The sequence below is a fragment of the Methylobacterium sp. NPDC080182 genome (assembly GCF_050281105.1).
Lineage (GTDB): Bacteria > Pseudomonadota > Alphaproteobacteria > Rhizobiales > Beijerinckiaceae > Methylobacterium.
In genome coordinates, this window is the sequence record NZ_JBNNWO010000014.1 from 53,749 (window position 1) to 109,330 (window position 55,582).

General features: G+C 71.9%; 50 protein-coding genes and 2 pseudogenes (1 of these 52 cut by a window edge). 30 read left to right on the top strand and 22 right to left on the bottom strand.

The window, feature by feature from the left end; genetic code table 11:
- Positions 1–36 precede the first annotated feature (36 nt).
- On the bottom strand, positions 37–1,509 hold the full coding sequence (gene zwf / locus ACQKQD_RS23305; RefSeq protein ID WP_020093813.1) for a glucose-6-phosphate dehydrogenase: 1,473 nt from the start codon (positions 1,507–1,509) through the stop codon (positions 37–39).
- A gap of 219 nt (positions 1,510–1,728) precedes the next feature.
- Between zwf and ACQKQD_RS23310 the strand changes: the two genes are divergently transcribed.
- Positions 1,729–2,016 carry a GIY-YIG nuclease family protein gene (locus ACQKQD_RS23310; protein WP_427509683.1) on the top strand — a complete coding sequence of 96 codons (288 nt, stop codon included), beginning with the start codon at positions 1,729–1,731 and terminating at the stop codon, positions 2,014–2,016.
- A 443-nt stretch (positions 2,017–2,459) separates the two neighbouring features.
- Here ACQKQD_RS23310 and ACQKQD_RS23315 read toward each other — a convergent pair.
- Positions 2,460–3,008, bottom strand: a pseudogene (locus ACQKQD_RS23315) (SDR family NAD(P)-dependent oxidoreductase); the annotation flags it as partial.
- Positions 3,009–3,164: 156 nt separating this feature from the next.
- On the opposite strand from ACQKQD_RS23315, the gene ACQKQD_RS23320 reads away from it, so the two are divergent.
- The gene (locus tag ACQKQD_RS23320; protein WP_427509684.1) at positions 3,165–4,343 is read left to right on the top strand and encodes an endo-1,4-beta-xylanase; all 1,179 of its coding nucleotides are present in this window, start codon (positions 3,165–3,167) and stop codon (positions 4,341–4,343) included.
- Here the strand turns inward: ACQKQD_RS23320 and ACQKQD_RS23325 are convergent.
- Positions 4,330–5,448 (bottom strand): acyltransferase family protein, encoded by a 1,119-nt coding sequence (locus ACQKQD_RS23325; RefSeq protein ID WP_427509685.1) that lies wholly within the window; start codon positions 5,446–5,448, stop codon positions 4,330–4,332. The genes ACQKQD_RS23320 and ACQKQD_RS23325 overlap by 14 nt on opposite strands.
- Before the next feature lie 384 nt (positions 5,449–5,832).
- Between ACQKQD_RS23325 and ACQKQD_RS23330 the strand changes: the two genes are divergently transcribed.
- The gene (locus tag ACQKQD_RS23330; protein WP_427509686.1) at positions 5,833–7,698 is read left to right on the top strand and encodes a L,D-transpeptidase family protein; all 1,866 of its coding nucleotides are present in this window, start codon (positions 5,833–5,835) and stop codon (positions 7,696–7,698) included.
- Between the two features lie 136 nt (positions 7,699–7,834).
- On the top strand, positions 7,835–8,368 hold the full coding sequence (locus ACQKQD_RS23335; protein WP_020093819.1) for a Dps family protein: 534 nt from the start codon (positions 7,835–7,837) through the stop codon (positions 8,366–8,368).
- 54 nt (positions 8,369–8,422) lie between these two features.
- Here ACQKQD_RS23335 and ACQKQD_RS23340 read toward each other — a convergent pair whose 3' ends face one another.
- On the bottom strand, positions 8,423–11,110 hold the full coding sequence (locus tag ACQKQD_RS23340; protein WP_427509687.1) for a bifunctional acetate--CoA ligase family protein/GNAT family N-acetyltransferase: 2,688 nt from the start codon (positions 11,108–11,110) through the stop codon (positions 8,423–8,425).
- 394 nt (positions 11,111–11,504) lie between these two features.
- Between ACQKQD_RS23340 and ACQKQD_RS23345 the strand changes: the two genes are divergently transcribed.
- Both ACQKQD_RS23345 and ACQKQD_RS23350 read left to right on the top strand, forming a co-directional pair.
- Positions 11,505–11,918, top strand: a complete 414-nt coding sequence (locus ACQKQD_RS23345; protein WP_020093821.1) for a MucR family transcriptional regulator — start codon at positions 11,505–11,507, stop codon at positions 11,916–11,918.
- Positions 11,919–12,028: 110 nt separating this feature from the next.
- Positions 12,029–12,787 (top strand): restriction endonuclease, encoded by a 759-nt coding sequence (locus tag ACQKQD_RS23350; RefSeq protein WP_020093822.1) that lies wholly within the window; start codon positions 12,029–12,031, stop codon positions 12,785–12,787.
- 6 nt (positions 12,788–12,793) lie between these two features.
- On the opposite strand, the gene ACQKQD_RS23355 is transcribed toward ACQKQD_RS23350, so the two are convergent.
- From ACQKQD_RS23355 to ACQKQD_RS23365, 3 genes are all read right to left on the bottom strand, one after another.
- On the bottom strand, positions 12,794–13,435 hold the full coding sequence (locus ACQKQD_RS23355; protein WP_056523681.1) for a DedA family protein: 642 nt from the start codon (positions 13,433–13,435) through the stop codon (positions 12,794–12,796).
- 91 nt (positions 13,436–13,526) lie between these two features.
- On the bottom strand, positions 13,527–14,006 hold the full coding sequence (locus ACQKQD_RS23360) for a peroxiredoxin (protein ID WP_020093824.1): 480 nt from the start codon (positions 14,004–14,006) through the stop codon (positions 13,527–13,529).
- 111 nt (positions 14,007–14,117) lie between these two features.
- Positions 14,118–14,375: a hypothetical protein gene (locus ACQKQD_RS23365; RefSeq protein ID WP_020093825.1), complete on the bottom strand. Its 258-nt coding sequence runs from the start codon at positions 14,373–14,375 to the stop codon at positions 14,118–14,120.
- Positions 14,376–14,561: 186 nt separating this feature from the next.
- On the opposite strand from ACQKQD_RS23365, the gene ACQKQD_RS23370 reads away from it, so the two are divergent.
- Positions 14,562–15,200 carry a YqgE/AlgH family protein gene (locus ACQKQD_RS23370; RefSeq protein ID WP_091979976.1) on the top strand — a complete coding sequence of 213 codons (639 nt, stop codon included), beginning with the start codon at positions 14,562–14,564 and terminating at the stop codon, positions 15,198–15,200.
- A 145-nt stretch (positions 15,201–15,345) separates the two neighbouring features.
- Here ACQKQD_RS23370 and ACQKQD_RS23375 read toward each other — a convergent pair whose 3' ends face one another.
- On the bottom strand, positions 15,346–16,332 hold the full coding sequence (locus ACQKQD_RS23375; protein ID WP_427509688.1) for a hypothetical protein: 987 nt from the start codon (positions 16,330–16,332) through the stop codon (positions 15,346–15,348).
- Between the two features lie 392 nt (positions 16,333–16,724).
- On the opposite strand from ACQKQD_RS23375, the gene dnaK reads away from it, so the two are divergent.
- The 4 genes from dnaK to ACQKQD_RS23395 all read left to right on the top strand — a co-directional run bounded on the left by dnaK (position 16,725) and on the right by ACQKQD_RS23395 (position 21,246).
- Entirely contained in the window at positions 16,725–18,641 is a 1,917-nt protein-coding gene (dnaK, locus tag ACQKQD_RS23380; protein WP_029359089.1) for a molecular chaperone DnaK, read from the top strand.
- A gap of 251 nt (positions 18,642–18,892) precedes the next feature.
- Positions 18,893–20,041 (top strand): molecular chaperone DnaJ, encoded by a 1,149-nt coding sequence (gene dnaJ, locus ACQKQD_RS23385; RefSeq protein WP_020093829.1) that lies wholly within the window; start codon positions 18,893–18,895, stop codon positions 20,039–20,041.
- Positions 20,042–20,180: 139 nt separating this feature from the next.
- Positions 20,181–20,819: a class I SAM-dependent methyltransferase gene (locus tag ACQKQD_RS23390; RefSeq protein ID WP_020093830.1), complete on the top strand. Its 639-nt coding sequence runs from the start codon at positions 20,181–20,183 to the stop codon at positions 20,817–20,819.
- A 109-nt stretch (positions 20,820–20,928) separates the two neighbouring features.
- The gene (locus ACQKQD_RS23395) at positions 20,929–21,246 is read left to right on the top strand and encodes a hypothetical protein (RefSeq protein ID WP_100252772.1); all 318 of its coding nucleotides are present in this window, start codon (positions 20,929–20,931) and stop codon (positions 21,244–21,246) included.
- A 54-nt stretch (positions 21,247–21,300) separates the two neighbouring features.
- On the opposite strand, the gene deoA is transcribed toward ACQKQD_RS23395, so the two are convergent.
- The 9 genes from deoA to ACQKQD_RS23440 form a co-directional block, all read right to left on the bottom strand.
- On the bottom strand, positions 21,301–22,599 hold the full coding sequence (deoA, locus tag ACQKQD_RS23400) for a thymidine phosphorylase (protein ID WP_427509689.1): 1,299 nt from the start codon (positions 22,597–22,599) through the stop codon (positions 21,301–21,303).
- Positions 22,600–22,601: 2 nt separating this feature from the next.
- Positions 22,602–23,333 carry a deoxyribose-phosphate aldolase gene (gene deoC / locus ACQKQD_RS23405; RefSeq protein WP_091979966.1) on the bottom strand — a complete coding sequence of 244 codons (732 nt, stop codon included), beginning with the start codon at positions 23,331–23,333 and terminating at the stop codon, positions 22,602–22,604.
- Positions 23,326–24,150 carry a purine-nucleoside phosphorylase gene (locus ACQKQD_RS23410; RefSeq protein WP_427509690.1) on the bottom strand — a complete coding sequence of 275 codons (825 nt, stop codon included), beginning with the start codon at positions 24,148–24,150 and terminating at the stop codon, positions 23,326–23,328. The genes deoC and ACQKQD_RS23410 overlap by 8 nt, the downstream gene beginning before the upstream one ends.
- A complete protein-coding gene (locus tag ACQKQD_RS23415; RefSeq protein ID WP_427509691.1) occupies positions 24,143–24,583 on the bottom strand; it encodes a cytidine deaminase in 441 nt (146 codons plus the stop codon). Before ACQKQD_RS23415 ends, ACQKQD_RS23410 begins: the two co-directional genes overlap by 8 nt.
- 63 nt (positions 24,584–24,646) lie before the next feature.
- Entirely contained in the window at positions 24,647–25,414 is a 768-nt protein-coding gene (locus tag ACQKQD_RS23420; protein ID WP_026605029.1) for an anti-sigma factor, read from the bottom strand.
- A gap of 101 nt (positions 25,415–25,515) precedes the next feature.
- Entirely contained in the window at positions 25,516–26,151 is a 636-nt protein-coding gene (locus ACQKQD_RS23425) for a sigma-70 family RNA polymerase sigma factor (protein WP_091979961.1), read from the bottom strand.
- A gap of 56 nt (positions 26,152–26,207) precedes the next feature.
- Entirely contained in the window at positions 26,208–26,774 is a 567-nt protein-coding gene (locus tag ACQKQD_RS23430; protein ID WP_056523650.1) for a glutathione peroxidase, read from the bottom strand.
- A gap of 148 nt (positions 26,775–26,922) precedes the next feature.
- Positions 26,923–28,602, bottom strand: a complete 1,680-nt coding sequence (locus ACQKQD_RS23435) for a methyl-accepting chemotaxis protein (RefSeq protein WP_427509692.1) — start codon at positions 28,600–28,602, stop codon at positions 26,923–26,925.
- 258 nt (positions 28,603–28,860) lie between these two features.
- The gene (locus tag ACQKQD_RS23440; RefSeq protein WP_427509693.1) at positions 28,861–29,988 is read right to left on the bottom strand and encodes a patatin-like phospholipase family protein; all 1,128 of its coding nucleotides are present in this window, start codon (positions 29,986–29,988) and stop codon (positions 28,861–28,863) included.
- A gap of 384 nt (positions 29,989–30,372) precedes the next feature.
- On the opposite strand from ACQKQD_RS23440, the gene ispG reads away from it, so the two are divergent.
- From ispG to ACQKQD_RS23475, 7 genes and pseudogenes are all read left to right on the top strand, one after another.
- Positions 30,373–31,698 (top strand): flavodoxin-dependent (E)-4-hydroxy-3-methylbut-2-enyl-diphosphate synthase, encoded by a 1,326-nt coding sequence (gene ispG, locus ACQKQD_RS23445; protein WP_026605032.1) that lies wholly within the window; start codon positions 30,373–30,375, stop codon positions 31,696–31,698.
- A gap of 312 nt (positions 31,699–32,010) precedes the next feature.
- Positions 32,011–34,029 carry a potassium transporter Kup gene (locus tag ACQKQD_RS23450; RefSeq protein ID WP_056523636.1) on the top strand — a complete coding sequence of 673 codons (2,019 nt, stop codon included), beginning with the start codon at positions 32,011–32,013 and terminating at the stop codon, positions 34,027–34,029.
- Between the two features lie 37 nt (positions 34,030–34,066).
- Positions 34,067–34,273, top strand: a complete 207-nt coding sequence (locus ACQKQD_RS23455; protein WP_419149872.1) for a DUF6968 family protein — start codon at positions 34,067–34,069, stop codon at positions 34,271–34,273.
- Positions 34,176–34,379, top strand: a pseudogene (locus ACQKQD_RS23460) (DUF6968 family protein); the annotation flags it as partial. The gene ACQKQD_RS23455 and the pseudogene ACQKQD_RS23460, both read left to right, overlap by 98 nt.
- A gap of 424 nt (positions 34,380–34,803) precedes the next feature.
- Positions 34,804–35,283 carry a (2Fe-2S)-binding protein gene (locus ACQKQD_RS23465; RefSeq protein ID WP_020093844.1) on the top strand — a complete coding sequence of 160 codons (480 nt, stop codon included), beginning with the start codon at positions 34,804–34,806 and terminating at the stop codon, positions 35,281–35,283.
- Positions 35,280–37,610, top strand: coding sequence for a xanthine dehydrogenase family protein molybdopterin-binding subunit (locus ACQKQD_RS23470; protein ID WP_020093845.1), 2,331 nt, complete (start codon positions 35,280–35,282; stop codon positions 37,608–37,610). The genes ACQKQD_RS23465 and ACQKQD_RS23470 overlap by 4 nt, the downstream gene beginning before the upstream one ends.
- A 74-nt stretch (positions 37,611–37,684) precedes the next feature.
- On the top strand, positions 37,685–38,068 hold the full coding sequence (locus tag ACQKQD_RS23475; RefSeq protein WP_427509694.1) for a hypothetical protein: 384 nt from the start codon (positions 37,685–37,687) through the stop codon (positions 38,066–38,068).
- Between the two features lie 238 nt (positions 38,069–38,306).
- Here ACQKQD_RS23475 and ACQKQD_RS23480 read toward each other — a convergent pair whose 3' ends face one another.
- The 3 genes from ACQKQD_RS23480 to ACQKQD_RS23490 form a co-directional block, all read right to left on the bottom strand.
- Complete coding sequence (locus ACQKQD_RS23480) at positions 38,307–39,101, bottom strand: DUF1194 domain-containing protein (RefSeq protein WP_042672366.1); 795 nt, start codon at positions 39,099–39,101, stop codon at positions 38,307–38,309.
- 313 nt (positions 39,102–39,414) lie between these two features.
- Positions 39,415–39,639: a hypothetical protein gene (locus ACQKQD_RS23485; RefSeq protein WP_012320868.1), complete on the bottom strand. Its 225-nt coding sequence runs from the start codon at positions 39,637–39,639 to the stop codon at positions 39,415–39,417.
- A 282-nt stretch (positions 39,640–39,921) separates the two neighbouring features.
- Complete coding sequence (locus ACQKQD_RS23490; protein WP_427509695.1) at positions 39,922–40,635, bottom strand: SIR2 family NAD-dependent protein deacylase; 714 nt, start codon at positions 40,633–40,635, stop codon at positions 39,922–39,924.
- 120 nt (positions 40,636–40,755) lie between these two features.
- Here ACQKQD_RS23490 and ACQKQD_RS23495 point away from each other — a divergent pair, with 120 nt between their 5' ends.
- The 8 genes from ACQKQD_RS23495 to ACQKQD_RS23530 all read left to right on the top strand — a co-directional run bounded on the left by ACQKQD_RS23495 (position 40,756) and on the right by ACQKQD_RS23530 (position 49,316).
- Positions 40,756–41,316 carry an isochorismatase family protein gene (locus ACQKQD_RS23495; protein WP_020093849.1) on the top strand — a complete coding sequence of 187 codons (561 nt, stop codon included), beginning with the start codon at positions 40,756–40,758 and terminating at the stop codon, positions 41,314–41,316.
- Positions 41,313–42,383: a GlxA family transcriptional regulator gene (locus ACQKQD_RS23500; protein WP_427509696.1), complete on the top strand. Its 1,071-nt coding sequence runs from the start codon at positions 41,313–41,315 to the stop codon at positions 42,381–42,383. The genes ACQKQD_RS23495 and ACQKQD_RS23500 overlap by 4 nt, the downstream gene beginning before the upstream one ends.
- A 235-nt stretch (positions 42,384–42,618) precedes the next feature.
- Positions 42,619–44,046 (top strand): dihydropyrimidinase, encoded by a 1,428-nt coding sequence (gene hydA, locus ACQKQD_RS23505; protein WP_427509697.1) that lies wholly within the window; start codon positions 42,619–42,621, stop codon positions 44,044–44,046.
- A 48-nt stretch (positions 44,047–44,094) separates the two neighbouring features.
- Positions 44,095–45,090, top strand: coding sequence for an ABC transporter ATP-binding protein (locus ACQKQD_RS23510; protein WP_056523616.1), 996 nt, complete (start codon positions 44,095–44,097; stop codon positions 45,088–45,090).
- A gap of 11 nt (positions 45,091–45,101) precedes the next feature.
- Complete coding sequence (locus ACQKQD_RS23515) at positions 45,102–46,364, top strand: ABC transporter substrate-binding protein (protein WP_427509698.1); 1,263 nt, start codon at positions 45,102–45,104, stop codon at positions 46,362–46,364.
- A gap of 259 nt (positions 46,365–46,623) precedes the next feature.
- Positions 46,624–47,556 (top strand): ABC transporter permease, encoded by a 933-nt coding sequence (locus ACQKQD_RS23520; protein ID WP_427509699.1) that lies wholly within the window; start codon positions 46,624–46,626, stop codon positions 47,554–47,556.
- A 2-nt stretch (positions 47,557–47,558) separates the two neighbouring features.
- A complete protein-coding gene (locus ACQKQD_RS23525) occupies positions 47,559–48,446 on the top strand; it encodes an ABC transporter permease (RefSeq protein ID WP_056523607.1) in 888 nt (295 codons plus the stop codon).
- A gap of 186 nt (positions 48,447–48,632) precedes the next feature.
- Positions 48,633–49,316, top strand: coding sequence for a 50S ribosomal protein L25/general stress protein Ctc (locus ACQKQD_RS23530; protein WP_020093856.1), 684 nt, complete (start codon positions 48,633–48,635; stop codon positions 49,314–49,316).
- Between the two features lie 71 nt (positions 49,317–49,387).
- Here the strand turns inward: ACQKQD_RS23530 and pdxH are convergent, their stop codons facing one another.
- Positions 49,388–50,011, bottom strand: a complete 624-nt coding sequence (gene pdxH / locus ACQKQD_RS23535) for a pyridoxamine 5'-phosphate oxidase (RefSeq protein WP_020093857.1) — start codon at positions 50,009–50,011, stop codon at positions 49,388–49,390.
- A 92-nt stretch (positions 50,012–50,103) separates the two neighbouring features.
- Between pdxH and ACQKQD_RS23540 the strand changes: the two genes are divergently transcribed.
- On the top strand, positions 50,104–50,604 hold the full coding sequence (locus ACQKQD_RS23540) for an RT0821/Lpp0805 family surface protein (RefSeq protein ID WP_427509700.1): 501 nt from the start codon (positions 50,104–50,106) through the stop codon (positions 50,602–50,604).
- A 52-nt stretch (positions 50,605–50,656) separates the two neighbouring features.
- Here the strand turns inward: ACQKQD_RS23540 and ACQKQD_RS23545 are convergent, their stop codons facing one another.
- Entirely contained in the window at positions 50,657–50,956 is a 300-nt protein-coding gene (locus ACQKQD_RS23545) for a hypothetical protein (RefSeq protein ID WP_020093859.1), read from the bottom strand.
- Positions 50,957–51,299: 343 nt separating this feature from the next.
- On the opposite strand from ACQKQD_RS23545, the gene ACQKQD_RS23550 reads away from it, so the two are divergent.
- The 3 genes from ACQKQD_RS23550 to ACQKQD_RS23560 all read left to right on the top strand — a co-directional run.
- Positions 51,300–52,916: a glucosamine inositolphosphorylceramide transferase family protein gene (locus ACQKQD_RS23550; protein ID WP_427509701.1), complete on the top strand. Its 1,617-nt coding sequence runs from the start codon at positions 51,300–51,302 to the stop codon at positions 52,914–52,916.
- Positions 52,917–53,031: 115 nt separating this feature from the next.
- Positions 53,032–53,786 (top strand): IS5 family transposase gene (locus ACQKQD_RS23555; RefSeq protein WP_427509702.1). Its coding sequence is split into 2 segments (ribosomal slippage): positions 53,032–53,356 and positions 53,356–53,786, totalling 756 coding nucleotides; the frame shifts between segments, so codons are not numbered across the junction.
- A 206-nt stretch (positions 53,787–53,992) separates the two neighbouring features.
- Positions 53,993–55,582, top strand: the 5' portion of a protein-coding gene (locus tag ACQKQD_RS23560; protein WP_427509703.1) for a monovalent cation:proton antiporter-2 (CPA2) family protein. 384 nt of this gene lie beyond the right edge of the window; only the first 1,590 of its 1,974 coding nucleotides appear in the window; the start codon lies at positions 53,993–53,995; the stop codon falls past the right edge of the window.

Below are 55,582 nucleotides of genomic sequence, written 5' to 3' on the forward strand. Positions count from 1 at the left end.
TATCAAGGCAGCTTGGCCGTGGGCCGCCGAACGTGCTTACCGCAGCTCCTCGTGCCAGGTCCGGCCGTCGCGCTCGATCAGCGCGATGGCGGCGGTCGGGCCCCAGCTCCCGGCCGGGTAGGGCCGCGGCGCCTCGGGCCGGTCGGCCCAGGCCTTGAGCACGCCGTCCGCCCAGGCCCAGGCGGCCTCGACCTCGTCGCGGCGCATGAACAGCGTCGCGTTGCCGCGGACCACGTCCATCAGCAGGCGCTCGTAGGCGTCGGGGTAGCGCTGCTTGAAGGTCTCCTCGAAGGAGATGTCGAGGTCGGTCGGGCGCAGCCGCAGGCCGCCGGGCCCCGGATCCTTGGTCATCACCTCGAGCTTCATGCCCTCCTGCGGCTGCAGGCGGATCACGAGGCGGTTGGGCTCGCGGCCGAAGGCCTCCTCGGGGAAGATCGAGAACGGCGAGGCGCGGAACTGCACCACGATCTCGGAGAGCTTCTGGGGCAGGCGCTTGCCGGTGCGCAGGTAGAACGGCACCCCGGCCCAGCGCCCGGACTGGATCTCGACCTTCATGGCCACGAAGGTCTCGGTCCGGCTCTCGTGGCCGAGCTCGGCGAGGTAGCCCTCGACCGGTTTGCCGTCGACGGCGCCCGCCACGTACTGGCCGCGCACCGTCACCAGCGGGATGTCCTGGCTGGTGATCGGCTTCAGGGCGCGCAGCACCTTGAGCTTCTCGTCGCGGACGGAGTTCGCCTCGAGATTGAGCGGGCTCTCCATGGCGGTGAGGCAGAGGAGCTGCAGGATGTGGTTCTGCAGCATGTCGCGCATCGCGCCCGACGTGTCGTAGTAGCCGGCCCGGCCCTCGACCCCCACCGTCTCGGCGACCGTGATCTGGACGTGGTCGATCACGTCGGAGGTCCAGAGCCGCTCGAAGATCGTGTTGGCGAAGCGGAGCGAGAGCAGGTTCTGGACCGTCTCCTTGCCGAGATAGTGGTCGATCCGGAAGATCTGCGATTCGGGGAAGACCTCGCCGACCGCGTCGTTGATCGCCCGGGCCGATTTCAGGTCCTTGCCGATCGGCTTCTCCAGCACGACGCGGGACTTCTCCCCCACGAGCCCGTGGGCGGCGAGGTTGCGGCAGATCGAGCCGTAGAGGTCGGGCGAGGTGGCGAGGTAGTAGGGCCGGACCTGGTCGGGCCGCTCGTCGAGCTTGGCGACGAGGTCGGTCCAGCCGCTGTCGCCGGCCCCGTCCACCGCGACGTAGTCGACGTGGTCGAGGAAGCGGTGGAGCATGTCGTCGGACAGGTCGGCCGCCGGCACGAAGCGCTTGAGCGCGTCACGGGCGTGCTCGCGGAAGGCGTCGAGGGACAGTTCCGAGCGCGAGGCGCCGATGATCCGGCTGGTCTCGGGGATCTGGCCGTCGCGGAATCGGTAGAACAGGGCCGGCAGGAGCTTGCGCGCGGTCAGATCGCCGGTGGCGCCGAACACGACGCAGTCGAAGGAAGCGACGGGGATGATCGTGGCCAAGTGCGGCTCCCGGTTGTCGTGCGCTGGTCTCGTGCGGCGGCTGCGTCGCACTGACCTAGCCCGTGTGCAAGGGCTTCGCCAGACGAGGGGCGCAGGCCAGCGCTGTCCGGTTCAGGGGGCGGCTGGGACAGATCCGGGCAAGTCCACGCTGCCACGCTCCGTCCTTGCGAGCGCAGCGAAGCAACCCAGGGCAGCGCGGCGGCGCCGAAGGACAGCACGATGCGCGAGCCGGCCGTCTACATCATGGCGAGCCGCCGCAACGGCACGCTCTACACGGGCGTGACCGCGAATCTCGCCAAGCGGGTCTACGAGCACCGGGAGGCGCTGCTTCCCGGTTTCACGAGCCGCTACGCTTGCAAGCGCTTGGTCTGGTACGAGCCATACCCGACCATGGCCGAAGCCATCACCCGCGAGAAGCAGATCAAGGCGGGCTCACGGAAGAAGAAGCTCGCCCTGATCGAGGCGATGAATCCGGACTGGAACGACCTGTATCCCGATCTCGCGTGAACGGGTCCGGCGTCGCGGATCCCTGGATTGCTTCGCTGCGCTCGCAAAGACGGCGTTGTCTGGCTCATCGCGGCCCCCCAGGCCGCCTTCACACACTCCGTCATCACGAGCGGAGCGAAGTGACCCAGGGCAGCGCGAGGCCGGCTGGGTCACCCCGCCATGTACCGCTTGAACGCCTCGGCGTGGTCCGGATGCCAGCGCGAGAGGGCGGGCCGGTTCTCGACGATGTCGCCGGACGCCCAGGCGATCCGCTTCGCGTCCTGGGCGCGCGTGGTCTCGTTGTCGGGGCAGAGGATGTAGAAATCGCCGGCGGCGAGCCGCTCCAGCAGGAAGGCCACGGTCTCGTCGGGCGTCCAGGCCCCGGCGGGCTTCTCGGCGACGCCGCGGGCCTTGGTGAGCCCGGTATAGACGAAGCCCGGGATCAGCAGGTGGGCCGTGGTGTGGCAGCCCTCCCGGTTGCGCAGCTCGTGGGCGAGCGCCTCGGTGACCGCCTTCACGCCCGCCTTCGAGACGTTGTAGGGCGCGTTGCCCGGCGGGGTGGTGATGCCCTGCTTCGAGCCCGTGACGACGATCGCCCCGGGCCTGCCGCCCTCGATCATCCCGGGCGCGAAGGCGTGGATGCCGTTGACCACGCCGCCGAGATTCGTGCCCAGGATCCGCGCCCAGGTATCGGCGTCGGAGAACAGCGTTCCGCCGGCCTCGATCCCGGCATTCAGCATCACCAGGGCGGGCGGCCCGCCCTTGGCGACGGCGGCCGCCAGCGCCTCGACGGCGCCCCGGTCCGACACGTCGGTGGGCACGGCGCGCACCTCGACGGCGGCGAGTTCGGCGACGGCGGCCCGGGCCGCGTCCAGGGCCGGGCCCGGCAGGTCGGCGAGCCAGACGTTCATGCCGGCCCGGGCGAAGGCCTGCGCGGCGGCGAGCCCGATGCCGCTCGCAGCCCCGGTGACGACCGCGCTGCGGCCCGGACTGATCGCGGGGTGCTGGCTCATGACGGATCCTCGGCTGACGGGCGCCCATCAGATGGGGCGCCCCGGGCGGAAGGCGAGTTCGCGCCGCGTCCCCAAGCGGGCCCGGCAGAACCAGCGGATCGCCGCCGCGGCGGCTTCTGCTAGGGTGGCGGGCACGTCACGGAACGAAGCACCCGGATGCCCCCTCTCCCGCACCGCCGGTCGATCCTCGCCGGCGCGGCCGCCCTCGGCCTCGCCGGCGCGGCGCGCGCGGCCGGCCCGGCGGGGTTCGGTCCCCTCGGCCGGCCGTCCTGGTCGGCCGACAGCCTCCAGGCCGCCGCGGCCGCCAAGGGCCTGACATACGGCTGCGAGGTGCCGTTCCACCGCTTCGACGCGACGCCCGCCTACCGGCAGGCGGTGGCGCGGGAATGCGGCATCCTCGTCTGCGGCACCGAGATGAAGATGGAGGAGGTCCTGCCGGCGCCGGGCAAGACCGACTTCGCCCGCGGCGACGCCATCCTGCGCTTCGCGAGGGGAAACGGCCAGCGCATGCGCGGCCACACGCTCGTCTGGCACGCGGCGCTGCCGCCCTGGGTCGGACCGCTGCTCGGCCGGGCGAGCGCCGTCCAGGCCGAGGACTTCATGCGGCGCTGGATCGAGACGGTGGCGGGCCATTACCGCGGCCAGATCGTCGCCTGGGACGTGGTCAACGAGATCCTCGGCAACGAGTCCGACCCAGACCGCGGCGGCGGCCTGCGCGACTCGCCCTGGCTCGCCTCCATCGGCCCCGGCTACGTCGACCTCGCCTTCCGGATCCTGCACGAGACCGACCCCGCGGCCGCCGGCACGTGGAACGAGGACGCGGTGGAGCAGGGCGTGCCCTGGATGGAGGCCAAGCGCACCAAGGTCCTGCGCCGCCTGGAGGCGATGCGGTCCCGGGGCGTGCCGATCCGGCGCTTCGGGCTGCAATCGCACCTCACCAGCACGATCCCGATCGACCAGGGCCAGCTGCGGCGCTTCCTGCGGGAGATCGGCCAGATGGGGCTCGGCATCGAGATCACCGAGCTCGACATCGACGACCGCGCCTTCCCGTCCGACGTGGCGACCCGCGACCGGATGGTGGCCGATTACGCCCGCCGCTACCTCGACGTGGTGCTGGACGAGCCCGCCTGCCTCGACGTCCTGACCTGGGACATCTACGACCCGGACACGTGGCTGAACGACCACCCCTACCGCAAGCGGCCCGACGGCCTGCCGCAGCGGGCGCTGCCGCTCGACGCGCAGTTCCGGCGCAAGCCCCTGTGGCACGCGATGAAGGCGGCCTTCGAGGCCGCGCCCGATCACAGGGCCGCCCGCGAGAAGCTCAGGCGGGCGTGACGCCGGCCCGGCGGCCGTCCTCGGCCAGGCTCGGCTCCGGCGGCCGGTCCGCCAGGAGCCGGCGTCGGAGGCGCGCGCAGGGGCGCTCGACGAGGCCGTACATCCCCCAGCACCACAGCAGGGTCCCCGGGAAGGCCGCCAGCATCAGGCCGACGCCGTGCAGCCCGGGCCGCAGGTGCAGCACCAGGGCCACCACGGTCATGTGCGCGAGGTAGAAGCTGTAGGACCAGAGCCCGAGCCGGCGCATCGGCCGGCTGGCCAGCAGCCGCACCAGAGGTCCCTCGCCGTGCAGCAGGTACGCGAAGGGCACGAACAGGGCGGCGCTCTGGAGCGTGTAGCGCAGACTCTCCCGGAAGGCGGGATCGCGGACCGCCAGGGTCCCGAGGATCACCGCGAGGCTCGCCGCGACGTGCCAGGGCGCGGGGCGCCACGCGCGGTCGGCCGGGACCACCGGGTTGTTCCACAGCCCGAGGCAGCACCCGAACAGGATCGCGTCGATCCGGGTGTGGGTCCAGCTGTAGTTCAGGCTGTAATCCGGCAGCCGCCAGACGTTGACGCACCGGATCGCCAGGACCGCCGCGCAGAGCCCCAGGCAGGCCAGGGCCGCGCGGCGCGGCCGCAGGCGCCCGAGCCAGAGCAGGAAGACCAGCGGGAAGACGAGGTAGAAATGCTCCTCGATGGCGAGGCTCCAGAGCGGCACCGGCAGCACCGCCTCGGTGCCGAACAGGCCGGGATAGTTCGTCAGGAAGGTCGCCTGCCCGAGGACCGCCGCCGGCGCCACCGGCATCCAGTCGAGCCACCCCGCCGCGTACAGCGCGCCGGAGGCGAGCAGGGTCAGGTACATGGGCGGCAGGATGCGCAGGCTCCGCCGGAGGTAGAAGGCGGGAAGCGACACCGTCCCGGTCCGCGCCCGCTCGATCCGCAGGAGCGTGGTGATCAGGTAGCCGCTGAGGAAGAAGAAGACGGTCACGCCGAAGCCGCCCGGCACCACGTGCCCGTAGCCGCAATGGGCCGCGAACACGATCAGGATGGCGAGCGCCCGCACCCCGTCGAGCTGCGGCAGGTAGGGCATCGTCTTCGGGATCGGATCACCGGAATCCGGCATGCTGGGGACCGATCTCCTGTCCGGGCCTGGGCAGCCGTGGCGGCCCGGCCATGCGGTGTCCGACGGAACGCTTCGATGAAGGTGTCCTACTCCGCCATCGCGGGCGGAGCGAAGTGACCCGGGGCAGCGCGACGACGGGCGGCGTCGCGCCGTCTGGATCGCTTCGCTCCGCGCGCAAAGACGTGGGCGCCGGAGCCAGCAACGCATGAATGTATGAGCGCGACGTTGACGCCGACCGACATCCGCGACGTCACACGCGGATGAATCAATGGCGGGATCGTAAATCCCGATCCTGCCCGCTCTCGGGGTCGGAGGAGATTGGTAACCACGCCGGCCCATCATCCGGCCCGGTCGCGCCGCCTGAGCGCGTCGGGAGTGTTGCGTATGGTCCCGGTCCAGCCCCGCCGTCACGCCCGCCCGCACGCCGCGCTGGGTGCGGGCCTGTCCCTGCTGGCCCTGCTCGGAGCGCCCGGCGTCGCCCTGGCGCAGGGGACCGGCGCGGCGCAGGGCGGCCCCGCGCCGGTGCCGCCGCTCGCCGCGCCGGTCGCGGTGCCGCCCGCCGCGGGCGAGACCGCGAAGAGCCAGGAGCCCCGCGCACCGGAGGCGAAGGGTGAGGCGAAGGGCGCGGCCGGCAAGCCGGCGGAGGCCAAGCGGGCCGACACCAGGCCGGCCGAGACCAGGCCGGCCGAGCCCCGGGCGACCGAGGTCGCGCCGGAGCCCGTCCCGGCGCAGGGCAAGGCGCAGGACGCGAAGGCACAGGACGCGAAGGCCCAGGACAGCAAGGCGTCGGACAGCAAGGCGTCGGACGCCCGATCGGCCGAGACCAAGTCTCAGTCGGCCAAGCCTCAGGAAGCGGCGAAGAGGTCCCGCGAGCCGGCGCCGCTGGTCTACGCCAAGGTCTCCGCCGACCCGAACCCGACGCTGACGCCCCGGACGTTCCTCGACACGCTCCGGGCGGCCGAGCGCTACGCGGCCTTCGCGGAGGCCGGGGGCTGGGAGCGGCTGCCAGACGATCTCGCGCGCCTCAAGCCCGGCGAGCGCCACCCGGCGATCCCCGCCCTGCGCCACCACCTGACGCTGACCGGCGACCTGCCGGCGGATGCCCCCCCGAACGACCGCCTCGACCCGCCCCTGGTGGCGGCGATCGCGGCGTTCCAGGGGCGTCACGGCCTGCCCGACAGCGGTATCCTTGGCCGGCTCACGATCAACGCGCTCAACGTGCCGGCCGCGGTGCGCCAGCGCCAGCTCGCCGCCTCCGCGGCCCGGCTGATGGGCTCGAAATTCCCGTTCGGCGAGCGCTACGTGGTGGTCAACATCCCGTCCGCCGCCGTGGAGGCGGTGGAGAACGGCGCCGTGGCGCGCCGCTACGTCGCGGTGGTCGGCTCCCCCGACAAGGCGACGCCGTCCGTCGAGACGCGGATCACCGACATCAACTTCAACCCGACCTGGACCGTCCCCGCCTCGGTGGTGAAGAACGAGATCATCCCGGCGATGCGCAAGAACCCGGGCTACCTCGCCAAGAACCGCATCCGGATCCTGGGCCCGGCGGGCGAGGTCGACCCGACCCGGATCGACTGGGCGGGCCAGAAGGCCGTCAACTACACGCTGCGCCAGGATTCCGGCCTCGACAATTCGCTGGGCCAGGTGCGGATCGACATGCCGAACCGCTTTGCCGTCTACATGCACGATACGCCGGCGAAGTCGCTCTTCGCCGCGAGCGTGCGCTTCCACAGCCACGGCTGCGTCCGGGTCGGACAGGTGAAGGAGCTGGTCGGCTGGCTGCTGCAGGGCACGGACGGCCCCAACGGGCCGGGCACGAGTTGGGGGCCGATCGAGATCGAGACCGGCATCGCCGACGGCGAGCGCCGCGACATCAAACTCACCAAGCCGATTCCGGTCACCTTCGTGTACCTCACCGGCTTCGCCACGCCGGACGGGAAGGCGCATTTCCGCGACGACATCTACAACCTCGACACGCCGGCGCCCGAGCCCGCCGCCACCGGCGCGATCCCGCCCGCGGCGGGCGCGGACGCCGCGAAGCCGGCCCCCGCCACCGCGCCGGCCCCGCCCCGGCCCGGTGCCGCCCACGACGCGAAGCCGGCTCCCGCGCGGGCTGCCGCGGCCAAGCCCGCGACGGTCGGGCCCGCGACGGTCGGGCCCGCGCCGGTCAGGCCCGCACCGGCGAAGCCGTCGCCGGAGCGGCCCGTTACCGAGCACCGCAGTTTGGAATCCGTCGAACCTACCCGCTAAAGCCAACCCAGCTATGCGATTCTCAGCACGCCGGAACATCCTGGCGGGCCGGCCATTGGCCTGCAGAAGGCGCGTTCGCCCCTCCGCGGCGTGACGGAGCGGCGCGCCGAGCCAGCGAATCGCATTGGAGACGACCATGGCCAAGGCCAAGCCGAGCAGCCGCATCGAGAGCGCGCGCCTCAACACCCCGACCGACCTCGATCCGAGCGACGTCCGGACGATCGCCGAGGGCCTGACGGTCCTGAGTTCGGACCTGTTCGCCCTCTACATCAAGACCAAGAACTTCCACTGGCACATGAGCGGGCCCCATTTCCGCGACTACCACCTGCTGCTGGACGAGCAGTCGGCCCAGATCTTCGAGATCATCGACGCGGTGAACGAGCGCGCCCGCAAGATCGGCGGCACGGTCCTGCGCTCGCTCGGCCAGGCCAAGAGCCTGACCCGCGTGGCCGACAACGATGCCGAGTACGTCTCGCCCCTCGACATGCTCAAGGAGCTGCGCGACGACAACAAGGCCCTCACCGCCAACATGCGGACGCTCCACGGGGTCACCGACGAGGCCGGCGACGTGGCGACCACCTCGCAGCTCGAGGAGTGGATCGACCAGTCCGAGGAGCGGACGTGGTTCCTCTACGAGACCACCCGCAACGCGACCGACAGCGGCCACTGAGCCGCGCCCCCCGGCACCGGCGCGGCCGGCGCCGGGTCGGGCCTCGCCGCGCCGCTAGCCGGTTGCGAGATCGAGGTGCACCTTCACGAGGCCCGGATCGTCCGGGTCGCGCCCCTGCGTGAAGCCGAGGCGGCGGCACACCGCCAGCATCGGCCGGTTCTCGGCGAGCACCGTGCCCTCGACCCGGCCGATCCCCTCGGAGCGCGCCCAGTCGATCATCAGGCGCATCAGCGCGAAGGCGAGGCCCGTCCCGCGGGCGTCGCGGCCCACCGCGATCGCGTACTCGCCGCTCTCGTGGTTGGCGTCGGCGTGGAGCCGGACCGCACCGAGCATGCGCTCGCCGCCGCCCGGCCCGATCTCCGTGGCCACGAACGCGATGGCGCGGGCGTAGTCGAGCTGCGTCAGGCGGGCCAGGAAGGCGTGGCTGAACTCGCGCACCGGCCCGAAGAACCGCAGCCGCAGGTCCTCCGGGTCAAGACCCTTGAAGAAGGCCAGGAACAGGCCCTCGTCCTCCGGGCGCACGGGCCGCACCCGCACGGTCCGGTCCTTGAGGTTGAGCGTGCGGATCCACTCGGCCGGATAGGGCCGGATCGCGAAGCGCGGGTGGCCGCGGCCGTGGACGCTGCCGTGGTCGCCGCGCTCGGCGCGCCCGATCCGGACCCGGGCGTCGAGGGCCAGCACGCCGGTCTCGTCGGCCAGGAGCGGGTTGATGTCGAGCTCGCGCACCTGCGGCAGGTCGGCGGCGAGCTGGGACAGCTTCACCAGCGTCAGCGCGATCGCCCCGAGATCGGCCGCCGGCACGTCGCGGTAGGCCTCCAGGCGGCGCGCGACCCGGGTGCGGGCAATGAGATCGCGCGCCAGGGTCAGGTCGAGCGGCGGCAGGCCGAGGGCGCGGTCGTCGATCACCTCCACGGCGGTCCCGCCCCGGCCGAACACCACCACCGGGCCGAACACCGCGTCCTCCGCGAGCCCGGCGATCAGCTCCCGGCGCTGGCCGCGGCGGACCATCGGCTGCACGGCGAAGCCGGTGACCCGGGCGTCGGGCCGCTCCCGGCGCGCGCGGGCCAGGATGCTGCGGGCGGCCTCCGCGACGTCGGCCTCGCTGGTCAGGTCGAGATGGACGCCGCCGATGTCGGATTTGTGCACGATGTCCGGCGAGACGACCTTCAGCGCCACCGTCCCGCCCGCCGCGATGATCGGCCACGCGGCCGCCGCGGCCGCGTCCGTGTCGGGGGCGAGCGTGATCGGGACGGTCGGGATCCCGTAGGCCTGCAGGAGGCCGTTCACCGCCACCGGGTCGAGCCACGCGGCGCCCTGGCGCAGGGCCCCGGCGACGATCGAGCGGGCCCGCGCCGTGTCGGGGGAGAAGTCCCGCGGCAGCGAGTCCGGCGTGCGCATCAGGTCGTCCTGGGCCTCGCGGTAGCGCACGAGATGCAGGAAACCCTCGATCGCCTCGGAATCGGTGGTGAAATGCGGGATCCCGGCCTGCGCGAAGGTCTCGCGCGCCGCCTCCGCGTCGCCCAGCGTGACCGCGAAGACCGGCTTCTTGCGGGTCTGGCCGGCGCGGGCGGCCTTGACCGTCGCGGCGACGGCCTCGGCCACCGCGCCGGCCTCCGAGCGGATCGTCGGCACGTGGATCGCCAGCACGGCGTCGCTCGTCCGATCCGTCAGCAGCGGCGTCAGCGCGGACGCGAAGGCCGGACCGGCGGCGTCGACGCCGAGGTCGAGGGGGTTTCCCGGCGCGCGGCCCTCCGCCTCGGCGGGCGCCGCCAGGGTCCCGGCCCGCTCGATCAGCCGGTCCGCCGCGAGGAGGCCGATGCCACGGCCGTTGGACACGATCGCCAGCCGGTGGCCGGGGAACGGCCGCTGCCGCCCCAGGGTCTCCACGGCGGAGAACATCGCGTCGAGGTCCGGCACGGCCAGCAGGCCGGCCCGCCGGAAGGCCGCGGCGTAGACCGCGTCCGGGCGGGCCAGGGCGCCGGTATGGGTGACGGCGGCGCGGGTGTCGGGCCGGTGCCGGCCGGCCCGCAGGACCACGACGGGCTTAGCCCGGGCCGCGGCGCGGGCGGCCGACATGAACCGGCGGGCATCCGCGACCCGGTCGAGGCAGAGCAGGATCGCGCGGGTGCGGAAATCGGCGGCGAAGTGGTCGAGGCAGTCGGCCACGCCGATGTCGAGGACGCTGCCGAGCGACAGCACCGCCGAGAAGCCCGTGCCGTGGCGGGCGCCCCAGGCGACGATGGCGGCCGCGACCGTGCCGGATTGCGAGACGAGGGCGAGGTCGCCGGCCTCGGGCGCTTGGGCGAACAGGCTGGCGTTGAGCCTCGCGCCCGGGACCGCCAAGCCGGCGCTGTCGGGCCCGAGCAGGCGCAGGCCGTGGGCGCGGGCGATCCCGTGGGCGACCGGACCGGGATCCTCCGGCCCGGATCCGAGCCGCGCCGTGAGGATCACGGCCGCCCCGGCGCCGATCGCGGCGGCCTGCGCGACGACCTCGGGCACGCTCGGCGGCGGCACCGCGATCAGGACGAGGTCGGGGGCGGCGGGCAGATCCGCGACCCGCGGCACGCAGGCCAGCCCGTCGACGGTCGTTTGGTCGGGCTGGACCGGCATGATCGCGCCGGGAAAGCCCGCGGCGCGCAGGCTGTCGAGCACGCTGCGCCCCAGCGAGCCCTCGCGCCCCACCGCCCCGACCAGGGCGATCGAGCGGGGCGCCAGCAGCTTGTCGAACCGGTAGGTGCTCACGACCGGCGGCTCACGACATCGTCACGGGACGCGGTCCCGCAGGCCGTTCCTGGCGGCACGCATCTGGCCTCTCGCTCACGTCCGAACGGACGAGGCGCCGGGGCGCCCGCCGCCCTCCCAGATGGCGCGATCCGGCGCGCCTGCAACGCCCGGTCGGCACGCGCCGGCCGGAAATCGCGTGGTCGACGCGAGCGCGGTCTCCAGACCTCCTTTTGTTCAATATCGGGCGCCATTTATCCACTCTAAGACGGCACTTGTGGGCATGTGTGGATTGGACTTGCTATTGAATTCACACCACCATAGTAACTGCCCATTAACTACCCTGTATCGGGTCGAGCAGAGACAGATCCCGGCCGGCGTCGGTGGCCGGCTGGGATCGATTGGAGGTTACGGGATGGACGCCACGGGTGAAGGGCAACCGGACTATCTCACGCTGTCCGTCGACATCGTGTCGGCCTTCGTGAGCAACAATCCGGTCCCCGCGCCGGAACTGCCGGGGCTGATCGCGGCCATCCACGCGACGCTGCACGGGCTCGGCGAGCCGTCCGCCCCGCCGGCGGAGCAGCTGCGGCCGGCCGTGCCGGTCCGGCGCTCGGTCCAGCCCGACTTCATCGTCTGCCTGGAGGACGGCAAGAAGTTCAAGTCGCTGAAGCGCCACCTGCGGACGCACTACAACCTGACGCCCGAGGAGTATCGGGGAAAGTGGGGCCTGCCGCCCGACTACCCGATGGTGGCGCCGAACTACGCCGCGGCGCGGTCCAGCCTCGCCAAGAGCATGGGCCTCGGCCACCAGCGCCGGAAGGGCTGACGGCGCGGCGCTCTCATCCGCGTCCGCGTCCACAGCTTTCGGAGGCGGGTTAGGCATCGGGCAAGCCGCGCTTGCGAGGGTCGGGGGCCCGTCAGCGCCCCCGAGACCCGATGCCCGGCAAGCCCAGCCTCGTCGCCCGCCTGTTCTGGACGGCCGTGATCGGCCTTCCCTTCGGGCTCTGGTACGGCCGGCCGGCGCTCGCCGCGACGGGACTCGCCCTCGCGCTCGTCCTGCTGCGGCATCTCGGGCGCCCGCGCCGGTTCCGGGCCCGGGTGCGCCGGATCGCCCGCGCCCATGCCGAGACGCTGGCGCTGCGGCGGCGGCAGGAGAGCTACACCGACCCCTACGGCAACCGGATCGAAGACGGCTGGCTGCGCGAGCGCGATTATTTCCTCGAGCGGACCGTCCTGCCGCAGCTCGGTCCCCGCTTCGCCGACCTCGCCGAGGCGGAGCACGCGCGGATGCTGGCGATCGTCGAGGCCGAGGCCGCCGCCGTCGCGCTCCCGGAGGAGGACGAGGCGCCCGGGGACGGGCTGGACTACGAGCGCTACTGCGCCGAGCGCCTGGTCCGGGCGGGCTGGCGGGCGCACCGGACGCCGGCGAGCGGCGACCAGGGCGCCGATATCGTGGCGGTGCGGGACGGGCTGCGCCTCGTCGTGCAGTGCAAGCGGCTGAGCAAGCCCGTGGGCAACGCCGCCGTGCAGGAAGCCGCCGCGGCCCTGCGCTACTGGGACGGGGACCGGGCCGCCGTGGTGTCGAACGCCGGCTTCACGCCGGCGGCGCGCCGGCTCGCCACGGCCACCGGCGTCCTCCTCCTGCACCACGACGCCCTCGAGGCGATCGAGGCGTTCGACCTCGCGGAGACGTGATGCCCGTCAGGCGAGCGGGCCGGGGATGGCGATCTCCGCCTCGCTGAGCAGGCGCGCCTCGTGGCGGCGCACGAACAGCCACAGGGCCAGGCCGCCGAACACCACCAGGGCGAGCAGGGTCAGGCCCACCGGGCCGACGATGTGCTCGATCTGGCGCCCGCAATAGTACGAGCCGATGCCCATGCTGCCGGCCCAGACGATGCCGCCGAGGGCGTTGAAGGCGAAGAAGCGGCGCGCGTCCAGGCGGTTGACCCCGGCGAGCAGGGCCGCGTAGGCGCGCAGCATCGCGGTGAAGCGGCCGAAGAACACGATCTTCCCGCCGTGCTGGCGGAACAGGTACTGGCCGAGCTTGAGCCGCCCGTGATCGAGGGCGATGAGATGGCCGTAGCGGAGCAGCAGCGGCATGCCCCAGCGCCGCCCCGCCCAGTAGCCGACATTGTCGCCCAGGATCGCGGCCGTCGCCGCCGCGGCGATGACCAGGCCGATGTTCAGGTTCCCGGTGCTGCCGGCGTAGACGGCGGCCGAGATCAGCACCGTCTCGCCGGGGCACGGCACGCCGGCGCTCTCGAGAGTGATGATCACGAAGATCGCGATGTATCCGTAATTCGCGATCAGGTCGGCGATGGGCAGGTCGTTCAGGAAGGCCATGCGGTCCTCGGGCCGGTCTCCGGGCAGAGCCCGGCGACACAAGCGGACGGAACGTGGCCTTAAGAGGGCCGATCTGCGGCCGGCGGCGTCCTCAGAGGACCTTCAGCAGTGCTTCGGCGCCGGACGCCTCGGCCTTCGAGGGCGTCTCCTCGACGTTGAGGATCCGGACGACGCCGTCCTCGACCAGCATCGAGTAGCGCTTCGAGCGCATCCCGAGGCCGAAGCCGGTGCCGTCCATCTCCAGGCCGAGGGCCTTGGCGAAATCGGCGTTGCCGTCGGCGAGGAATTCCAGCCCCTCGGCGCCGCTCGCCTTCGACCACGCGTCGAGCACGAACACGTCGTTGACGCTCGTCACCGCGATGGCGTCGATACCGCGCCCGAGGATCTCGTCCCGGTGGGTGACGAAGCCCGGCAGGTGGTTGCGGTGGCAGCTGGGGGTGAACGCGCCCGGCACGCCGATCAGGACCACGCGCCGGCCCTTGAACACGTCGTCGGTGGTGCGCGCGATCGGGCCCTCGGGGCCGATCACCCGGAAGGTGGCCTGGGGCAGGTGGTCGCCGACCTGGATCATCGCGGGTCCCTCGTTGTCGCGCGCTGGGATGGCGCGCGTGAGCAGCGCGCCTGACCTAGCGTGGCAGGGGGTGCCTGTCGAGGATGCGGCCAGCTCCGGCTTGCACCGCCCTCACGGACCGATCAGCTTGATGAAGGCCGCCCCGGCCCCGAAGAAGGCCGCTCCCGCCGCCATGCCCGAGAGGGCCACCTGCCAGGGCGCCAGGGCCCGGTCACGGCCGAGCTTGGCCTGCTCGGCCAGCAGCTTCGCCTGCTCGGCGATCAGCTTGTGCTGCTCAGCGACGAACTTGCGGGTCTCCTCCTGGGACCGCTCGATCCGCGCCCGCTGCTCCTCGATGTCGAAGGTGGGAGCGGGTGCGACATCCGCCATGACCAGCGAGCCTCAACGGTGACCGCGCCGGCCGCGACGCGGACCGACCCGGGTATTGTGGGACAGGGATTGAGACCCGCACAAGCTTGGGGGAGGCTTGCTGCGTCCCTTTTGCCCGCTGGACAACGGAGGGGCGCGGCGTAGCATGGACGCATGGCGCACCCTCCGCACCGCAGGCCCGATCCCATGTCGGCAGCGTCGTCCCAGGCCGGGAAGGCGGCGCCGCTCCGCACAGAGCTGGCGGGCCCGCACTTCCTCGACGGGCAGTTCCTCGTGGCCATGCCCGGCATGGCCGACGAGCGCTTCGCGCGCTCGGTGATCTACATCTGCGCCCATTCCGCCGACGGGGCCATGGGCATCATCGTCAACAAGGCGGCGACCGACATCAGCATGCCGGACCTGCTGGTCCAGCTCGACGTGGCGCCTGAGGCGGACGCGATCCGCCTGCGCGAGCGGGTCGGCCACATGCCGGTCCTGATGGGCGGCCCGGTGGAGGGACGGCGCGGCTTCGTGCTCCACAGCGACGATTTCCACATCCAGCAATCGACGCTGATCATCGACGACGGCATCTGCCTGACCGCGACCGTGGAGATCCTCCGCGCCATCGCCAGCGGCGAGGGGCCGGCCAGCGCCGTGCTGGCGCTCGGCTACGCCGGCTGGCAGGCCGGGCAGCTGGAGAGCGAGATCATGGCCAACGGCTGGCTCAACTGCCCGGCCGACCCGGCCCTGATCTTCAACGCCGACCTCGACGCCAAGTACGACCTCGCCTTGCGGGCCAACGGCATCGACCCGGCGATGCTGTCGATGACCGCCGGCCGGGCCTGACCCGACCGCGCTCGCCGGGGCGGCACGCCGTCTTTGCGACCGGAGCGAAGCGATCCAGGAACGCTACGCCGGCCAGCCTCGCGCTACCCTGGGCTGCTTCGCTCCGTTCGCAAAGACGGTTGCGCCGGGCCGTTACGGGGCGGTCTTACTCCGGAACGGCGTCGCCGCCGCCGACCGCGTCCGGGTTCATGCCCTCGACCGCCGGCTTGGGCCGGGGCCGCCGGGGGGCCACGGCGGCGGTGGGCGTCGCCGTGTTGGCGCCGAGCCGGGTCGCCAGGGCCAGGGCGCGGTTCTCGGTCACCCGGAGATGGCAGAACCCGTGCGTGCCCTCGCGCGCGTAGGTGCGGCAGAGCTGCTCCCGGTCCGAGGAGAACGCCGCCTGCTCGCTGACGATCGGCCGCACGTCCTCGCGCCGGGCCCGCTGGGTCATCAGCTTGTAATTGTCCCGTACGGCTTTGTCGGCGACGCCCCGGGCCGTGTCGAACTCGCCGGCCCGCGGGATCAGGGTGGCGGCGCCCGGCCCCCAGAGGCCGACCGGCGTGGTCGCGCAATCCGCCGCCGAGAAGGTGCAGACCGGGCCCGAACCCAGGCTCGAGACCAGGACGCCGCCGTCGGTCACGTCGAAGCGCAGCGGGCACTCAGCCCCGGCGGCCTCGAAGCGGGGCACGCCCTCGGGCTTGCCCTCGGCGGTGAGCGGCACCGGATTGCCGCCCGCGAGCGGGACGGTGCACGAATCCGCCGGCTGCGAGATCTTGGTCCCGGGCAGCTTGATCCGCGCCGTGACGGCCGTGCCGGAGCGCTCCAGCTTCAGGGACCCGGACAGGCCGTTGAGCTGCAGCTCCTGGCCGATCACGCCGTCCTCGGAGGGCGTCTTTAGCACGACCGGGCGGGCCGGGGCGGGGGCGGGCCGGGGCGCCTCGGGAGCCGCCGCGGGCGGGCCCGGCTCGCCCGGGGCCCCCGGGACGGGCGCCGGCTCCGGCAGGCCGCGCGGCGGCACCGGCGGCCGTTCCGGCTTGATGCCGAACAGGCGCTCGAAGAAGTTCTGGGCCCGCGCGGGGGGCGCGGCGAGCATCCCGGGCGCCGCGACGGCGACCGCCAGGATCGGGAGCAGGAAGCTGCGGGTCGGGCGCATCGGACTCTACGACGGGGACACGAAGTGGCGGGGCCACGCGCAACCCCTTGTCGAAACGTTAACACGCCGTCGATGGCGCCGACGTGGCAGCGGAGCAACAAAATGCAGCCACGCCACCGGGCCGGCGCCGGCCGTGCGGCGAGATCCTGCCGGAATGCCAAGGGGATGGCGCGGATCCGCGGGGCCGATCCCGCCGCGCAGGCTTCGCCTTGCGGGCCCGGAACGGGCTTCTTATATCGCCCTCGACGCGGGATTGCGCGCTGGGTTTCAGCCGTTCACGGCCCTTGATCCGGCCCGGGTCCCATACTCACATCACCCCCGACACCGCCATGGGCCGAGCTGCTTCGGGGCTCGGCGGTCTGCTTGAACGCGACACAAAGAGGGATCCCACCATGGGTAAAGTTATCGGCATCGACCTCGGCACCACCAATTCCTGCGTGGCCGTGATGGAAGGCACGCAGCCCAAGGTCATCGAGAATTCGGAAGGCGCGCGCACCACGCCGTCCATCGTCGCCTTCACGGACGACGGCGAGCGGCTCGTCGGCCAGCCGGCCAAGCGCCAGGCGGTCACGAACCCCGAGCGCACGTTCTTCGCCATCAAGCGGCTCATCGGCCGGACCTACGACGACCCGATGACCCAGAAGGACAAGGGCCTCGTGCCCTACAAGATCGCCCGCGGCGACAACGGCGACGCCTGGGTCGAGGCGGACGGCAAGAAGTACTCGCCCTCGCAGATCTCCGCCTTCACCCTGCAGAAGATGAAGGAGACTGCCGAGTCGCATCTCGGCCAGCCGGTCACGCAGGCGGTCATCACGGTCCCGGCCTACTTCAACGACGCCCAGCGTCAGGCTACCAAGGACGCCGGCAAGATCGCGGGCCTCGAGGTGTTGCGCATCATCAACGAGCCGACCGCGGCGGCGCTCGCCTACGGCCTCGACAAGAAGAAGTCCGGCACGATCGCGGTCTACGACCTCGGCGGCGGCACCTTCGACGTCTCCATCCTGGAGATCGGCGACGGCGTCTTCGAGGTGAAGTCGACGAACGGCGACACCTTCCTGGGCGGCGAAGACTTCGACAACCGGATCGTCGAGTACCTGACGGCCGAGTTCAAGAAGGAACAGGGCATCGACCTGACCAAGGACAAGCTCGCCCTCCAGCGCCTCAAGGAGGCCGCCGAGAAGGCGAAGATCGAGCTGTCCTCGGCCACCCAGACCGAGATCAACCTGCCCTACATCACCGCCGACAACACCGGCCCGAAGCACCTCGCGCTGAAGCTCAGCCGCGCGAAGTTCGAGTCGCTCGTCGACGATCTGGTGCAGCGCACGATCGAGCCTTGCCGCAAGGCGCTCAAGGATGCCGGCGTGTCGGCCTCCGAGATCGACGAGGTGGTGCTGGTCGGCGGCATGATCCGCATGCCGAAGATCCAGGAGGTGGTGAAGTCCTTCTTCGGCAAGGAGCCCCACAAGGGCGTCAACCCGGACGAGGTCGTGGCCATCGGCGCCGCCGTGCAGGCCGGCGTGCTCCAGGGCGACGTCAAGGACGTGCTGCTGCTGGACGTGACCCCGCTGTCGCTGGGCATCGAGACGCTGGGCGGCGTGTTCACCCGGCTCATCGACCGCAACACCACGATCCCGACCAAGAAGTCCCAGACCTTCTCGACCGCCGAGGACAACCAGAACGCGGTCACGATCCGGGTCTTCCAGGGCGAGCGCGAGATGGCGGCCGACAACAAGCTGCTCGGCCAGTTCGACCTCGTCGGCATCCCGCCGGCGCCCCGCGGCATGCCGCAGATCGAGGTGACCTTCGACATCGACGCCAACGGCATCGTCAACGTGACGGCCAAGGACAAGGCGACCAACAAGGAGCACCAGATCCGCATCCAGGCCTCGGGTGGCTTGTCGGACGCCGACATCGACCGGATGGTGAAGGACGCCGAGGCGAACGCCGAGGCCGACAAGAAGCGGCGCGAGCTCGTCGAGGTGAAGAACCAGGGCGAGAGTCTGATCCACGCCACCGAGAAGTCGGTGACCGAGTACGGCGACAAGGTCCCGGCCGCCGACAAGGGCGCGATCGAGACCGCGATGACCGCGCTCAAGACCGCGCTGGAGGGCGACGACGTCGAGACCATCAAGGCCCGGACCACGGACCTGATGCAGGCCTCGATGAAGCTCGGCGAGGCCATGTACGCCGCCAACCAGGCGGCCGGCCCGGATGCGGGTGCCGAGGCGGCGGCCTCCGAGAAGAAGGACGACGTCATCGACGCCGACTTCCAGGAGGTCGACGAGAAGGACCAGAAGAAGCGCGCCTGAGGCGCGGATCTGATACGACCGCGCGGGGCCGGAGCGATCCGGCCCCGCCTTTGCGTGAGAAGCGTATTCAGAAGCTCCGTCATGCCGGGCCTGCGGGGCCCGGAACCGGGAGCCGCCGGCCGATCGCGGATCCGCGTCGTCGGCGCCTCCGGTTTCCGGGCTCGTCGCGGCCTCCCGGAACGGCGGCGCGGTGGTAGAGAAGCGTCGCGGCCCGGGGTACGGGACGGGACGGGAAGGCACCTGAGGGCGGGATGTCGAAGCGGGACTACTACGAGATCCTGGGGGTCACCAAGACCGCCACGGAAGGCGAGATGAAGGTCGCCTTCCGCAAGCTCGCGATGACCTATCATCCCGACCGGAATCCCGGCGACAAGGACGCCGAGATCAAGTTCAAGGAAATCAACGAGGCCTATCAGTGCCTCTCCGACGGCCAGAAGCGCGCCGCCTACGACCGGTTCGGCCATGCGGCCTTCAGCCAGGGCGGGGCCGGCGGTCCCGGATTCGGCAACGAGTTCGGCGACTTCATGTCGGACATCTTCGACAATTTCTTCGGCGACGGCCGCGGGGCCGCCGGCGGTGGCCGCGGACGCGGCGGCACGCCGGGCCGCGAGCGCGGGGCCGACCTGCGCTACAACCTCGAGATCACCCTGGAGGAGGCCTTCACCGGCAAGGCCGAGACCATCAAGATCCCGACCTCGATCACCTGCGAGGTCTGCGACGGGTCCGGCGCGAAGCCCGGCTCGAAGCCGCGGACCTGCCCGACCTGCGCGGGCTACGGACGGGTCCGGGCGGCGCAGGGCTTCTTCGCCATCGAGCGGACCTGCCCCAACTGCCACGGCCGCGGCGAGATCGTCGACGACCCCTGCACCGCCTGCCAGGGCGCCGGGCGCGTCAACCGCGAGCGCACCCTCTCGATCAACGTGCCGGCGGGCGTCGATGACGGGCTGCGGATCCGGCTCGCCGGCGAGGGCGAGAGCGGGCTGCGCGGCGGGCCGGCGGGCGACCTCTACGTCTTCCTGTCGATCAAGCAGCACGAGTTCTTCCAGCGCGACGGCGCTGACCTGTTCTGCCGGGTGCCGATCTCGATGGTCACGGCCGCGCTCTCGGGCGAGATCACCGTGCCGGTGATCGACGGCTCGCAGACGCAGGTGCGCATCCCGGCGGGGACGCAGACCGCCAAGCAGTTCCGCATCAAGGGCAAGGGCATGCCGGTGCTGCGCTCGCGGGAGGTCGGCGACCTCTACATCCAGGTCTTCGTCGAGACCCCGCAGAACCTGACCAAGCGCCAGCGCGAGCTGCTCCAGGAGTTCGACCAGTCGGCCTCCCCGGAGAACCATCCCGAGTCCGCGGGCTTCTTCTCGAAGGTGCGGGACTTCTTCGGGGGCGCGGTCCGGCCGTGAGGCCGGATCCGAATCCCGGGAAGATCCGTTATGCAAGCGGCCGGCGTGGCTTGCATCCCCTAGGCGCGGCGCCGGCTTGACTGTAAGACAGCGCCGTCCCTAGCCATTCATTCTCATCCGGCATCAAGGAATCCAGGACTTGCCGCCGCTCCGCCGTCCCAACGCGAAGGCTCCTGCGGGCAGGAGCGCGATTTTCGGGCCGCGGCGCGACCCCCTCGAGGACGAGGCCCGGTTCCTGCGGTCCTGGCTGGAGCGCCCCCTGGTCACGGGGGCCGTGACGCCCTCGGGCAAGATGCTCGCCCGGACCATGGCGGCCTACGTCGACCCGCGCCTCGAAGGGCCCGTGGTCGAGCTGGGCCCCGGCACCGGTCCTGTGACCGAGGCGCTGATCCGGCGCGGCGTCGCGCCGGAGCGGCTGATCCTCGTGGAGTTCAACCCCGATTTCTGCCGCCTCCTGACCCATCGCTTCCCGGGCGTTCGGGTCATCCAGGGCGACGCCTACAACATGCGCGCGAGCCTCCAGGACGTGCTGACGGAGCCCGCCGCCGCGACGATCTCGAGCCTGCCGCTGTTCACCAAGCCGCTGGAGCAGCGGCTCGACCTGCTCAACACCGCCCACGACCTGATGCGGCCGGGCGCGCCGTTCGTGCAGTTCACCTACGCGGTCGTTCCGCCGATCCCGGCCCGCTGCGAGGCCGGCAGCTACACCGCCGATCGCTCCAACCGGGTCTGGCTGAACCTGCCGCCGGCGCGGGTCTGGGTCTACCGCCGACCCTGACCTGAACACGGCCTGAGCGAACAGGTCACGTTTGCGTCAACTGGAAAGGCGCACACCTGGGACACGGCCGGACGCCACAGGGCGACCGGCGTGGATCAGGAGAACGCCGATGTTCACCAAGACCGCTCGGACCCGTTTGGCCGCCGCCCTGGCCTTCGGCGGACTCGCCTTCGCGGCGCCGGCCATGGCCGCGCCCCTCGGCCGCGATGCCGGCCTGCAGGCGGAAGCCGGCGACATCCAGACCGTCCAGTACGGCTACGGCTACGGGCACCGCCACGGCGGCTGGGGTCACCGCGGCTACGGCCCGCGCCATCACCACCACGGTTGGGGCCGGGGCCACCATCACGGCTGGGGGCACCGCGGCTTCGGCCCGCGTCACCATCACCACGGCGGCTGGGGCCATCGCCACGGCTACGGCCGCTGGTAAGGGCTCCGAGCCCGCCGCGCCCGGCCACGGATCCGTGATGGCCGGGCGCGCCCGCTAGCCGGCGCCCACCCGCTCGAGGACGGGTGGGCGCTCCGGCGGCGCGTCGCCCATCCGGTAGGCCGCCCGCAGCGCGGCCTCCGCCCGCTCCGCGGCGGCCTCGTCGGCCGCGTGGACGATCCCGAGCAGGCCACCGGACGATCCGGGACCGGCGAGATCCGTGAAGCCGACGCGCGGGTCGACCGGATCCTCCGGCCGGGTGCGGCCGCCGCCGAGCCCGATCACCGCCAGGCCCAGCGCCCGCGTCGCGATCCCCGCGACGGTCCCGTCCTGACGGACCGCCCGGCGCACCGGCGCGGCCGGCAGGTGCGCGGCCGGCCGCTCCAGGAGATCGCCCGGCCCGCCGAGCGCCGCGACCATGCGGGCGAAGCCCTCGGCCGCCCGGCCCGAGGCGAGGGCCTGCTCCAGCCGCTCCGCGGCGCTGTCGCGGTCCGGCGCCAGGCCGCCCACGACCAGCATCTCGGCGCCCAGCGCCACCGTGACCGCGTGGAAGCGCGGCTCGCGGCGCGCGCCCGTCAGGTAGTCGAGCGCGTAGGCGACCTCGACGGCGTTGCCGGCCGCGCTGGCGAGCGGCGCGTCCATGTCGGTGATCAGCGCGGCGGTGTGCAGGCCGGCCCCCTCCGCAACCGTGACGACGCTCTGGGCCAGCGCCCGCGCCTCGGGCACGCCCGCCATGAAGGCGCCGGAGCCCTGCTTCACGTCCATCACGAGCCCGTCGAGCCCGGCGGCGAGCTTCTTCGACAGGATCGAGGCGGTGATCAGGTCGCGGGACTCGACCGTGCCGGTGACGTCGCGGATCGCGTAGAGGCGCCGGTCCGCGGGCGCGAGTTCGGCGGTCTGGCCGATGATGGCGCAGCCGACCTCCGCGACGACCCGGCGGAACGCGTCGAGCCCGGGCGTGGCGTCGTAGCCCGGGATGCTACCGAGCTTGTCCAGCGTCCCGCCGGTATGGCCGAGGCCGCGTCCCGAGATCATCGGAACGTAGCCGCCGCAGGCCGCGACCATCGGGGCGAGCGGCAGGCTCACCGCGTCGCCGATGCCGCCGGTGGAGTGCTTGTCGAGGACGGGCCCGGGCAGGTCCCAGGCGAGGATCCGGCCCGATTCCGCCATCGCGCGGGTGAGCGCCACCCGCTCCGGCAGCGACAGGCCGCGGAAGAACACCGCCATGGCGAAGGCCGCCGCCTGCCCCTCCCCGACCGTGCCGTCGGTGAGGCCGCGGATGAAGGCCTCGATCTCGTCGGGATCGAGGGGCTGGCCGTCGCGCTTGGCCCGGATCGTCTCCTGAGGCAGCCGCACGCTCACAGCGTCCGCGCCCGCATCAGGGTCTCGAACAGGCTGCTCGCCCCGAGCCGGAAGGTTCTCGGGCTCACCCAGCCGGGACCCATCAGCCGGTCGGCGAGGTCGAGGTAGGTGGCAGCGTCGGCGACGCTGCGCAGGCCGCCGGAGACCTTCAGGCCCGCGGGGCGGCCGCCGGCGCGGATCTCGGCCAGCATCGCCTCGGCGGCTTCCGGGGTCGCCGAGACCGGGCTCTTGCCCGTGGAGGTCTTCAGGAAGTCGGCGCCCGCCTCCAGGGCGATCCGGCTGGCCTCCCGGATCCGCTCCGGCTCGGCGAGCGCACCCGTCTCCAGGATCACCTTCAGGGTCGCGGATCCGCAGGTGTCGCGCACGGCCTCGACCATGTCGCGGGCCACCGCCGCCTCGCCCCGCAGCAGCGCGCCGTAGGGCAGGACGAGGTCGATCTCGTCGGCGCCGTCGCGCAGGGCCTCGGCGGTGTCGTCGGTGGCGCGGGCGCAGTCCTCGCCGCCCGCGGGGAAGTTGATGACCGTGGCGATCCGGATCCCGGTGCCCGCGAGCGCCCGCGCGCCCTGCGCGACGAAGCGCGGCCAGACGCAGATCGCCGCGACGCCGCCGCGCTTCGCGTCCCGGCAGAGGACGTCGATCCGGGTCTCGGTGCAGGTCTCGCCGAGGTCGGTGAGGTCGAGGAGCGGCAGGGCCCGGCGTGCGACCGCGCCGGCTTCGGGGTCAGTCATCGGCTGTCTCTCCGTCGGGCAGGCCGGCCACGAACGCCCGGACCAGGCGGCCGAGATCCTCCGCGGCCCGGGCCGCCACCGCCTTCGTCTCCGCGTGGTGCGGCGCGCCGCCGGCGATGCCGGCCGCGAGGTTCGTCACGACCGAGACCGCCGCCACCGGCAGGTCGAGGAACCGGGCGAGGATCACCTCGGGCACGGTGGACATGCCCACGAGGTCGGCGCCCAGGATGCCGGCCATCCGCACCTCCGCGGGCGTCTCGAAGCTCGGGCCCGAGAACCACGCGTAGACCCCCTCCCCCAGGGGCACGCCGCAGGTCTCGGCCGCCGCGCGGAGCCGCGCCCGCAGATGCGGGTCGTAGGCCTCGGTCATCGGCACGAACCGGGCGTCGCTGGCCTCGCCGATCAGCGGGTTCAGGCCGGAGAGGTTGATGTGGTCGGCGAGCAGCACGAGGCTGCCGGGCCCGGTCCCGGGCCGCAGCGATCCGGAGGCGTTGGTGAGGAGGAGGCGCCGGGCGCCGAGGTGCCGGGCGCAGGCGAGCGGCACCCGCATCGCCGCCGGATCGCCGCGCTCGTAGGCGTGGGCCCGCCCCTCGAAGATCAGGACCGGCCGCCCGGCGAGGCGGCCGCGATGCAGCCGGCCGCCGTGGCCGCTGACGCCGGGCCCCGGAAATCCGGGGATCGCCGCGTAGTCGACGGCGCTCGCGTCCGTGAGGGCCGCCGCGATCCCGCCGAGGCCGGTGCCGGTCACCACCGCGCAGGCGTAGGGACCCGCGAAGCCGGCGGTGCGCAGCGCGTCGCGGGCGGCCGCCTCACTCACCGAGCGTCTCCGGGCCGAAGGATTCCGGCAGCAGCTCCGCCAGCGTGAAGGTGCGGGCGACCCCACCCGGACCGGCGGCGTGGATCGGGGTGTCCGGCCCGGCGAACTCGCGGATGCGCTGGCGGCAGGCGCCGCAGGGCGTCACCAGCCCGGCGCCGTCGCCGCAGACCAGGATCGCCGCGATGCGCCGGCCGCCGGCCGCCACCATGGCGGCGATCGCCCCGGCCTCCGCGCAGGTCCCGACCGGGTAGGCGGCGTTCTCGACGTTGCAGCCCGCGTGGATCGCGCCGCGCTCGTCGCGCAGCGCGGCTCCGACGGGGAAGCGGGAATAGGGGGCGTGCGCGTGCGCGCGCACCGCGCGCGCCGCATCGAACAGGGCTGCGAGCCCGTCATCGTCCCGTGCCGGGTCCCGTGCTGGATCCGTGGCCTGCATGGCCGATCTTTGGCACCCGCCGGGGCGCCCTGTCGAGGCCCCGGGCGGGAGGCCGGCGCGCGCTCAGCGGGTCGCCGGACCGGCGCCGAGGAGGCTCGCCGCCTGCCGCAGGTCCGCGTCGCTGCGCGGACCGCTCAGGGCGTAGGCGGTGTCGCCCGCGTTCCACGAGACGACGTCGCCGTCGTCCGAGCCGGTGATGAGCGTCGTCGGTCCGCCGCGGATGCCGCGGGTGGCGAACAGCGACGCCTCGCCGAAGCGCTCGGTCTCGAGGGCGACCTCGATCCCGGTGCCGTGTCGGGCGGGGAAGACCTGGATATCGCGCACCCGCCAGCCGTCGGGCAGGGCCGGCAGGTCGATGCCGGTCGCCGAGCGGAGGCGCGCCCGGTCGTAGACCGGATCGTCGGCCTGGCCACCGATGCTCTTGCGCAGCTGCGCCACGACCCGGGCCTGCCGCGCGTCTGCGATCAGGGCCGGATCCGGGGTCGCCGCCAGGGTGTCGGGAACGCCGAAGCGGCCGATCTCGTCGTGGGCCAGCCAGCCCGCGCCCACGAGCACCGCGATCGCGGCGGCCCGCTTCAGGCGCGAGGCGACGCGGCGCCAGCGCAGGTTCCGGTCGAAGCGGCGCGCCAGGACCATGTTCCGGTCCGGCCCGGGCCCCGGAACGCGCTCGAAGCAGGCCCTAAGAGCGTCGCGATCGTGCATCTCGGCCATCACCCGGGCCGCGGCCTCGGGATTGGCCGCGAGGTGCGCCTCGACGTCGAGACGGCGCATCGGGTCGATCTGGCCGTCGACGAAGGCGATGAGATCGTCGTCTGTGATCGGATCGATCATCGTGAAGTCCTCGAATCCAGCGTGCCCGGAGGCGATCCGCCGGTCGCAATCGTCAGTCGGCACCGGCGCCCGCGGGTGCCGGTCCTTCATCAGCTCCGCGCTCAGCTCTCTCCGACGGCGCGTCGCAGAGGCCAAGCGGACCTTTCCCGCGGCTCGTCGGACACGACGAGCCGGAGGGTGGAGGGCGGTCCGCGCCGCGTCTCGGGTGTCTTGGCGGGCTCCGCCTCGTCGGAGCCGCGGTCGGTCCGCGTCCCCTCCTCGAAGGCCCGCAGGGCCGCCCGGCCGCGGCCGAGACGGGACATCAGCGTGCCGATTGGGATGCCGAGCACGGCCGCCGCGTCGGCGTAGGCCATGCCTTCCAGGGTGACGAGGTGGAGCGCGGCGCGCTGCTCCTCCGGAAGCTTGAGGAAGGCCTGCCGGATCTGGGCGAGGCGCACCTGACCCTCCTGGGCCGGCGGCGCCATGTCCTCGGTCATCCGGACCAGCGTGTCGGCGTGCCGCGCCTCCACCTGCCGGCGGCGCTGCTCGTCGATGAAGGCGTTGTGCAGCACCGTCATCATCCAGGTGCGCAGATTGGTGTTCGGCCGGAGCGAACCCTGCATCTCCAGGGCCCGCACCAGCGTGTCGTGCACGAGGTCGTCGGCCCGCAGCGTGTCGCGGGTGAGCGACCGCGCGTAGCGCCGCAGGGGCACCAGCAGGTCGAGGAGGTCCGCGCGCTTGTTCTTGTCCGATGCCATGATGTGTGAACGCGGGGGCCGCACGTTTAATCCCGCCTGCCGGCCCGGCGTCGCGGTCAGGCCTGGTCGAGGGTGGCGGCGATCCCCGAGATCACCCGCGGATCGGTCGGCTCGACCTGCGTGGCGAAGGCCGCCGCGAGGCTGCCGTCGCGGGCGATCAGGTACTTGTGGAAGTTCCAGCGCGGCGTCTCGGCGGGACGCTCGGCCGCCGCCCAGCGGTAGAACGGGTGGGCGCCCGGCATCTTCACCCGGGTCTTGGCCGTGAGCGGGAAGGTGACGCCGTGATTCCTTCGCGCCGCCTCCGCGATGGCCGGGCCGTCCAGGGGTTCCTGGTTGCCGAAATCCGGCGACGGGACGCCCAGCACGATGAGCCCGCGATCGCCGAACCGCGTCCAGAGCGTCTGCAGCCCGGTGAGCTGCCCGGCATAGCCGCACGCTGTCGCGGTGTTGACCACGAGAATCGGCTTCCCCGCGTAGGCGGAGAGCGGCATCGGCGCGGCCTCCGGGGTCTCGAAGGCGAAATCCGTGGCCCGCGCGGTGCCGGCGGGCTGCTCCGCGGCGCGGGCGCCGCCGGCGAGACCGGCACCGATCAGGATCAGGGCCTCGCGGCGCAGCAGCGTCATGGCGGTGACCTCTTCGCGACCTCGTCGCGCCACTGAGCGCGCAATTTTCCGCGCGGCAACGCGCCCGACCCGCCACGGTTTCATGCGCCGCGACGGTCGTTTCGACGCAGGCTCGACCGCCGGCGGATCGGAAGGCCGGCGGGCGGCCTCAACCGGTCCGGACCGTGTCGAGGAAGCGGCCCACTTCCGCGTCGAGCTGTTGAGCCTGCCCCAGCAGCCCGGACGCCGCCTCGAGCACCTGTGCGGCGGCGCTCCCGGCCTCCTCCGCCGAACGGGCCACGGCCGTGATGTTGTTGGTGACGGCTCCGGTCCCGAGTGCCGCCTGCCCGACGTTCCGGACGATCTCCTGAGTCGCCGAACCCTGCTCCTCGACCGCCGCGGCAATCCCGCTCGACACTGCACTGATCTCGTTGATGCGGCTGACGACCCGCGTGATCGCGTCGGAGGCGTCCCCGGTCCAGGACTGGATCTCGCCGACCTGTCGGGCGACCTCGTCGGTGGCTCTCGCCGTCTGCTCGGCCAGTTCCTTGACCTCGCTCGCGACCACCGCGAAGCCGCGACCCGCCGCGCCGGCGCGGGCCGCCTCGATCGTGGCGTTGAGGGCCAGCAGGTTGGTCTGGCCGGCGATGCCCGAGATGAGGCCGACCACGTCGCCGATCCGCGTCGCGCTCTCCCGCAGGCTGCGCATCAGGTCCGCGGATCGTCCGGCCTCAGCGACGGCCGTGTCGGCGAAGTCGGCCGCCGTCTGCACCTGACGGCCGATCTCGTGAATGGTCGTGCCGAGTTCCTCGGCGGCGGCGGCCACCGTGCTGACATTCGTGGCCGCCTGCTCGGCCGCCGCCGCGACCGTCGTCGACTGGTCGGCCGTCTCGGCCGCGGCGAAGCTCATGCGCGCGGCCGTGGATTCGAGTTCGCTCGCCGCCGACGAGACGGCCCGCACCACGCCGCCGACCGCCGCCTGGAAGCCGTCGGCCATCTCGACCATCGCGGCCTTGCGTTGCGCATCGAGGGCGGCACGGGCCTGCGCAGCCTCGGCTTCGAGGGTCGCGGCTCGGACGAGGCCGTCGCGGAAGACTCGGACCGCATCGGCCATGGCACCGATCTCGTCACCGCGGCCGACTCCGGGCACTTCGGTCCGGAGATCGTTCGCCGCCATCCGGGTCATCGCGGCCGTGATAGCGCGGACCGGCTTGGCGATGCCGATCTGCAGGAGCGCCAGACCGATCAGCCCGATGCCGGCCATCAGGCCGAGGCCGATCAGGCTCGCTGAACGCGTCGCCGCGATGGCCGTCGCCGCGGCCTGAGCCCGGCCGTTCATCAGCGCGCGCTCCGTGTCGGCGATCTCGGCCGTCTTGGCGCGGATCTCGTCCATGATCGCCTTGCCGACGCCCGAGATCATGATCCGGCGCGCCTCTTCCCGCGTCGCGGCATCGCGCATCAGGGCGATCTCGCGATCCGCGAACGCGCTGCCCCAGCGATCAGCCAGCGACTTCAGGTCCGTCAAGCGTGCCTGCTGCGCGGGGTTGTCCGCCACCAGCCGCCGCATCTCCGACCAGGCCGCCGCGAAGGCCTCACGTCCGGCCGTCTCGGGCTCGAGGAAGCGCGGCTCCGCGGCGATCAGGTAGCCGCGCAGGCCGGTCTCCCGATTCACCATCGCGAGGCTCATCCGCTCGACCTGTTCCAGCACCGCCTGCGTATGCTCGATCCGGTCCTGAGCTTCCCGGATGTCACCGATGTTCCGCAAGGTTATGCCGGCCACGACCAATGTAACGATGAGCATCGCGCCCATGACAAGAGCGATCTTGATGCTGATCCTGTAGTCAGACATACGAAATGACATGTCTCGGGCTCTCCCCGCGGTGAGTGAGTCGCCGCCTCATCAACCGCGCTCTGCCCGTAGACGCTTCATCGTCGCTTATGAAGAAAAATTTTTATTAACTCGAAGTCAGACCAAAATACATATACGCAAACTCCCTTCCTTCCACCGAACATCAGGCCGATAATCTGCCAGATCCGACAATCTTTGACAGATCTCGACAGAAAATTGTCTTGATATCAATTATTCGTACACGGCCCGAAGGGCCCATCACTGATACGTCTGCTGAAGGTCGACCGTGCAATCCCGGCCGATCCGCTCGTAGTTCTCGGCGAGCCAGGCCTGCGCGGCGGCGCGGCCCTTGTCGCGCAGGCGCTTGAACACGGTCCAGCGCGCGTCGAGCTTGGAGGCGGCGTTATAGTCTTCGAGGGCGTCGGTGCCGTCGATCCGGTGCACGAGGACCCGGCGGTACTGGCCCTGGCCGAGGGTGCCCTCCTCGATCAGCCCGTCCAGGAAGTCGATCGCCCGCAATTCGCGCATCAGATTCGCGTTGAACGTGATCTCGTTGAGCCGGTCGCGGATCTCGGCCTCCGTGCGCGGGGTCTCGCGCCGCTCCACGGGGTTGATCTGCACGAGCAGGATGTCGCGGGTCTGGGCGCCGCGGTGCAGGGGGTAGAGCGGCGGGTTGCCGAGGTAGCCGCCGTCCCAGTAGGGCACGCCGTCGATCTCCACCGCCTGGAAGACCGTGGGCAGGCAGGCCGAGGCCATCAGGTGGTCGACGGTCAGGCGCTCGCGCTCGAACACCGCCAGCTTGCCGGTCCAGACGTTGGTCGCCGAGACGAACAGGCCCGCCGTGTCGGCCTCGCGGAGGCGGTCGAAATCGACCTGCTCGGCGAGCGCCTTGCGCAGCGGATTGATGTTGAGCGGGTTCGACACGTAGGGGCTCGGCGCCAGCATCTTGGCCCAGAACTCGGCCACCGGGTTGCCTTTCCACAGGCTGAACAGGCCGCTCACGAGGTTGCGCTGGGCCGGCCCCAGGTCGCCGTCGAGGCTGACCTCGCGCCAGAACCGCTCCAGACCCTCGCGGGCCCCGTCCGGGCCGCCCTTCAGCCAGCCATCCACCAGGACGACGGCGTTCATCGCCCCGGCGCTCGCCCCCGTCACCGCCTCGAAGCCGAGGCGGCCGTCCTCGATGAGCGCGTCGAGCACGCCCCAGGTGAAGGCGCCGTGCGCGCCGCCGCCCTGGAGGGCGAGCGCCACCGGCTTCTCGAACTTGGGCCCGGCGAGCGCGGGGCCCGGCGCCTGCGCCGGCTGCGCCTCGATCGCGTCGGTGACGGGCGATTTGGGAACGGCGGTGGCGGGGTTGTGCGGCTCGGCGCCACCGAATTGCTCGCTCATGTCGGCCTCCTGATCCACCACACAGATGGGATGCTGCGATGCAGCATCAACCGTGCGGCGGGATCGCGGCGGGGTGCCCGCCCCGCGCCGGCACCTGTCCGGGCCTGAGCGAATCGGCAACAGAGTCCGACGAAAACCGGCCGGCGACGGCGGCGGGTGCCTCCGGGACGTGCAGGAAACTCGACATCCGCGCCAGGATACGACATGACAGCCGCGATGCTGTCCTGCGCGATGCTGTCCCGCGCGGCGCCGGGTTGACGCGGCGCCGGGTCGTCCGCAGCTAACCCGCGGCAGCCCCGAAGTTCCGGCGAGGCGTGTCCCCGGGACCGGCCCGGCAGCCGTCACGGCTCCGGCACCCGCGAGGCGCGCCCGCGAAAGTCCACGATGGAAGTCATGGAAGCCACCCGTTCCGAGAACCCCGCCGACAACCCGCTGGCCGGCGGCGGACCGGAGATCGCCGGCCCCGCCCCGCGCCACCGCACCGTCGGCGTCACGGTCGGCGAGGGCGAGGGCGCGGTCACCGTCGGCGGCGGCGCCCCGATCGTCGTCCAGTCGATGACCAACACCGACACGGCCGACATCGACGCCACCGTGGCGCAGGTCGCCCAGCTCGCCCGGGTCGGCTCGGAGCTCGTGCGCATCACGGTCGACCGCGACGAGGCGGCGGCCGCGGTGCCGAAGATCCGCGAGCGCCTCGACCGGATCGGCGTCCACGTGCCGCTGGTGGGCGACTTCCACTACATCGGCCACAAGCTGCTCGCCGACCACCCGGCCTGCGCGGAGGCGCTGGCCAAGTACCGGATCAACCCCGGCAACGTCGGCTTCAAGGACAAGAAGGACACGCAGTTCTCGGCGATCATCGAGCAGGCGATCAAGCACAACAAGACCGTGCGGATCGGCGCCAACTGGGGCTCGCTGGACGGCGAGCTGCTCACTCACCTGATGGACGAGAACGCCAAGGCGCCGCGGCCGATCGACGCCCGGGCGGTGATGCGCGAGGCGATGGTCCGCTCGGCGATCAGCTCGGCCGACCGCGCCGTGGAGCTCGGCCTGCCGCAGAACAAGATCATCCTCTCGGCCAAGGTCTCGGCGGTGCAGGACCTGATCGCCGTCTACCGCGAGGTGGCGCGCCGCTCGGACTACGCCATCCATCTCGGCCTCACCGAGGCCGGCATGGGATCGAAGGGTCTCGTGGCCGCCTCGGCCGCCATCGGCGTGCTGCTCCAGGAGGGGATCGGCGACACGATCCGGTACTCGCTGACCCCCGAGCCCGGCGGCGACCGGACCGTCGAGGTCAAGGCCAGCCAGGAACTCCTGCAGACCATGGGGTTCCGCACCTTCGTGCCGATGGTGGCGGCCTGCCCGGGTTGCGGCCGCACGACCTCGACCACGTTCCAGGAACTCGCCCGCGATATCCAGAACTGGATCGTCACCTCCATGCCGGAGTGGAAGAAGACCTATCCGGGCGTCGAGGGGCTGAACGTGGCCGTGATGGGCTGCATCGTGAACGGCCCGGGCGAATCGAAGCACGCCGATATCGGCATCTCGCTGCCCGGCACCGGCGAGACCCCGACCGCGCCGGTCTTCATCGACGGCAAGAAGGCGATGACGCTCCGCGGCCCGACGCTGGCCAAGGACTTCGAGACGATCGTGATCGACTACATCGAGCGCCGATTCGGCCAGGGCGGGAACCGCACCGCCGCCGAGTGACGGGCGGGCCGACGCGCAGGTCCCGCGAGACGGAGACCGCCTCGCCTCCCGCCGTCGCTCCGGGGCGCCGCGCGTCCGGTTAACGTTGGCGGCGTGGCCCGCCGAGCCGAGACCCAGCTCCGCGTTCTTCGCGGGTGCACACGGTTTCCGGGCGCACGAGGGCATGATAGCAAGGCCGCACGATCCCGCGAGCGGTCGGCCCGGTGGCCGGCCCGCACGGTTCGGCGGAGTCTTCGCGTTTTCTGCCCGGCCCCGACTGGCCCCTGAGCCGAACCGCGAAGCGCCGGCCACGCCCGAGCTTCCGACATCCGCATGAGCCAAACCTTCGCACCCGGCGTAGCCCCCCAGCCCGCGCCCGCAGCCCCCGACGCCGCGCGCGCGGCCGCCCAGGCCGCCGACGAGACCGGCGCCCCGGCGCCGACGCACGGGCCGGCCACCGCCGGCAGCCTCGACGCCCCCGAGAAGGCCGAGACCCAGCACGGCCATGCCGGGTTCTGGACGCTGCTGGTCGGCTCCGTCGGCGTCGTCTACGGCGATATCGGCACCAGCCCGCTCTACGCGTTCCGCGAGGCCCTGGTCCCGGCCCGGACCGACGGCATCCTGCTGCCCGAGGAGGTGATCGGCACCGTGTCGCTGATCCTCTGGGCCCTCTTCATGATCGTGACGGTCAAGTACGTCGCGATCCTGCTGCGCATGGACAACAACGGCGAGGGCGGCATCCTCTCGCTGATGGCGCTGGCGCGGAAGGCGCTCGGCGGCTCGCGCATCGTGTTCATGCTGGGGCTCCTCGGCGCCTCGCTGTTCTACGGCGACGCGGTGATCACGCCGGCGATCTCGGTCCTCTCGGCGGTGGAGGGCCTGAAGCTCGTCACGCCCGCCCTCGACGAGTACGTCCTGCCCATCACCGTGGTGATCATCGTCGCGCTGTTCCTCGTGCAGAACCGCGGGACCGGGAAGGTGGCGGCCTTCTTCGGGCCGGTGACCGTCGTGTGGTTCCTCGCCATGGCGCTCGCGGCGCTGCCGCACATCACCCTGCACCCGGAGGTGTTCCGCGCTCTCAATCCCTGGCACGCCGTGCACTACCTGCTCGGCCACGGCAGCGGCGCGCTGATCGCCCTGGGGGCGGTGTTCCTGGCGGTGACCGGGGCCGAGGCCCTGTTCGCCGATCTCGGCCATTTCGGCCGCAAGCCGATCCAGGTGGCCTGGATCTGCCTCGTCTTCCCGGCGCTCGCCCTCAACTATCTCGGGCAGGCGGCCCTGGTGCTGGAGAAGCCAGACACGGCCGATCCGTTCTTCCAGCTCGTGCCCGCCTGGGGACTGCTGCCGATGGTGGTGCTCGCCACGATCGCCACCGTGGTGGCGAGCCAGGCGGTGATCACCGGCGCCTTCTCGCTGTCCCGGCAGGCGATCCAGCTCGGCCTGCTGCCGCGGCTGGAGATCCGCCACACCTCCGAGTCGCATGCCGGCCAGATCTACCTGCCGCAGATCAACGCCCTCCTGATGTTCGGCGTGGTGCTGCTCGCCGTGCTGTTCAAGACCTCGTCGTCGCTCGCCTCGGCCTACGGCATCGCGGTGACCGGCACGATGCTGCTCACCGCCTCGCTGACCTTCCTGGTGATGTGGCGCATGTGGAAGTGGTCGCCCGTGGCGGCTGCGGCCGTGATGCTGCCCTTCATCGTCCTCGAGTTCCTGTTCCTGCTCTCCAACCTGATCAAGGTCGTGGAGGGCGGCTACGTACCCCTGCTGCTCGCGGGCGGCCTCATCATCCTGATGTGGACCTGGGTGCGCGGGGTGACGATCCTGTTCAACAAGACCCGCAAGACCGACGTGCCGCTGGTCGAGCTGGTCGGCATGCTGGAGAAGAGCCCGCCCCACCACGTGCGCGGCACTGCGGTGTTCCTGACGAGCGATCCCGAGATCGCCCCGGCGGCGCTCCTGCACAACCTCAAGCACAACAAGGTGCTACACGAGAAGAACGTGATCCTCACCGTCGAGACGGTGGACACGCCGCGCTCGAACGAGGCCGACAAGGTGCGGATCGAGCCGGTGGGCCCGCATTTCTACAAGGTCGTGATGAAGTTCGGCTACATGGAGACGCCGAACATCCCGAAGACGCTGGTGCTGCTGCGCCGCCAGGGCTTCAAGTTCGACATCATGGCGACGTCGTTCTTCCTGTCGCGCCGCTCGATCCGGCCGGCGGCGCATTCGGGCATGCCGCTCTGGCAGGACCGGATCTTCATCACCCTCGCCAAGAACGCCAACGACGCGACGGACTTCTTCCAGATCCCGACCGGGCGCGTGGTGGAGGTCGGGACGCAGGTGACGGTCTGAGGGCCGCGCCGCCATGGTCATCGGCGCGCGCGTCCTGATGATCCGGGCTCCGGACGGCGATGTCCCTGTCCCGGTCCGGCTCCGCGCGCCGGAATACGCGGACGGGAACTGGATCTGTCGCTACACGATCGGTTGGCCCGAGCAGCCGCGAGACAAGTTTCGGAGCCGGCGCGGACGCGCTGCAGGCGCTCCATCTGGCGATGCAGAAGATCGGTCTCGATCTGTACGTCAGCGCGGCCAATAAGGCCGGCGTCCTGATATGGGAGAAGCCCGGTGACGGGTACGGCTTCCCTATCCCGAAGAACGGCCGCGATCTTCTGGTCGGCGCCGACACGACTTTCGAGGGCTGAGCTGCCGGCCCGACGGAGCTCGACAGCGGGCGCCTGTCATCGCGCGCAGCGAAGCGTCCCAACCCGAGGTGCAGCGCTGGGGCGCCAAGCGGAGCGATGTGCGTCGCTCCGCCCGCGGCCACGGCGCGCGGCGAACCGGACCGCCTGACCGAATCGACCCGCCCGCGTCCCCGTGTCGATGGTCACCCATGTGCGCCGCCGCACGCGGCATGCCCCGGGCGCAGAGGCTCGGGGATGACCGGCCGCGTCCCCGCGTTGCGCCCACCCCGCCGCGTGCCTTAGAATATTTATTATTCTGAGCTTGAGCGTTCGCCCCGCGGCCTGTCCGCACCGGGGAACGTGAGCCGGCTAAGCCGGCCGAGGCCCCCGGCCCGGCTCGGACCCGACTGATCGCCGCTCCGGCGCCGCCAGACAGGACGCAACGATGATCAAACTCACCGTGAACGGGGCTGCGCGCAGCTTCGACGGCGACCCCGACATGCCGCTGCTGTGGTACCTGCGGGACGAGCTCGGGCTCACCGGCACCAAGTTCGGCTGCGGCGTGTCGCTCTGCGGGGCCTGCACCATCCATCTCGGCGGCGCGGCGACCCGCGCCTGCATCACGCCGGTCTCGGCGGCCGCCGGCCAGGAGGTCGTGACCATCGAGGGTCTGTCGCCGGACGGCAACCATCCCGTGCAGGTGGCGTGGCGCGACCAGAACGTCGCCCAGTGCGGCTTCTGCCAGTGCGGCCAGATCATGCAGGCGGCCGCCCTCCTCAAGGACACGCCGAAGCCCACCGACGACGACATCGACACCACGATGAGCGGCAACATCTGCCGCTGCGGCACCTACCCGCGCATCCGCGCCGCGATCCATCAGGCCGCCGGCCAGACGGCGCCCGCCAGCAAGGGAGAGCGCCTGTGATCCACGACGCCAAGCTCACCGCTGAGCGCGCCGCCGGCACCACGCCGGCCCTCGACAACGTCAGCCGCCGCGGCATCCTCGGCGGCGCCGGCGCCCTGGTTCTGGCCCTCTCGCTGCGCCCGGCCCGGGCCGACGAGACCCAGACCAAGGAGCAGAAGGAGCAGAAGTTCGGCGCCGACGGCATGCCGCACGGCTGGCGCGACGACCCGAAGGTCTTCGTCGCCATCGCGCCGGACGGCACCGTCACGGTGACCAATCACCGCTCCGACATGGGCCAGGGCATCCGCACCTCTGTGGCCTTCACGGTCGCCGACGAGCTGGAGGCCGACTGGGCGAAGGTGAAGGTCGTCCAGGCCTGGGGCGACGAGACCCGCTTCGGCAACCAGGACACGGATGGTTCGCGCTCGACCCGCCACTTCTTCCAGCACTTCCGCCACGCCGGCGCCGCCGCGCGGCTGATGCTGATCCAGGCGGCGGCCAAGCAGTGGGGCGTGCCGGCCTCCGAGGTGACGGCCGTCAACCACACGCTGACCCACGCCAAGTCGGGCCGCACCCTCGGCTACGGCGCGGTCGCCAAGGCCGCCGCCGAGCTGCCGGTGCCCACCGACGTCAAGCTGAAGGATCCCAAGGACTTCCGCTACATCGGCACCGGCAAGATCGGTCTGATTGACAATTTCGACATCACCACCGGCAAGGCGGTCTACGGCCTCGACACCAAGCTCGACGGGATGCTGTACGCGGTCGTCGCTCGCCCGGCCGTCTACGGCGGCACGGTGAAGTCCTTCGACGACAGCGAGGCCAAGAAGGTCCCGGGCGTCGTGAAGATCTTCAAGATCGACGCCACCCCGATCCCCTCGGAGTTCATGCCGCTCGGCGGCGTCGCCGTGGTGGCCAAGAACACCTGGGCAGCCCTGAAGGCCCGGGACGCGCTCAAGATCACCTGGGACGACGGCCCGAACGCCGGCTACGATACCGACGCGTTCCGCAAGGAGCTGGAGGCCGCCGCGCGCAAGCCCGGCAAGGTCGTGCGCACGCAGGGCGACGTCGACGGCGCCATGGCCAAGGCCAAGACCAAGGTCCAGGCCGAGTACTTCGTGCCGCACCTCGCCCAGGCCCCCATGGAGCCCCCGGCGGCGGTAGCCCGGGTGAAGGATGGGTTCTGCGAGGCCTGGGCCTGCGTCCAGGGTCCGCAGGCCGCCAACGACCGCCTGATGAAGGCGCTCAAGCTGCCCGACGACAAGGTCAAGGTGAACGTCACGCTGCTCGGCGGCGGGTTCGGGCGCAAGTCGAAGCCCGATTACGTGGTCGAGGCGGCGCTCTGCTCGCAGGCCGTCGACGGCGCGCCGGTGAAGCTCGCCTGGACCCGTGAGGACGACCTCCACCACGGCTTCTACCACACGATCTCGGTGGAGCGGCTGGAGGCCGGCCTCGACGACAAGGGCATGCCGGTGGCGTGGCTGCACCGCTCGGTGGCGCCGACGATCGGCTCGATCTTCGCGCCCGACCCGAAGCACGAGCTGCCGTTCGAGCTCGGGATGGGGTTGGTCAACACGCCGCTCGACATCCCGAACATGCGGCTGGAGAACCCCGAGGCCGCCGCGCATGCCCGCATCGGCTGGTTCCGCTCGGTGTCGAACATCCCGCACGCCTTCGCGATCCAGTCCTTCGTGTCAGAGCTGGCGCACGCCGCCGGCCGCGAGCCGAAGGAGTACCTGCTCGCGCTCATCGGACCGGATCGCAAGATCAGCCCGACCGAGATCGGCGACGTCTGGAACTACGGCGAGGACCCGAAGCGCTACCCGATCGAGACCGGCCGCCTGCGCGGCGTGATCGAGGCGGCCGCCAAGGGCGCGGGCTGGGGTCGCCAGATGCCGAAGGGCACCGGCCTCGGCATCGCCGGCCACTACAGCTTCGTCACCTACACGGCGGTGGCGGCCGAGGTGGAGGTCGACGACAAGGGCCAGGTCCAGGTGAAGGCGATCGACATCGCGGTCGATTGCGGCCCGCAGGTGAACCCGGAGCGCATCCGCTCGCAGATGGAGGGCGCCGTGGTCATGGGGATGGGGCTCGCCCTCACCTCCGAGATCACCTTCAAGCAGGGCCGGGCGGTCCAGAACAACTTCGACGGCTACGAGGTCCTCCGGATCGACGCCGCCCCGAAGGCGGTCCGCGTGCACTTGGTGCCGACCGGCCGCTGGGACGGTCCGCTCGGCGGCGTCGGCGAGCCCGGCGTGCCGCCGGTGGCGCCGGCCATCGCCAACGCGATCTTCGCGGCCACCGGCCGGCGGGTCCGGCAATTGCCGATCCGCGATCAGCTGAGCGCCTGAACCGTCACCCGTCGCGAGGCGTTGGGGCCGTGGGGAAACCCGCGGCCCCATTCTCTTGGAAAGTACTCGACCCGATGATGCGTCCCGCCCTGACGGCCTGCCTGACCCTGATCCTGACGGCGGCCCCCGCCCTCGCCTCGCCCTGCGGCGACCGGATCGAGGGCGTCTCCAAGCGGGTCCAGTCCGAGCTGACCCAGTCGATCTCCGCCTCGACCAGCGGCCAGGGTAACGCCGCCAAGCGCGGCGGCGAGGGTGTCACCGGGACGGAGGGCCAGCGGGCAAACGAGTCGCCGCAGGCGCCGCCGGAGAAGTCGGCCCAGGCCGGCCAGGGCGCGGACGCCGCCCAGCAGGCGAAGGTCGCCCTGGAAGAGGCGCGCACGGCGGATCAGAAGGGCGACGCGAAGGCGTGCGAGGCGGCGCTCACCCGCGCTGAGCAGCAGCTGAAGAAGGCACCCTGAGGGGCTGAAACGCTTCCCGGTTATCCGTTTCTGCCCCACCGGCTTTGCGAGGGGAGCGAAGCAACCCAGGGTCACGCCAAGCCTTCCGAGGTCGCGCTGCCCTGCGTCGCTTCGCTCATGATGACGGAGCGCGTAATACCCCAGCCTCCGTCAGGTCCGAGCCGGCCCGTCACGGTTGGCTCAGGGCCGGCCGCGAGCGCAATTCGATCCGCGTGACGTACGTCCGGGGAGAGCCCCGTCACCGCCCCAGCGCGCTGATCTCGATCACGAATTTCCGCCGCAGCGCCCTGGAGAAATCGCTGTAGCCGGCAGCCGCCAGCAGGAAGGCGCCCGGGCCTCCGATGACGTGCGCGCGGTACCACTGCTCCAGGCCCGTGCGCTCCTGCGGCAGCGGCGTCGGGAGCAGGCCGTAGCCGGGCGCCCGGTAGGCCCCGGCCCCGACCACGTCGTTCTCGCCCGGCACCAGGATCGGCAGGCCGTTGATCGTCGCGCCGGTGTCGAGCAGTGACCGGTGCGCCTCCGCGAGACTGGCGGCGTCGGTGCAGTTGTCGATCCCGTCGCCGGAGACGTCGACCACCACGCGCTCGGCCGGGACCGGGAGCGCCGGGAGCACGGCGGCGGTCACGGTGCGGAACATCTGGCCGAGGCAGGTGAACTCGCCCGCCTGGCGCGGCGTCGCCCGCACCAGGGCCGCGGCCGCCGCGGCGTCGGCCTGGCCGGCGATCCGCCGCCAGCCGACCGCGAGGGTCGCCCGGTCGGCCCAGGTCACCATCGCGAACAGGATCCCGCCCGGGTTGCCGGTGATCGCGCCGAGGACCGACGGGTCCTCCAGGGCCTCGGCGATGCCCTCCATCTGCAGCCGGAAGCGCGCCTCGTCGACGGATTGCGACACGTCCACGGAGACGACCAGCGCGGTGGCGACGCTCTCGGGCGCGGCCTGAACGGGCTCGGGTGTGGCGGGCGCGAGCCCGAGGAGCAGCAGGACGGCGCCCCGCAGGACGCCGCGGCGGATCCGTCGCGAACCCGTCCGCATCATCGACCTCGGCGCTACCGGAAGGCGCGGCCCTGCGGCCGTCGCGCATCCGTTAGGCCACGTTTCGGCGTCGCGCGAAACCGGCCTTTCGGGGGGCCCGCCGCGCGGACCCACCCGTCGGACCGACGCGCCGCGGGGCAGGCCCGGATGCGCGTCGGCAGGGTGTGGTTCGGGCGCGAAGCCCGGCCCCGGTGAGGAAGGTTCGCTCCGGCGGCGGTGGCCCGCTCATCTCGGAGGTTGCCCGTCCTCCGGCCCCGTCCCTGGGCCGGCCGCGGGGTCGTCGAGGGCGGCCTCGGCCGCCCCGGAAGCTGCCTCAGGCCGCCGCGGCGGCGAGGGCGTGCGGGTTGCCGTTCAGGCCGGCGCAGAGATCGTCGATCTCTGCGAGGTCCAACGCCTCGCCGGCCCGGCCGGCGATGGTGTCGATCAGGTGATCCTGACGGGGGTCGAACGGATGACCCTGCATCCGGTAGAACTGGTAATAGCGCAGTGCCGCCAGGACGGTGTCACGCTCGCGGTCGGTTACGGTGAAGTGCTGCATGGGTAGTTGCTTCCCCTTGTGGCTTCAACGAACGCTCGGGTAGGCCGCGACGCCGATCCCGAGCTTGACTGTTGTAACCCGTGGGCAACTGCCCGACCAGTTCTTGACAGCTCGCGCCGATGTGATTCGCGTCATTTAAGATTTTGATCCTGGCCCGGTCCGGCAGATCACGGGCCGAGAAACCCCGTTCGCACAACAGGTTGGCGAGCCCGACGGCGAACGCCGCGTGGTGGGCCCCGTCTGCGGCCGGTCCCGAATCCCCGCCGTCGGCCGGTCGCCCCGCTAGAGGCCGAGTTCGTCGAGGTAGCACGGCAGCGCGACGCTCGCCGGCCCGTAGCGGGTCGCGTCGAAGGCGTCGGCGTTGTCGGACGGCTCCAGGTTGACCTCGCAGGTCGGGATGCCGAGGGCCTGGGCCTGCCGCACGTAGCCGGCCGCCGGGTAGACGGCCCCCGACGTGCCCACGGCCACGAACAGGTCGGCCTCGGAGAGCGCCGCCTCGATCGCGTCGCGGTGCATCGGCATCTCGCCGAACCAGACCACGTCCGGCCGCATCCGGCCCGGAGTGCTGCAGGTGGGGCAGCTGTCCGCCCGGCTCAGATCGGCGCGCCACGGGGTGACCGCGCCGCAGGCGCAGCAGCGCGCCTTGAGCAGCTCGCCGTGCATGTGGGTGACCGCCCGCGAGCCGGCCCGCTCGTGCAGGTCGTCGACGTTCTGGGTGCACAGGAACAGCCGCCCGCCCCGGTCGGCGATCCGCGCCTCGGCCCGCGCCAGAGCGAAGTGCGCGGCGTTCGGCTCGGCCGCGACCACGCCGCGGCGGCGATGGTCGTAGAAGTCGAGCACCGTGTCGGGATCGGCCGCGTAGGCCTCCGGTGTGGCGAGCTTCATCGGGTCGAACCGCGCCCAGATCCCGCCGCGGTCGCGGAACGTGCCGAGCCCGCTCTCGGCCGAGACGCCGGCCCCGGTCAGCACGAAGATCGTCTTGGGATGGTCCGTCACGCGCGGCTCCTGTTCGCCTGAGAATGGCCGGATATGTCCGCTGGTTGGCGGTGCGGTTTCTTTCCCGCTGCGTCCCACCGGTGAATGCTGCGGCTCGCTTCACTGAGCGGGAGACACGAAATGTCCGATGTTGCGCTGCTGGTCATCGATGTCCAGGAATCCTTCCGGCACAGGCCCTTCTGGAACGACGCCGATGTCCCGCCCTTCACCGCGCGCCTGCAGGCGCTCATCGACGGCGCCGCCGCGCGGCGGATCCCGGTCCTGCAGGTGTTCCACGTGGCCGAGAGCGGCCCGTTCGCCATTGCCTCCGGCCACGTCCGTACCCTCGCGCCGGTCGTGATCGCGCCGACGGCCACCTTCCACAAGCGCCGGCACAGCGCCCTGGTCGATAGCGGCCTGTCGGGCTGGCTGACGCAGCACGGCATCCGCCGGCTGATCGTGTCGGGCATCCGGACCGAGCAGTGCTGCGAGACCACGGCCCGCCACGCCTCCGACAGCGGCTGGCAGGTCGACTACGTGACCGAGGCCACCCTGACCTTCGCCATGACCCACCCGGACGGCCGCCGCTTCGGCGCGGACGAGATCAAGGCCCGCACCGAGCTGGTGCTGACCGACCGGTTCGCCCGGATCGCCACCGTGGACCAGGCGCTGGCCGGCCCGGACCTGCCGGTCGCCGCGTGAGCGGGGCGGCGCGGCACATCCCGGTCCTCGTGGTCCTGCCGCCGCGCGCGCTGCTGCTCGACCTCGCCGGCCCGCTGGAGGTGCTGCGGATCGCCGGCACCGTCCAGGATCGGGTCGGCTTCGCGGTGGCGTACGCGGCGCCGCGGGCGCTCACCCGCTGCTCGATCGGGCTCGACCTGGGCGGGGCCGGAAGGCTGCCGGAGACGGTGGCGGACGGGACGGTCGTGCTCCTGCCGGGCTCCGCCACGCAGGTGCTCGGCGACGGGCCCGACGCGGAGGCCGACGCCGACGCGGAGGCCGAGATCGTCGCGTGGCTGCGCGGCGCGGTCCGGCCGGGCCACATCGTGGCGACCGTCTGCGAGGGCGCGCTGCTCGCGGCGCGGGCCGGGCTCCTCGACGGCTACGCCTGCACCACCCACCATGCCAGCTGCGACCGGCTGAGGGCGGCGGCCCCCGGGGCCCGGGTCTTGGACAACCGCCTGTTCGTGCAGGACCGCGACCGGTTCAGCAGCGCCGGCGTCACGGCCGGCATCGACCTGATGCTGCACCTCGTGGCGGAGTGGGCCGGTCCGGCGACGGCGGTCGCCGTCGCGCGGACGCTCGTCGTGTACATGCGGCGCGGACCCGACGATCCCCAGCTCTCGCCCTGGCTCGAGGGGCGCAGCCATCTGCACCCGGCGGTCCACCGGGCCCAGGACGCGATCGCCGCCGACCCGGCCCGGGACTGGTCGCCGGCGCTGCTCGGCCGGGTCGCGGGCGCGAGCCCGCGCAACCTCGCGCGGCTGTTCCGGCTCCACGCCGGCATGACCGTGACGGACGCGGTCAACCGGTCCCGCGTCGCGCTGGCCCGGGATCTGATCGCGCAGAGCGACCTCGGCCTGGAGCGGGTCGCCGAGCGCGCCGGCTTCGGCTCCGCCCGGCACATGCGCCGCGTCTGGCGGCAGTTCCACGCAGCGGCGCCGTCGCGCCTGCGTGCCGGACCCGCGGACGGGGCGTCCGCGCCGGTCCGACCGAGGCACCCCGCGAGACACCCGTCCTTGCGAGCGGAGCGAAGCAATCCAGGGTAGCGCTCCGCTTTCCGGCGTCGCGCGCCCCTGGGTCACGTCGCTGCGCTCGTGATGACGGGAGAGCGACGACGGCCGAAGGCTTCGGCTGGAACCGCGTGCGTCAGGCCGTGCCGCTCGCGGCCCGCTGGACCCGAACAGCGGCCTGTGACCTCCTGCCGTGCCGAACCGGTCAGCCCGAATCGGCGCGGACCGTGCATCGGCCCGGCGCGCCCGCTGGCGCGGAGGAGTGAGCGGCATGCCCGAATTCGACCTTGCCATCCGGGGCGGCACGGTGGTCACGGCGAGCGACACGGTCCGGGCCGATATCGGCGTGCGCGGCGGGCGGATCGTCGCGGTGGCCGAGGGTATCGCCGACGCCGCCCGGGTGATCGACGCCTCCGGCCTGCTGGTCCTGCCGGGCGGCATCGACAGCCACGTCCACATCGCCCAGGATTCCGGCCCCGGCATCGTCATGGCCGACGACTTCGCCAGCGCCACCCGGGCGGCGGCGGCCGGCGGCAGCACCTGCGTGATGCCCTTCGCGCTCCAGCCCCGGGGCGCTTCCCTGCGCGGCGCCGTCGACGCCTACCGGGCCAGGGCCGAGGGCCAGTGCCACGTCGACGTGGCGATCCACATGATCATCTCGGACCCGACCGAGGCGGTGCTCGGCCAGGAGCTGCCGGCTCTGGTCGCCGACGGCTACACCTCGTTCAAGGTCTTTATGACCTACGACGACCTCGTCCTGAACGACCGCCAGCTCCTCGACGTGTTCCACGTCGCGCGGCGGCAGGGCGCCCGGGTCATGGTCCACGCCGAGGGCTACGACGCGATCCGCTACCTGAGCGAGCGGCTGGAGCGGGCGGGCGAGACCCGGCCCTACGGCCACGCCCTGTCGCGCCCGGAGATCGTCGAGCGGGAGGCGGCCCACCGGGCGATCAGCCACGCCGAGCTGATCGACCTGCCGATCGTCATCGTCCACGTCTCGGGCCGCGAGGCCACCGAGCAGATCGCCTGGGCGCAGGCGCGCGGCCTGAAGATCCAGGCCGAGACCTGCCCGCAATACCTCACCCTCACGGCCGAGGACATGAAGGGGCTCGGCCAGGAGGATCTCATGGCGGGGGCGAAGTACGTTTGCTCGCCGCCGACGCGGGACGTCGAGAGCCAGGAGGCGGTGTGGTCGGGCATCCGGCGCGGGATCTTCGACGTGATCTCGTCCGACCATTGCCCGTTCCGCTACGACGATCCGCAGGGCAAACTGAACCCGCGGGGGAAGACCTCCTTCCGCTGGATCCCGAACGGCATTCCCGGCATCGAGACGCGGCTGCCGGTGTTCTTCTCGGAGGGGGTCTCGAAGGGGCGGATCAGCCTCAACCAGTTTGCCGCGCTCACCGCCACGAACCACGCGAAGCTCTACGGGCTCTACCCGCGCAAAGGCTCGATCGCCCCGGGCTTCGACGCCGACCTGACCCTGTGGGACCCGAACCGGCGCGAGACCATCCGCCAGGCGAACCTGCACCACGGCTCCGACTACACGCCCTGGGAAGGCTTCGACGTCACCGGCTGGCCGGTCATGACCATCGCGGGCGGGCAGGTCATCGCCGAGGACGGCCGGGTCCTGTCCGAGCCGGGGCGCGGGCGGGTGCTCGACCGGGCCGTCGATCCGGCCGAGCGGCGGGACGCCTGACGGCCGCGCTGGCCCGCCGCTTGCCTGCAGCTCCCGGGGGAGAACCGCATGGACGTCGAGCTGATCGGCCTGACCAAGCGCTACGGCGCGGCCATTGCGGTCGACCGCATCGACCTGAAGGTGCCGTCCGGCGCCTATTGCTGCCTGCTCGGCCCCTCCGGCTGCGGCAAGACCACGACGCTCCGGATGATCGGCGGGCACGAGCGCGCCAGCGCGGGCGACGTGGTGATCGGCCCGAAGGCGGTGGGCGACGCCGCCCCGGCCGAGCGCGGCACCGCCATGATGTTCCAGAGCTACGCGCTGTTCCCGCATCTCGACGCGCGCGACAACGTCGCCTTCAGCCTCAAGATGCGCGGGATCGGCAAGGCGGAGCGCCGGACCAAGGCGATAGCCATGCTCGACCTCGTGCAGATGGGCCACCTCGCCGGGCGCCTGCCGGCCCAGCTCTCGGGCGGCCAGCAGCAGCGCGTGGCCCTCGCCCGCGCCCTCGTCACCGGCCCGAAGGTACTGCTCCTCGACGAGCCGCTCTCCGCCCTCGACCCGTTCCTGCGGGTGCGGATGCGGGTCGAGCTGAAGCGGATCCAGACCGAGCTCGGGCTCACCTTCATCCACGTCACCCACAGCCAGGAGGAGGCGATGGCGCTCTCCGACCTCGTGGTGGTGATGAATGCCGGCCGGATCGAGCAGGCCGCCGACCCGCGCACCGTGTTCGAACGCCCGGCCACCGCCTTCGTGGCCCGGTTCATCGGCGGCCACAACGTGATCCGGCTGCCCGAGGGGCTCGTCGCCGTTCGGGCGGACCGGATGCGGCTCGGCGCCGAGGCCGGCCCCGCCGCGCGGCCGGCCCGGGTGGTGGCCGTCGAGTACCAGGGCACCAGCGTCCATGTCGGCCTCGACGCCGAGGGGCTGGAGCGCGCGCCCGAGAGCCCCGCCGCCCTCACGGCGATCCTCAGCGACGCGGAGTTCGCGGCCCGCCCGCTCCGCCCCGGCGACACGATCCCGGTCGGCTGGGACGCTTCAGCCGCCCACCGCCTCGACGCCTAACGGAGACCACCATGGACCTGCCCCAGAAGCCGAGCCGGCGCACGCTCCTGAAGGGGGCCGCCGCGCTCGCCGCGACGCCGGTGACCGGCTTCCCGGCGGTGCACGCCGCCGAGCCCGTGACCCTCCGCTATCTCGGCACCGCCGTGAACCAGTCCGCCGACATCGCCAAGAAGGTGAAGGAGGATCTGGGCATCACCCTCGAATACATTCCGGTGGTGACCGACGAGGTGACCAAGCGGGCGGTCACCCAGCCGAACTCCTTCGACCTGATCGACACCGAGTATTTCAGCCTCAAGAAGATCCTGCCCTCCGGTAACCTGCAGGGCATGGACGCCAAGCGGATCAAGCTCGCCGACAAGATCTCGTCCGTTTTCACGAAGGGGGAAGTGGCGGGCAAGAAGATCGGCGACCAGGGCACGGCGCCCAAGAAGGTCTTCTACCTGGAAGGCCAGGATTCCAAAAAATTTGCCGGCGAACAGACCGGGTGGATCTCGCTGATCCCGACCGTCTACAACGCCGACACGCTGGGCATCCGGCCGGACCTGATCAAGGTGCCCGTCACGAGCTGGAAGGAGCTCCTGAACCCGGCCTTCAAGGGCAAGGCCTCGATCCTCAACATCCCGTCGATCGGCATCATGGACGCCGCCATGGTGGTGGAGGCGACCGGCGACTACACCTACGGCGACAAGGGCAACATGACGAAGCCCGAGATCGACCGCACCATCAAGGTGCTGATCGAGGCCAAGCGCGCCGGTCAGTTCCGCGCCTTCTGGCAGGACTTCAACGAATCCGTGAACCTGATGGCCTCGGGCGAGACGGTGATCCAGTCGATGTGGTCGCCCGCCGTCACCAAGGTGCGGGCGCAGGGCGTGCCCTGCACCTACCAGCCGCTGAAGGAGGGCTACCGGGCCTGGGCCTCGGGCTTCGGCATCCCCAAGACCCTGAGCGGCCGGAAGCTCGACGCGGCCTACGACTTCATCAACTGGTTCCTGTCCGGCTGGGCCGGGGCCTACCTCAACCGGCAGGGCTACTACTCCGCCGTGCTGGAGACCGCCCAGGCGAACATGCAGCCCGACGAGTGGGCCTTCTGGATGGAGGGGAAGGCCGCCGAGAAGGACATCCTCGGCCCCGACGGCACCCTGATCGAGAAGGCCGGCGCCACCCGCGACGGCGGCTCCTTCGACGCGCGGATGGGCGCGGTCGCTTGCTGGAACGCCGTGATGGACGAGAACACCTACATGGTGCGCAAGTGGAACGAGTTCATCGCGGCGTGAGCGCGGTGCGCGCCCGCTGCAAGCGACCGAAGAGCCCCATCCTGCGCGGCCACGCGGCGGCTGGATGGAACGCGGGTCCCCTCTCCCGTGCGGGAGAGGGACAGGGTGAGGGATGCGACCTCTCCGGAAAGCCCCTGTCCCTCACCCCAACCCTCTCCCGCACGGGAGAGGGGGCGCGTCGCGCCTTGCGGGAACCGATGCGTGCGCATCGCACCCCACTGAGGAGATGGGACGCATCAGCACGCGTGGGGCGAGCCCGATGACCGATCTCGCCCTGCCCGCCGCGGCCGCTGCGAACACCGCAGCGCCCACCGTCGCGGCGCGCCCGCGCGGCCGCGCCCTCGCCTATCTCCAGGCCGCGCCACTGGCCCTCGTCTTCCTGGTCTTCCTGGTGGTGCCGCTGGTGCTCACCGGGATCGTCTCCCTCTGGGAGTACAACGAGTACGAGATCATCCCGGCGCTCACCCTGCAGAACTACGCCGACGTGTTCGACGGCTGCCTGTCGGCCGACCTCTGCACGACCGTGCGCACCTACCTGTCGACAGTGAAGTTCGTCGTGCTGACGCTGGCGATCACGCTGCCGCTGGGCTTCGCCATCGCGTACTTCCTGGCCTTCCACATCCGCTCCGGCACGGTGCGGATGGGCCTGTTCCTTCTCTGCACGATCCCGTTCTGGACCTCGAACGTGATCCGCATGATCTCGTGGATCCCGCTGCTCGGCCGCAACGGCCTCGTCAACGACACGCTGCGCACCCTCGGGCTGATCCGCGCGCCGATTGACGGCCTGCTCTACTCCGACTTCGCGGTGGTCCTGGCCTTCGTGCACCTCGACACGGTGTTCATGATCGTGCCGATCTTCAACAGCCTCGCGCGGATCGACCGGCGGCTGATCGAGGCGGCGCGCGACGGCGGCGCGTCCGGCGCGCAGATCCTCTGGAACGTGATCCTGCCGCTCGCCAAGCCCGGCATCGCCATCGGGACGATCTTCGTGACGACCCTGGTGATGGGCGACTTCGTCACCGTGGGCGTCATGGGCGGCCAGCAGATCGCCAGCGTCGGCAAGGTGATCCAGGTGCAGATGTCCTACCTGCAGTTCCCGGCCGCCGCCGCCAACGCCGTTGTGCTGCTCGCCGCCGTGCTGCTGATGATCCTGGGGCTCACCCGGATGATCGACCTCCGGCGGGAATTGTAGCGATGGACCAGCCCCGTGGCCGCGCCTTCTACCTGCTGGCGGCGGTCTTCGCCCTCTACGTCCTGTTCCTCTACGGGCCGACTCTGACGATCCTGGCGCTGAGCTTCCAGGGCCCCTCGGGCGGCCTGACCTTCCCGATGAACGGCGTCTCGACCCACTGGTTCGCCAAGCTGTGGGAAGGCGTCGGCGTGATCGACATCTGGGCGGCGCTGCGGCGCTCGCTGGCCCTCGGCCTCGTGGTCATGGCGCTCACCGTGGGAATCGCATTCTACGCGGGCCTCGCCTTCCGGAAGGGGTTTCGCGGGGCCGGCCTCGTCTTCGCCCTGGCAGTCTCGAGCCTGATCGTGCCCTCGATCGTGGTCTCGCTGGGCATCGGCCTGGAGTTCCGGCTCCTCGACGACGCCGTGAAGGCGCTCGCCGCCGCCACCGGCTGGGGGTTCCTGCAGGACCACGGCACGCTGATGGGCCTCTACAGCTCGGCGCTGGGCGCGCACCTCACCTGGACGCTGCCCTTCGGCCTGCTGATCATGTTCGCGGTGTTCAACCGGTTCGACCCGGCCTACGAGGAGGCCGCCCGCGACCTGGGCGCCAGCGGCCCGCAGACGCTCCGGCACGTGGTGGTGCCGATCCTCGCGCCCGCGCTCGTCGGCGTCGCGCTGTTCGGCTTCACCCTGTCGTTCGACGAGCTTGCCCGCACCAGCCAGGCGATCGGCGGCCGCAACACCCTGCCGCTGGAGCTGCAGGGCCTGACCACCACGGTGACGACGCCGGAGATCTACGCCCTCGGCACGGTCACCACGGCCGTCTCGGCGCTGGTGATCGGGACCGCGCTCGGCCTGACCCTGTGGCTGCAGAAGCGCCGGGCGCGGCGGGCGCTGGCGGGCCTGTGATCGATGCCGGACGGTCGGGCCGCCGTGGGTCGACGCCGCCGCATTGCCAATCCGCCCCCGCCCGTGTATGCGCACGGCGCGCCCCCGAGACACCCTTGGAGGCAGGGGCGCGCCGAGAAGGATGTGGCCGTCCGCCAGGGGCGGCCTTTTCGTTTTCCGGCTCCAGCAATCGTAAAGGATCACGCCATGAGCGCTGTGAAGACGCTTGAGGCCGTGGCACGCGACCGGGTCGGCAAGGGGGCCGCCCGGGCCGTTCGTCGCCAGGGCCAAGTTCCCGCCGTCATCTACGGGGGTGGCCAGCCGCCGCAATCCATCGCGGTCGACCTCATCCGCACCCGCACCCTGATCTACGCCGGCGGCTTCAAGACCACGCTGTTCGAGATCAACGCCGGCGGCAAGAAGGTCCGCGCGATCCCGCGCGACTTCCAGCTCGACCCGGTGACCGGCGTGCCGCTGCACGTCGACTTCCTGCGCGTCGTCTCGGGCCAGACCGTCACGGTCGAGGTGCCGGTGCACTTCGTCAACGAGGACGCGGCCCCCGGCATCAAGAAGCTCGGCGGCACCCTCAACATCGTGGCCCACACGCTGAGCCTCGACGTCGCCCCCGACCAGATCCCGGACGCGATCGAGGTCGACCTGACCGGCCGCGCGATCGGCGACGTCATCCACGTCTCCGACATCAAGATCCCGGCCGGCACCTACACCGGCGAGCAGACCGACCCGGTGGCCAACATCGTGCCGCCGACCGTGCTGGGTGCCGAGGTGGAGGCCGAGGAGGCCGCCATCGCCGAGGCGCAGTCGGCCGAGGCCGCCGAGGAGAAGGCCGAGGAGTCCGCCGAGGACGAGAAGAAGGACGGCGAGGAGGCCTGAGCCTCAGCGCCACCCGTCACGCGACGCGAGAGCCCCGGCCCTGCCGGGGCTCTCTGCGTTTCGGCTTGATGTCAGGGATAGAGCCGCGCCCGGCTCCAGCCCGCGCCCGTCCGGGTGAAGCGGACCCGGTCGTGCAGGCGAAAATCGCCGTTCTGCCAGAACTCGACGCTCACCGGCGCGATCCGGAATCCGGTCCAGTGCTCCGGCCGGGGGATCGGCCCGTCGCCGTACCGCTCGGACAGCTCCGCCACCGCGTTCATCAGCGTGGCGCGGTCGGCCAGCGGGCGGGATTGCTGGCTGGCGATCGCCCCGAGCCGGCTCTCGCGGCGGCGGCTCTGGAAATACGCGTCGGCCTCCGCGGCCGTGACCGGCGTGATCGGCCCGCGGGCCCGCACCTGCCGGCGCAGGCTCTTCCAGTGCAGCACCAGGGCCGCCTGGGGGTTCTGCGCCAGCTCCTCCCCCTTGGTGGACTGCGTGTTGGTGTAGAAGACGAAGCCTCGGGCGTCGAAGTCCTTCAGCAGGACCATTCGCACGTCCGGCAGCCCGTCCGATCCGGCGGTGGCGAGCGCCATCGCGTTCGCGTCCTCGGGCTCGGAGGCCTCGGCCTCCTTCATCCAGGCCGCGAACAGCCCGACGGGGTCCTCGCTCAGCGTGAAGTCCGCGCTCTTCGGGTCATCGGTCCTTAACTGATCCACGCCAAGACTCCTGCCAGCCGCGTCCAGGGCCTGAGGGGGCACCGACATCGGCATGTTCGGTCGAGCGAATAGCCCGTCGTGAGTCAGGTGTAATGCGGGGATGCGCGTGTAAAGGGCTAAGCCGGCGGTCGCGCATCTGCGCGTCCGTGTCGGTGGTGTCGATGGCGATGGCGATGGCCCTGTGCGGCTGCAGCCAGCCCCTGCTGGTCTTCCGGGGCGATCCGCCGGCGGCGCCGCCGCGCGTCGTCGAGGAGCCGACCGTCACCGGCAGCATCGAGAAGCGGCCTGTGAGCTTCGGGGACGACCTCGCCGAGGAGGATTGGCGCCGGGCGCGGGCCGCCCTGAGCGTCGCCCTGGATCCGCAGGGCAACGGGCGGCCGGTCAAGTGGGACAACCCGGAGACCGGGCTTCACGGGTCGGTCAATCCGACCGGGCTCCCGTACGTCTCGGACGAGCTGATCTGCCGCAACTTCCTGGCATCGGTGATCGCGCCGACCCGCAGCCGCTTCGTCCGCGGCACCGGCTGCAAGCTCTCGGGCGGTCCGTGGACGCTCAAGCGCGTCCGGGCCGCGAGCGGCGTCGGACGCTCCTGAACGACGAGGCCGTCGCGAGACGGCCTCCGCGGATCGCCTCAGGCAGATCGCCTCAGTAGGGGTACCCGTAATACGGCCGCACGCGCAGGCGCGGCTGCGCGGCCGGCGGCGCCGCGTAGCGGGCCGCGGCCTCCGGATCGTAGGTCCGGATGTAGGGGTCGAGGGCCGGGTCGCGGTAATTGCCGTTGTTGACCCCGGCCGAGCGGTCGTTGCCGCTCAGCGCCGCGTAGGGCGAGAGGCCGCTCCCGCTGTCGCCGCCGCCACCGCCGCCACCGCCCCAGGCGAAGGCCGTTCCCGGAATGGCGGCGAGGAGCATCGCCGCGAGGGGCATCGTCAGCGTCTTGCGCGTCATGTCCTGTCTCCGCACCACGTCCTTGACTGGCGAACGGTCCAGCTGGAGGTGGGGTTCCCCACGGCAAACTGCCACCGCCTCGCGACACTGTATCACGACCCGCCAACACGCGTTTATTTGATGGACGGCGTTTCGATTTTTTCGGTTCATCCTCCAGAAATCGTCCCGCACGTTAAGCTTGAACCTGTAGACAGTCACGCGGCCGTGCTTGATCGTGGCGCGGCGTAACAGCATTCGAGCCCGGCTCGACCGTATCGAGGGTCGAGGCCGGGCGCATCTTGGGTCTGGCCGCCGTGAGCGTCGATACGAAATCCGGCACGCGGGGCGCGGGGCTGACCGGCTGATGGAGCGGGTGATCGGAGGCGCGGACCGGCCGTCGGCGACCGGTGGCCGGGCTCCCGCCCGGACGGAGCCGTCGTCTTCCGGGACGCGCGCCCGCACCCGGACCATCGTCGTGCGGCTCGACCGCCGGTCCCTGCGCGGCTGGCACATCCGGCTCCTCGACCAGCTCGGGCAGCGGCCCGACCATCGGATCCGCGTCGCCTGGGTCGAGCACGCGGAGGGCCTGCCGCCGAACGCGGAGCTCCTGTTCCGCCTGGAGGCCGCCATCCACGGCCTGCCGCGGCCGGGTCTGGCGACCGCGGCGGAGCCGGTGGCCCTCGCCCCCTACGAGGCGGGCCCCGACGGCGCGGAGCCCGGCGGGAGCGCCGCCGACCTCGTCCTCGACCTCTCGGACAGCCCCGCGGATCCCGGCCCGGCGACGGCCTGGCGGCTCGATTACGACGGGATGCCGGGCGAGGCCGGCCTCCTCGCCGCCCTGTTCGCCCACGGGGCGCCGGTGGCGGCCCTGCGCGGGCCGGACGGCGCGCCGGTGGCGGTCGGCCGCCTCGGCACAGAATCGCACACGGTGATGCTCACGGCCTTCGAGGGCTACCTCGCGCGGACCATCACGCTGATCCTCGCCGCCCTCGACGGCGCCGCCTCGACGGCGCTCCCCGACGGCGCCGGAGCACCCCTGCGGCCCGCGGCCGCCTACGACCTCGGCGGCCTGGGCGCCCGCCGCCGGGCCGCCGGGGGGCTCGCCCGCCAGATCGCCCGCCGGCTCTACGCCCTCTGCTTCCACGGACCGCACTGGCGGGTGGGCTGGCGGCGGATCGTCGGCCCCGACCTGATCGACCTACGCCGGCATCCCGAAGGCGGCTGGCAGGTCCTTCCCGACGACGGGCGCCGCTTCTACGCCGACCCCTTCGCGATCGCCCGGGACGGCGCCGTGACCCTGTTCGTGGAGGAATTCGACTACCGCCGCGGCAAGGGCGTGATCGCCGCGGTGGATTTTGGGGAGAACGGGCCCCGCGGCCGCCCGGAGCCGGTGCTCGAGCTCGAGACCCACCTCTCCTACCCGTTCGTGTTCGAGGCGGACGGGCAGGTCTGGATGATCCCGGAATCCCACGCCTCCGGGACGATCGACCTCTACCGGGCCACCGACTTCCCGCGCGGCTGGGTCCACGAGGCGGTGCTCCTCGACGGGGTCGTGGCCGGGGACGCGACCCTGCTGCAGCACGGGGGCCGCTGGTGGATGTTCGCCACGGTCCGGGCCGGCGGCGGCAGCTACTCCGACACGCTCCATCTCTGGCACGCGCCGCATTTCCGCGGGCCCTGGACGCCGCACCGGCACAACCCGGTGCTGATCGATATCGGCTCCGCCCGGGCCGCGGGCCCGATCGTGGCGCGCGACGGCGGCCTGATCCGGCCCGTCCAGGATTGCCGCCAGGGTTACGGCGCGGCGCTCGGCCTCGCCCGGATCCTCCGCCTCGACGAGGAGGCCTACGCGCAGCAGGTCGAGACGCGCCTGTGCCCGGGCGCGGCCTGGCCGGGCACGCGCCTGCACATGCTGAGCGCCGCCGGTGGCTTCGAGTTCATCGACGGATCGCACCGGGCGCGCCCCCGCCTCTTGGGCTGAGCGCGTCTCTGGGCTGAGCGCGTCTCTGGGCTGAGCGCGTCTCTAGGTCGCGAACCCATAACGGCTGGCACGGTTGAACCGCGGCGTCGTTAGCCCTCTGAGCAGGAGGGCCTTGATGGCGCGGTTTGATCTGACGGATGCGGAGTGGGCGGTGATCGAGCCGCTGTTGCCGACGGACGTGCGCGGCAAGGAGCGCGTGGATGATCGGCGGGTGCTGAATGGGATCTTCTGGCGGCTGCGCACGGGCGCGCCCTGGGCCGACATCCCGGCGCGCTACGGCCCACATACGACCTGCGGCAACCGTTTTCGGCGCTGGCGCAAGCGTGGCATCTGGGATCGGCTTCTGGACGCGGTGTCAAAGGCTTACGACGGCGACCTGCAGATGATCGACGCGACCAGCGTGCGGGTTCACCAGCATGCCGCCTGCGCCCAAAAAAAGATGGCCGATCCGGTGGCATGGGTCGCTCGCGCGGCGGCCTGACGAGCAAGATCCACGCGCTGGTGGATGCTGACGGCCGTCCGGTGGCGCTCAAAATCACCGCGGGTCAAGCGCACGATGGGCGCGCGGCGGCCGACATGCTGGGCAGTCTGGGCACGGGCCAGATCCTGCTGGGGGATCGAGCCTATGACAGCGACGCGCTTCGCACTCGGATGGCTGAGCAGGGCGCGTGGGCGAATGTGAAGCCGATGCCCAACCGCAAGCGAGTGCCGGCGTTCAGCCCGTTCCTGTACAAGTACCGCAACTTGGTCGAGCGCTTCTTCAGCAAGATCAAGCACTTCCGGGCCGTCGCCACCCGTTACGACAAGGATCCCGACAACTTCCTCGCCAGCGTCAAGCTCGCAGCCGTGCGGGTCTGGCTGCGAGCTTAATGAGTCCGCGACCTAGGCTGAGCGCGCCTCTGGGCTGAGCGCGCCTCTGGGCTGAGCGCGCCTCTCGGGCCGAGCCGAGGCCGAACCGCCCCGCGCGGGCCCGTCGGTGCCGAACGGCACCCGCTTACGGCTCGCATCCCGGCCCCGTGCGCGCTAAGCGGGGGCTCCACCTGCGCCGATCCAGCAGAACCGCCGGGACGATCACCATGGCGAGCCCCGTCGAACATGCGAGCTTCCTGCCGCCGGTCCTGACCTTCCTCACGGCGGCCGTGATCGGCGTGCCGATCTTCCGGCTGATCGGGCAGAGCGCCGTGCTCGGCTACCTCGTGGCCGGCGTGCTGATCGGGCCCTCCGGCCTGTCGCTGATCGCAGAGCCCGACACGGCCGCGAGCGTCGCCGAGATCGGCGTGGTGCTCCTGCTCTTCATCGTCGGGCTGGAGCTGCACCTGTCGCAGCTCGTCTCGATGCGCCGCGACATCTTCGGCCTCGGCGCCGCGCAGCTCGTCGTCTGCGCGCTCGTGCTCGGCGGCGCCGGCCTCGTGGCGGGTCTCAGCTTCGGCGCCGCCGCGGTGATCGGCCTCGCGCTCGCCCTCTCTGCCACCGCGGTGGCCCTGCAGCTCCTGGAGGAGCGGGGCGATCTCGGCAGCGCCTACGGCGCGCGCGCCTTCGCGGTCCTGCTGTTCCAGGACCTGTCGGTGGTCGGCATCCTGGCGCTGATGCCGCTGCTGGCCTCGGCCGGCGAGGCGACCGACGTCTCCTGGCTCGGGGAGGCCGCGGTCTCCACCGGCAAGGCGCTCGCGGCGATCCTCGCGGTGGTGCTGGTCGGCCGCTACGGCCTGAACCCGTTCTTCCGGCTGCTCGCGGCGAGCGGCGCCCGGGAGGTGATGACCGCCGCGGCGCTCCTGGTGGTGCTCGGCACCGCGCTGCTCATGGAGCAGGTCGGCCTGTCGATGGCGATGGGCGCGTTCCTCGCCGGCATCCTGCTCGCCGAGTCGAACTTCCGCCACCAGCTGGAGGCCGACATCGAGCCGTTCCGCGGCATGCTGCTCGGCCTGTTCTTCATGAGCGTCGGCATGTCGATCGACGGCGCGCTCGTGCGCGAGGTCTGGCCGGCCCTGTTCGGCGCGACCCTGGCGGCGATCCTGGTCAAGGTCGCCATCGTGGCCGGCCTGTTCCGGCTGTTCGGCTCGGACACCCTCGGGGCCCTGCGGGGGGCCGCGGTCCTGGCGCCCGCGGGCGAGTTCGCCTTCGTGCTGCTGCCGCAGGCCCAGGATCTCGGCCTCACCGGCGTCACGGCGACGCGCTTCGCGGTGGCGCTCGCCGCGCTGACCATGCTGATCGGCCCCATCGCCGCCAAGGGTCTCGACAAGCTGATCGAGCGGCGCAACGCGCGCAGCACCTTCGCGCTGGAGGAACCCTCCACCGAGCTGTCCGAGAGCGGCGACGCGCGGGTGCTGGTGATCGGCTTCGGCCGGTTCGGGCAGGTGCTGACGCACGTGCTGATGGCCGAGGGCATCCCGGTCACGGTGATCGACAAGGACGTGGAGCAGCTGCGCGCCGCCTCGCGCTTCGGCTTCCGCATCTACTACGGCGACGGCACGCGCCTCGACGTGCTCCGCGCCGCCGGGATCGGCCGGGTCGAGCTGGTCTGCATCTGCGTCGACGACCGGGAGGGCGCCCTCAAGATCGTCGACATCGTCCACGAGGAATTCTCGAGCGTGCGGACCTTCGTGCGGGCCTACGACCGCCTGCACGCGGTGGAGCTGATGAACCGGGACGTCGACTACCAGATCCGC

Excerpts from the sequence above, each read along its gene's own strand:
- ACQKQD_RS23310 (WP_427509683.1), top strand. The coding sequence starts at position 1,729 with ATGCGCGAGCCGGCCGTCTACATCATGGCGAGCCGCCGCAACGGCACG.
- ACQKQD_RS23320 (WP_427509684.1), top strand. The coding sequence starts at position 3,165 with ATGCCCCCTCTCCCGCACCGCCGGTCGATCCTCGCCGGCGCGGCCGCC.
- ACQKQD_RS23325 (WP_427509685.1), bottom strand. The coding sequence starts at position 5,448 with ATGCCGGATTCCGGTGATCCGATCCCGAAGACGATGCCCTACCTGCCG.
- ACQKQD_RS23330 (WP_427509686.1), top strand. The coding sequence starts at position 5,833 with ATGGTCCCGGTCCAGCCCCGCCGTCACGCCCGCCCGCACGCCGCGCTG.
- ACQKQD_RS23335 (WP_020093819.1), top strand. The coding sequence starts at position 7,835 with ATGGCCAAGGCCAAGCCGAGCAGCCGCATCGAGAGCGCGCGCCTCAAC.
- ACQKQD_RS23345 (WP_020093821.1), top strand. The coding sequence starts at position 11,505 with ATGGACGCCACGGGTGAAGGGCAACCGGACTATCTCACGCTGTCCGTC.
- ACQKQD_RS23350 (WP_020093822.1), top strand. The coding sequence starts at position 12,029 with ATGCCCGGCAAGCCCAGCCTCGTCGCCCGCCTGTTCTGGACGGCCGTG.
- ACQKQD_RS23355 (WP_056523681.1), bottom strand. The coding sequence starts at position 13,435 with ATGGCCTTCCTGAACGACCTGCCCATCGCCGACCTGATCGCGAATTAC.
- ACQKQD_RS23360 (WP_020093824.1), bottom strand. The coding sequence starts at position 14,006 with ATGATCCAGGTCGGCGACCACCTGCCCCAGGCCACCTTCCGGGTGATC.
- ACQKQD_RS23365 (WP_020093825.1), bottom strand. The coding sequence starts at position 14,375 with ATGGCGGATGTCGCACCCGCTCCCACCTTCGACATCGAGGAGCAGCGG.
- ACQKQD_RS23370 (WP_091979976.1), top strand. The coding sequence starts at position 14,562 with ATGTCGGCAGCGTCGTCCCAGGCCGGGAAGGCGGCGCCGCTCCGCACA.
- ACQKQD_RS23375 (WP_427509688.1), bottom strand. The coding sequence starts at position 16,332 with ATGCGCCCGACCCGCAGCTTCCTGCTCCCGATCCTGGCGGTCGCCGTC.
- dnaK (WP_029359089.1), top strand. The coding sequence starts at position 16,725 with ATGGGTAAAGTTATCGGCATCGACCTCGGCACCACCAATTCCTGCGTG.
- dnaJ (WP_020093829.1), top strand. The coding sequence starts at position 18,893 with ATGTCGAAGCGGGACTACTACGAGATCCTGGGGGTCACCAAGACCGCC.
- ACQKQD_RS23395 (WP_100252772.1), top strand. The coding sequence starts at position 20,929 with ATGTTCACCAAGACCGCTCGGACCCGTTTGGCCGCCGCCCTGGCCTTC.
- deoC (WP_091979966.1), bottom strand. The coding sequence starts at position 23,333 with ATGACTGACCCCGAAGCCGGCGCGGTCGCACGCCGGGCCCTGCCGCTC.
- ACQKQD_RS23415 (WP_427509691.1), bottom strand. The coding sequence starts at position 24,583 with ATGCAGGCCACGGATCCAGCACGGGACCCGGCACGGGACGATGACGGG.
- ACQKQD_RS23420 (WP_026605029.1), bottom strand. The coding sequence starts at position 25,414 with ATGATCGATCCGATCACAGACGACGATCTCATCGCCTTCGTCGACGGC.
- ACQKQD_RS23425 (WP_091979961.1), bottom strand. The coding sequence starts at position 26,151 with ATGGCATCGGACAAGAACAAGCGCGCGGACCTCCTCGACCTGCTGGTG.
- ACQKQD_RS23430 (WP_056523650.1), bottom strand. The coding sequence starts at position 26,774 with ATGACGCTGCTGCGCCGCGAGGCCCTGATCCTGATCGGTGCCGGTCTC.
- ACQKQD_RS23435 (WP_427509692.1), bottom strand. The coding sequence starts at position 28,602 with ATGTCTGACTACAGGATCAGCATCAAGATCGCTCTTGTCATGGGCGCG.
- ACQKQD_RS23440 (WP_427509693.1), bottom strand. The coding sequence starts at position 29,988 with ATGAGCGAGCAATTCGGTGGCGCCGAGCCGCACAACCCCGCCACCGCC.
- ispG (WP_026605032.1), top strand. The coding sequence starts at position 30,373 with ATGGAAGTCATGGAAGCCACCCGTTCCGAGAACCCCGCCGACAACCCG.
- ACQKQD_RS23450 (WP_056523636.1), top strand. The coding sequence starts at position 32,011 with ATGAGCCAAACCTTCGCACCCGGCGTAGCCCCCCAGCCCGCGCCCGCA.
- ACQKQD_RS23455 (WP_419149872.1), top strand. The coding sequence starts at position 34,067 with ATGATCCGGGCTCCGGACGGCGATGTCCCTGTCCCGGTCCGGCTCCGC.
- ACQKQD_RS23465 (WP_020093844.1), top strand. The coding sequence starts at position 34,804 with ATGATCAAACTCACCGTGAACGGGGCTGCGCGCAGCTTCGACGGCGAC.
- ACQKQD_RS23475 (WP_427509694.1), top strand. The coding sequence starts at position 37,685 with ATGATGCGTCCCGCCCTGACGGCCTGCCTGACCCTGATCCTGACGGCG.
- ACQKQD_RS23480 (WP_042672366.1), bottom strand. The coding sequence starts at position 39,101 with ATGCGGACGGGTTCGCGACGGATCCGCCGCGGCGTCCTGCGGGGCGCC.
- ACQKQD_RS23485 (WP_012320868.1), bottom strand. The coding sequence starts at position 39,639 with ATGCAGCACTTCACCGTAACCGACCGCGAGCGTGACACCGTCCTGGCG.
- ACQKQD_RS23495 (WP_020093849.1), top strand. The coding sequence starts at position 40,756 with ATGTCCGATGTTGCGCTGCTGGTCATCGATGTCCAGGAATCCTTCCGG.
- hydA (WP_427509697.1), top strand. The coding sequence starts at position 42,619 with ATGCCCGAATTCGACCTTGCCATCCGGGGCGGCACGGTGGTCACGGCG.
- ACQKQD_RS23510 (WP_056523616.1), top strand. The coding sequence starts at position 44,095 with ATGGACGTCGAGCTGATCGGCCTGACCAAGCGCTACGGCGCGGCCATT.
- ACQKQD_RS23515 (WP_427509698.1), top strand. The coding sequence starts at position 45,102 with ATGGACCTGCCCCAGAAGCCGAGCCGGCGCACGCTCCTGAAGGGGGCC.
- ACQKQD_RS23520 (WP_427509699.1), top strand. The coding sequence starts at position 46,624 with ATGACCGATCTCGCCCTGCCCGCCGCGGCCGCTGCGAACACCGCAGCG.
- ACQKQD_RS23525 (WP_056523607.1), top strand. The coding sequence starts at position 47,559 with ATGGACCAGCCCCGTGGCCGCGCCTTCTACCTGCTGGCGGCGGTCTTC.
- ACQKQD_RS23530 (WP_020093856.1), top strand. The coding sequence starts at position 48,633 with ATGAGCGCTGTGAAGACGCTTGAGGCCGTGGCACGCGACCGGGTCGGC.
- ACQKQD_RS23540 (WP_427509700.1), top strand. The coding sequence starts at position 50,104 with ATGCGGGGATGCGCGTGTAAAGGGCTAAGCCGGCGGTCGCGCATCTGC.
- ACQKQD_RS23545 (WP_020093859.1), bottom strand. The coding sequence starts at position 50,956 with ATGACGCGCAAGACGCTGACGATGCCCCTCGCGGCGATGCTCCTCGCC.
- ACQKQD_RS23550 (WP_427509701.1), top strand. The coding sequence starts at position 51,300 with ATGGAGCGGGTGATCGGAGGCGCGGACCGGCCGTCGGCGACCGGTGGC.